44 protein-coding genes (1 of these 44 only partly in view) are annotated in these 57,671 nt (G+C 71.1%); 17 read left to right on the top strand and 27 right to left on the bottom strand.

Annotated elements, in window-relative coordinates:
- Positions 1-87: 87 nt before the first annotated feature.
- Positions 88-930 (bottom strand): undecaprenyl-diphosphate phosphatase, encoded by an 843-nt coding sequence (locus ACFWY9_RS13395; protein ID WP_378323374.1) that lies wholly within the window; start codon positions 928-930, stop codon positions 88-90.
- A 149-nt stretch (positions 931-1,079) separates the two neighbouring features.
- On the opposite strand from ACFWY9_RS13395, the gene ACFWY9_RS13400 reads away from it, so the two are divergent.
- From ACFWY9_RS13400 to ACFWY9_RS13410, 3 genes are all read left to right on the top strand, one after another.
- Complete coding sequence (locus tag ACFWY9_RS13400) at positions 1,080-2,048, top strand: aldo/keto reductase (protein WP_378323376.1); 969 nt, start codon at positions 1,080-1,082, stop codon at positions 2,046-2,048.
- 120 nt (positions 2,049-2,168) lie between these two features.
- Complete coding sequence (locus tag ACFWY9_RS13405; protein WP_378323377.1) at positions 2,169-3,182, top strand: YncE family protein; 1,014 nt, start codon at positions 2,169-2,171, stop codon at positions 3,180-3,182.
- Entirely contained in the window at positions 3,179-3,403 is a 225-nt protein-coding gene (locus tag ACFWY9_RS13410; protein WP_378323378.1) for a DUF5703 family protein, read from the top strand. Before ACFWY9_RS13405 ends, ACFWY9_RS13410 begins: the two co-directional genes overlap by 4 nt.
- A 59-nt stretch (positions 3,404-3,462) precedes the next feature.
- Here ACFWY9_RS13410 and ACFWY9_RS13415 read toward each other — a convergent pair whose 3' ends face one another.
- From ACFWY9_RS13415 to ACFWY9_RS13430, 4 genes are read right to left on the bottom strand one after another with little or no spacing between them, the layout of a single operon-like run.
- Positions 3,463-4,209 (bottom strand): SRPBCC domain-containing protein, encoded by a 747-nt coding sequence (locus tag ACFWY9_RS13415; protein WP_378323380.1) that lies wholly within the window; start codon positions 4,207-4,209, stop codon positions 3,463-3,465.
- Entirely contained in the window at positions 4,209-4,817 is a 609-nt protein-coding gene (locus ACFWY9_RS13420) for an ArsR/SmtB family transcription factor (RefSeq protein ID WP_378323382.1), read from the bottom strand. The genes ACFWY9_RS13415 and ACFWY9_RS13420 overlap by 1 nt, the downstream gene beginning before the upstream one ends.
- 40 nt (positions 4,818-4,857) lie before the next feature.
- Positions 4,858-5,742, bottom strand: coding sequence for an alpha/beta fold hydrolase (locus tag ACFWY9_RS13425; RefSeq protein ID WP_378323383.1), 885 nt, complete (start codon positions 5,740-5,742; stop codon positions 4,858-4,860).
- Between the two features lie 21 nt (positions 5,743-5,763).
- Positions 5,764-7,086 (bottom strand): M20/M25/M40 family metallo-hydrolase, encoded by a 1,323-nt coding sequence (locus ACFWY9_RS13430; RefSeq protein WP_378323384.1) that lies wholly within the window; start codon positions 7,084-7,086, stop codon positions 5,764-5,766.
- Positions 7,087-7,227: 141 nt separating this feature from the next.
- On the opposite strand from ACFWY9_RS13430, the gene ACFWY9_RS13435 reads away from it, so the two are divergent.
- Positions 7,228-7,983 (top strand): cyclase family protein, encoded by a 756-nt coding sequence (locus ACFWY9_RS13435; protein ID WP_378323385.1) that lies wholly within the window; start codon positions 7,228-7,230, stop codon positions 7,981-7,983.
- An 8-nt stretch (positions 7,984-7,991) separates the two neighbouring features.
- Positions 7,992-8,687: a methyltransferase gene (locus ACFWY9_RS13440; protein WP_378323386.1), complete on the top strand. Its 696-nt coding sequence runs from the start codon at positions 7,992-7,994 to the stop codon at positions 8,685-8,687.
- Positions 8,688-8,755: 68 nt separating this feature from the next.
- On the opposite strand, the gene ACFWY9_RS13445 is transcribed toward ACFWY9_RS13440, so the two are convergent.
- The 3 genes from ACFWY9_RS13445 to ACFWY9_RS13455 are packed head-to-tail and all read right to left on the bottom strand — an operon-like array spanning position 8,756 to position 10,133.
- Positions 8,756-9,205 carry a GNAT family N-acetyltransferase gene (locus tag ACFWY9_RS13445; RefSeq protein ID WP_378323387.1) on the bottom strand — a complete coding sequence of 150 codons (450 nt, stop codon included), beginning with the start codon at positions 9,203-9,205 and terminating at the stop codon, positions 8,756-8,758.
- Entirely contained in the window at positions 9,202-9,756 is a 555-nt protein-coding gene (locus ACFWY9_RS13450) for an AAA family ATPase (protein WP_378323388.1), read from the bottom strand. The genes ACFWY9_RS13445 and ACFWY9_RS13450 overlap by 4 nt, the downstream gene beginning before the upstream one ends.
- Before the next feature lie 29 nt (positions 9,757-9,785).
- The gene (locus ACFWY9_RS13455; RefSeq protein WP_378323390.1) at positions 9,786-10,133 is read right to left on the bottom strand and encodes an ArsR/SmtB family transcription factor; all 348 of its coding nucleotides are present in this window, start codon (positions 10,131-10,133) and stop codon (positions 9,786-9,788) included.
- Between the two features lie 293 nt (positions 10,134-10,426).
- Between ACFWY9_RS13455 and mgtA the strand changes: the two genes are divergently transcribed.
- The 3 genes from mgtA to ACFWY9_RS13470 all read left to right on the top strand — a co-directional run bounded on the left by mgtA (position 10,427) and on the right by ACFWY9_RS13470 (position 16,292).
- Positions 10,427-13,066 (top strand): magnesium-translocating P-type ATPase, encoded by a 2,640-nt coding sequence (gene mgtA / locus ACFWY9_RS13460; protein ID WP_378323391.1) that lies wholly within the window; start codon positions 10,427-10,429, stop codon positions 13,064-13,066.
- 119 nt (positions 13,067-13,185) lie between these two features.
- On the top strand, positions 13,186-14,925 hold the full coding sequence (locus tag ACFWY9_RS13465; RefSeq protein ID WP_378323392.1) for an ABC transporter permease: 1,740 nt from the start codon (positions 13,186-13,188) through the stop codon (positions 14,923-14,925).
- Positions 14,926-14,951: 26 nt separating this feature from the next.
- Complete coding sequence (locus ACFWY9_RS13470) at positions 14,952-16,292, top strand: nitrate/sulfonate/bicarbonate ABC transporter ATP-binding protein (RefSeq protein ID WP_378323393.1); 1,341 nt, start codon at positions 14,952-14,954, stop codon at positions 16,290-16,292.
- A 121-nt stretch (positions 16,293-16,413) separates the two neighbouring features.
- Here the strand turns inward: ACFWY9_RS13470 and ACFWY9_RS13475 are convergent, their stop codons facing one another.
- Positions 16,414-17,982: a Na+/H+ antiporter gene (locus tag ACFWY9_RS13475; protein ID WP_378338969.1), complete on the bottom strand. Its 1,569-nt coding sequence runs from the start codon at positions 17,980-17,982 to the stop codon at positions 16,414-16,416.
- Positions 17,983-18,181: 199 nt separating this feature from the next.
- Here ACFWY9_RS13475 and ACFWY9_RS13480 point away from each other — a divergent pair, with 199 nt between their 5' ends.
- The gene (locus tag ACFWY9_RS13480; protein ID WP_378323395.1) at positions 18,182-19,039 is read left to right on the top strand and encodes a class I SAM-dependent methyltransferase; all 858 of its coding nucleotides are present in this window, start codon (positions 18,182-18,184) and stop codon (positions 19,037-19,039) included.
- On the opposite strand, the gene ACFWY9_RS13485 is transcribed toward ACFWY9_RS13480, so the two are convergent.
- Together ACFWY9_RS13485 and ACFWY9_RS13490 are read right to left on the bottom strand one after the other, a co-directional pair.
- Positions 19,017-19,607 carry a GrpB family protein gene (locus ACFWY9_RS13485; protein WP_378323396.1) on the bottom strand — a complete coding sequence of 197 codons (591 nt, stop codon included), beginning with the start codon at positions 19,605-19,607 and terminating at the stop codon, positions 19,017-19,019. The two genes, ACFWY9_RS13480 and ACFWY9_RS13485, sit on opposite strands and share 23 nt — an antisense overlap.
- A gap of 17 nt (positions 19,608-19,624) precedes the next feature.
- Positions 19,625-20,062: a winged helix-turn-helix transcriptional regulator gene (locus tag ACFWY9_RS13490; protein WP_378323398.1), complete on the bottom strand. Its 438-nt coding sequence runs from the start codon at positions 20,060-20,062 to the stop codon at positions 19,625-19,627.
- A gap of 146 nt (positions 20,063-20,208) precedes the next feature.
- On the opposite strand from ACFWY9_RS13490, the gene ACFWY9_RS13495 reads away from it, so the two are divergent.
- A complete protein-coding gene (locus ACFWY9_RS13495) occupies positions 20,209-21,402 on the top strand; it encodes a thiolase family protein (RefSeq protein ID WP_378323399.1) in 1,194 nt (397 codons plus the stop codon).
- A 106-nt stretch (positions 21,403-21,508) separates the two neighbouring features.
- On the opposite strand, the gene ACFWY9_RS13500 is transcribed toward ACFWY9_RS13495, so the two are convergent.
- A complete protein-coding gene (locus ACFWY9_RS13500) occupies positions 21,509-21,970 on the bottom strand; it encodes a cobalamin-dependent protein (RefSeq protein ID WP_378323401.1) in 462 nt (153 codons plus the stop codon).
- Positions 21,971-22,305: 335 nt separating this feature from the next.
- Between ACFWY9_RS13500 and ACFWY9_RS13505 the strand changes: the two genes are divergently transcribed.
- From ACFWY9_RS13505 to ACFWY9_RS13520, 4 genes are all read left to right on the top strand, one after another.
- Entirely contained in the window at positions 22,306-25,206 is a 2,901-nt protein-coding gene (locus tag ACFWY9_RS13505) for a type 2 lanthipeptide synthetase LanM family protein (protein ID WP_378323402.1), read from the top strand.
- Entirely contained in the window at positions 25,181-25,363 is a 183-nt protein-coding gene (locus ACFWY9_RS13510) for a hypothetical protein (protein ID WP_378323404.1), read from the top strand. The genes ACFWY9_RS13505 and ACFWY9_RS13510 overlap by 26 nt, the downstream gene beginning before the upstream one ends.
- Positions 25,364-25,395: 32 nt before the next feature.
- Complete coding sequence (locus ACFWY9_RS13515) at positions 25,396-25,593, top strand: hypothetical protein (protein ID WP_378323406.1); 198 nt, start codon at positions 25,396-25,398, stop codon at positions 25,591-25,593.
- A 286-nt stretch (positions 25,594-25,879) separates the two neighbouring features.
- Positions 25,880-26,926 (top strand): hypothetical protein, encoded by a 1,047-nt coding sequence (locus ACFWY9_RS13520; RefSeq protein ID WP_378323407.1) that lies wholly within the window; start codon positions 25,880-25,882, stop codon positions 26,924-26,926.
- An 8-nt stretch (positions 26,927-26,934) separates the two neighbouring features.
- Here the strand turns inward: ACFWY9_RS13520 and ACFWY9_RS13525 are convergent, their stop codons facing one another.
- From ACFWY9_RS13525 to ACFWY9_RS13540, 4 genes are all read right to left on the bottom strand, one after another.
- Complete coding sequence (locus ACFWY9_RS13525) at positions 26,935-27,936, bottom strand: agmatine/peptidylarginine deiminase (protein WP_378323409.1); 1,002 nt, start codon at positions 27,934-27,936, stop codon at positions 26,935-26,937.
- Positions 27,933-29,753, bottom strand: a complete 1,821-nt coding sequence (locus ACFWY9_RS13530; RefSeq protein ID WP_378323410.1) for an ABC transporter ATP-binding protein — start codon at positions 29,751-29,753, stop codon at positions 27,933-27,935. The genes ACFWY9_RS13525 and ACFWY9_RS13530 overlap by 4 nt, the downstream gene beginning before the upstream one ends.
- 140 nt (positions 29,754-29,893) lie before the next feature.
- The gene (locus tag ACFWY9_RS13535) at positions 29,894-30,874 is read right to left on the bottom strand and encodes a dimethylarginine dimethylaminohydrolase family protein (RefSeq protein WP_378323412.1); all 981 of its coding nucleotides are present in this window, start codon (positions 30,872-30,874) and stop codon (positions 29,894-29,896) included.
- Positions 30,871-31,620, bottom strand: a complete 750-nt coding sequence (locus tag ACFWY9_RS13540; protein WP_378323413.1) for a phosphatidylserine decarboxylase — start codon at positions 31,618-31,620, stop codon at positions 30,871-30,873. The genes ACFWY9_RS13535 and ACFWY9_RS13540 overlap by 4 nt, the downstream gene beginning before the upstream one ends.
- A 598-nt stretch (positions 31,621-32,218) precedes the next feature.
- On the opposite strand from ACFWY9_RS13540, the gene ACFWY9_RS13545 reads away from it, so the two are divergent.
- A complete protein-coding gene (locus tag ACFWY9_RS13545) occupies positions 32,219-35,116 on the top strand; it encodes an ATP-binding protein (protein WP_378323414.1) in 2,898 nt (965 codons plus the stop codon).
- Positions 35,117-35,206: 90 nt separating this feature from the next.
- Here the strand turns inward: ACFWY9_RS13545 and ACFWY9_RS13550 are convergent, their stop codons facing one another.
- The 9 genes from ACFWY9_RS13550 to ACFWY9_RS13590 form a co-directional block, all read right to left on the bottom strand.
- Entirely contained in the window at positions 35,207-36,427 is a 1,221-nt protein-coding gene (locus ACFWY9_RS13550) for a sulfite oxidase (protein WP_378323416.1), read from the bottom strand.
- Between the two features lie 63 nt (positions 36,428-36,490).
- Positions 36,491-37,435, bottom strand: a complete 945-nt coding sequence (gene ligD / locus ACFWY9_RS13555) for a non-homologous end-joining DNA ligase (RefSeq protein ID WP_378323417.1) — start codon at positions 37,433-37,435, stop codon at positions 36,491-36,493.
- Positions 37,436-37,479: 44 nt separating this feature from the next.
- Entirely contained in the window at positions 37,480-39,525 is a 2,046-nt protein-coding gene (locus tag ACFWY9_RS13560) for an MDR family MFS transporter (protein WP_378323418.1), read from the bottom strand.
- 41 nt (positions 39,526-39,566) lie between these two features.
- The gene (locus tag ACFWY9_RS13565) at positions 39,567-40,463 is read right to left on the bottom strand and encodes an SDR family NAD(P)-dependent oxidoreductase (RefSeq protein ID WP_378323419.1); all 897 of its coding nucleotides are present in this window, start codon (positions 40,461-40,463) and stop codon (positions 39,567-39,569) included.
- 16 nt (positions 40,464-40,479) lie between these two features.
- A complete protein-coding gene (locus ACFWY9_RS13570) occupies positions 40,480-41,670 on the bottom strand; it encodes a glycosyltransferase (RefSeq protein WP_378338970.1) in 1,191 nt (396 codons plus the stop codon).
- The gene (locus ACFWY9_RS13575; RefSeq protein WP_378338971.1) at positions 41,670-42,464 is read right to left on the bottom strand and encodes an alpha/beta fold hydrolase; all 795 of its coding nucleotides are present in this window, start codon (positions 42,462-42,464) and stop codon (positions 41,670-41,672) included. The genes ACFWY9_RS13570 and ACFWY9_RS13575 overlap by 1 nt, the downstream gene beginning before the upstream one ends.
- Positions 42,461-42,784, bottom strand: a complete 324-nt coding sequence (locus ACFWY9_RS13580) for an acyl carrier protein (RefSeq protein WP_378338972.1) — start codon at positions 42,782-42,784, stop codon at positions 42,461-42,463. Before ACFWY9_RS13580 ends, ACFWY9_RS13575 begins: the two co-directional genes overlap by 4 nt.
- Complete coding sequence (locus tag ACFWY9_RS13585; protein ID WP_378339008.1) at positions 42,781-47,088, bottom strand: beta-ketoacyl synthase N-terminal-like domain-containing protein; 4,308 nt, start codon at positions 47,086-47,088, stop codon at positions 42,781-42,783. The genes ACFWY9_RS13580 and ACFWY9_RS13585 overlap by 4 nt, the downstream gene beginning before the upstream one ends.
- A gap of 28 nt (positions 47,089-47,116) precedes the next feature.
- The gene (locus tag ACFWY9_RS13590) at positions 47,117-53,974 is read right to left on the bottom strand and encodes an SDR family NAD(P)-dependent oxidoreductase (protein ID WP_378338973.1); all 6,858 of its coding nucleotides are present in this window, start codon (positions 53,972-53,974) and stop codon (positions 47,117-47,119) included.
- Positions 53,975-54,767: 793 nt separating this feature from the next.
- On the opposite strand from ACFWY9_RS13590, the gene ACFWY9_RS13595 reads away from it, so the two are divergent.
- Together ACFWY9_RS13595 and ACFWY9_RS13600 are read left to right on the top strand one after the other, a co-directional pair.
- Positions 54,768-55,910 carry a pyridoxal-phosphate dependent enzyme gene (locus ACFWY9_RS13595; RefSeq protein WP_378338974.1) on the top strand — a complete coding sequence of 381 codons (1,143 nt, stop codon included), beginning with the start codon at positions 54,768-54,770 and terminating at the stop codon, positions 55,908-55,910.
- Complete coding sequence (locus ACFWY9_RS13600) at positions 55,907-56,533, top strand: transcriptional regulator (protein ID WP_378323425.1); 627 nt, start codon at positions 55,907-55,909, stop codon at positions 56,531-56,533. Before ACFWY9_RS13595 ends, ACFWY9_RS13600 begins: the two co-directional genes overlap by 4 nt.
- On the opposite strand, the gene ACFWY9_RS13605 is transcribed toward ACFWY9_RS13600, so the two are convergent.
- Together ACFWY9_RS13605 and ACFWY9_RS13610 are read right to left on the bottom strand one after the other, a co-directional pair.
- A complete protein-coding gene (locus ACFWY9_RS13605) occupies positions 56,534-57,562 on the bottom strand; it encodes an alpha/beta fold hydrolase (protein ID WP_378338975.1) in 1,029 nt (342 codons plus the stop codon).
- 26 nt (positions 57,563-57,588) lie between these two features.
- Positions 57,589-57,671 carry the final stretch of a DinB family protein gene (locus ACFWY9_RS13610; protein WP_378338976.1) on the bottom strand. 406 nt of this gene lie beyond the right edge of the window, so 83 of the gene's 489 nt are visible here — the last part of the coding sequence; the start codon falls outside the window, past its right edge; its stop codon occupies positions 57,589-57,591.

The following is a 57,671-nucleotide window of genomic DNA, read 5'->3' on the forward strand; positions in this document are numbered from 1 at the left end:
ACTCCGGGCGGATCACAGGGACGTACGCCGTGATGGACTCCTTACCGGCCCCCAGCGCCGGTAAGGAGGCCTTCACGGACCATCGGATCAGGTGTGGGCGGGACCGGCGTTCGGGTCGAGGACGCCGGTGAAGATCAGCAGGAACAGGATGAGGCCGAGCGCGACGCGGTACACCACGAAGGGCACGAAGCTGCGCTTCTTGATGTAGGCCATCAGCCAGGCGATCACGAGGTACCCCACGCCGAACGCGACCAGTGTCGCGAGGATCGTCGGCCCCCACTGCGCCGTCTCGCCGTTCTTGCCGATGTCGGTCAGCTTGTACAGCCCCGAGCCGAACACCGCGGGCACCGCGAGCAGGAACGAGTACTCGGCGGCGTCCGCGCGGGTGTAGCCCATCAACAGTCCGGCGCTGGTCGTCCCACCGGAGCGCGACACGCCGGGGATCAGCGCCAGCGCCTGCGCGAACCCGAAGCCGAGGCCGTGCGGCACGGTGAGGTGGTCGAGGTTCCGCCGCTGTTTCGCCACCCGGTCGGCGACCAGCAGGATGAGGCCGAACACGATCAGTGTCGTCGCGGTGATGCGCAGGTCGCGGAACGAGCGGTCGATGGCGTCCTGCAGCAGCAGGCCGAGCACCACGATCGGCAGCGAGCCCACGATGATCAGCCAGCCCAGCCGCGCGTCCGGGTCCTGCCGCCATTCCTTCTTGTACAGCGAGAAGAACCAGGCCATCAGGATCCGGCCGATCTTCTTCCCGAAGTACAGGATGACCGCGAGCTCCGTGCCGATCTGGGTGACCGCGGTGAACGCCGCGCCGGGGTCGTCCCAGCCCGCGAGCGCCGCGGTGATGCGCAGGTGCGCGCTGGAGGAGATCGGCAGGAACTCGGTCAGCCCCTGGACGAGGCCGAGTACGAGCGCCTCGAACCACCCCATCAGCCCACCCCCGCCAGTTCGATCGCCTGTTCCGCCGGTGCCAGGTTTCGTCCGATTCGCACGAGCGCAGACCCTAACGGGCGCACGTGGGGCGACACGTGCTCACCTTGGTCAAGTAACGGGAGGCCCTGCGGCTAGGCTCGCGGGTCGTGGAAAAGCGACAGCTCGGCCGTTCGGGACTGCGTGTCTCGCGGATGGCCCTCGGCACGATGACCTGGGGCGGTGACACCGACGCCGAGGAGGCGGCCAGCCAGCTGGTGGCCTTCGTCGACGCGGGCGGCACGCTGGTGGACACCGCGGACATCTACAGCGAGGGCGAGGGCGAACGGATACTCGGTTCGCTGCTGGGCGATCTCGTCCCGCGTGAGGACGTCGTCGTGGCCACGAAGGCCGTCGCCCGGCGCACCGAAGGCCCGTTCGGCGGCGGCGCGTCCCGTGGCGCGCTGCTGACCGCGCTCGACGGTTCGCTGCGCCGCCTCGGCACCGACCACCTCGACCTGTGGCAGCTCCACGCCTGGGACGCCACGGTCCCGATCGAGGAGACCCTCGCGGCCCTCGAGTACGCCGTCACCAGCGGCAAGGCCCGCTACGTCGGGGTCTCGAACTACGCGGGCTGGCAGCTGGCCACCGCCGCGGCGCGGGCGGGCACGATCGCGCCGATCGTGTCCACCCAGGTGGAGTACTCGCTGCTGGAACGCGGTGTCGAGCGCGAGGTCGTGCCCGCCGCCGAGCACCACGGCATCGGGCTGCTCGCCTGGGCCCCGCTGGGCCGTGGCGTGCTGACCGGCAAGTACCGCACCGGCACGCCCGCCGACTCGCGCGGGGCGTCCAGCGTTTTCGCCGGGTATGTCGAGCACCACCGGACCGACCGCGCGGCGCGGATCGTGCAGGCGGTCGCCACCGCGGCGGACGGGCTCGGGACGTCTCCGCTGGCCGTCGCGCTGGCCTGGGTCCGCGACCGGCCCGGCATGGTCGCGCCGGTCGTCGGCGCCCGCGACACCGGGCAGCTCACCGGCTCGCTCGCGGCCGAGGAGATCACCCTGCCGCCCGCGATCCGGTCGGCGCTCGACGACGTCAGCACGCTCGAATTCGGTTACCCGGAGCGCTGGCCGCGGTGACCCCGGGTGTCGATCAGGTTGTGGCTTGGATGACCGTTGGGTGACGCGCACGTGACGCACAGGGCAAGGTGGAGCATGCTGGACGGAACCGTCCGCCGAGGAACAGCTGGAGGCACCAACGTGAGTCGGCGCGCCGCCGTGTCACGGATCGCGATCCCGCTCGCCGGTGTCCTCGTGCTGACCGGATGTTCCTCGGGCAAGCAGCAGGCCGACAGCCTCCAGGTCGTCGCGAACCCGGTGGCCGCCACGGCCGCGCCGTCCCCGGCGGTGACCGCCAAACCCGCGGGTCAGGTCCTGGCGGCGCCGGCGGTCTCGGCCATGGCCGCCGACGCGTCCAGCCACAGCCTGGTCGTCGCGTTCGCGCAGCCGCCCTCGCTGAAGATCTTCGACGTCGGCGCTGCGCCGGTCGAGAAGGCCACGATCGCGCTGCCCGGGCCCGCCGAGCGGCTCACCACCTCGCCCGGTCAGGTCCTGGCGAGCATTCCGGCGAAGGGCCTGCTCGCCCGTGTCGCGCTGCCCAGCGGACAGCTGACCACGACGCCGATCACCGGGCAGCCCGCCGCGGGCGTCGCCGACGGGCCGCAGACGCTGGTCGCGGTGCGTGATCGCAAGGCGATCGACGTGCTCGTCGACGGCAAGGTCACCAAGACCATCACCGGCGACCTCTACAGCGCCGACGACGTCGTGCCCACCGGCACCGGCGTCGTCGTGCTGGACCGCCTGCGGACCGCGCTGCTCTCGGTCGACGTCGGCGCGGGCAAGCTCGGTGCCGGCCTGCGGGCCGGGGACGGCGCCGCCAACGCCGTCGCCGACGACTACGGCCGCGTGCTGGTCACCGACGCGCGGGCCGGGGCGCTGCTCGCGTTCTCGGCGGACCCGCTGCTGCTGCGGCAGCGCTATCCGGTGCCCGGCGGGATCTACGGCATCACTTACGACGGCAAGCGTCACCTCGCATGGGTCACGCTCACCGGCCGCAACGAGGTGGTCGGGTTCGACGTCCGCGGCGGCGAACCGGTGGAGAAGTTCCGGTTCCCGACCGTGCGCCAGCCCGACTCGGTCAGTGTCGACGACCAGGACGGCCGTGTGTTCGTCGGTTCGGCCGCCGGAGAAGGGATACAGGTGATCCAGCCATGACGACGGTCGACGAGGCGGTGGTCGAAGGGGACTGGGAGTACCGCCGCCTGCGCCTGCCCCCCGGGGTCTCCCGGCGCGCGGCGGCTACCCAGCTCTCGATCCACGCGGAGTTCGCCGGGTGGGAGCTGTCCACGGTCCGGCTCTACGCCGACGGCTCCCGCCGCATCTGGCTCCGGCGCAAGCGCCAGCCCGCGCTGGCCGGACTCCCCCTGATCACGTGACCTGGGCTGAAGGGGACTTTCCTCGCATCGGATGCGACGAAAGCGCCCTTCAGCGCGTGTTACGAGAGGAAAGTCCCCTTCAGCCAGTCCTGCCAGAGCGTCTCGGCGGCTGAGGCGTCCGTACCGGGTGCGAACACGTGGTGCGAGGCGACCATCGGGCCCCGAAAGCCTTCCAGGAAGCGGTAAAGCGCGTCGGAGGTCCGGACGCCGACGTTGTGCGTGTCCACCGCGTAGACGACGCCCTCGACCGGTTTCCCGCCGATCTCGAACCGCACGGCGTCCCCGGCCGACGGCCGCGTGGCGAGCCCGAGCGCCGCGCCCAGCCTCGTCCACGCGGCTTCCCAGTCCGGCACCGGTGGCCCGAAAGCCGTGACCGGCACGGCATGCCGTCCGGCGAAGTGCGTGAGGTATTCGGCCAGCGTGCGGAAGAAGAACGCCCCGCCCACCGACATCATCTCGAACTCGTCCTCCCAGTCGTCGCCCGGCAGGAACCCGCTCGTGACACAGCGGACGACCGAGCTGCCGCCCTCGCGCCCCTCGATCAGGAACTCGTAGGCGACGAACCGGCCGTCCGGAGCGGGTTCTCCGCCGTAGACCAGCCTTTCCAGCGGGTCCCAGCCGGTGATGCGGTGCTCGGGCCGGTACGCCGCGAACGCCGTCCGGACCGTGCCGCCCTCCCCCGCGTCGACCTCGTTGCGGCCCATGAACCACGAGTCGATCCCCGGCCCGGTCGCGATCGCGTCCCACACCTGCTCGGGGGTCGCGTCGACCTCGGCCTGTTCGGTCAGCTCGAATTCGTGGCCCATCAGGATTCCTCACCCGTGGTCTCGGGAGCATCGGGGACGCTGGGATGCACCGCGACGACGACGCGGTGACTCCGGCCCTTCTCGGCCTTTTCGTCGTGGTATTTGCTCACCAGTGCGGTGACGGCGGTGGTGAGCTCCTCGGCGAACGCCGCGCGGTCGGCCGCCGAAGCGAAGCGGACTTCGCCGTCCAGCGCGAAAGTCGCGACACGTTTGCGGGCCTTCGCCGCCCCGGTGATCAGGATCCCGACGTCGCGTACCAGGCGTCCGGCCACGGCCAGTAGCCAGCGCGCGGAAAGCCGGTCCGGGGACTGCGCCGGGTCCGGCTGGACGGCGGCCAGCGCGGTCGGCGAAATGACGTACGAGGACGCCGTCGCGCGCATCATCCGCTCGGTGACGTTGCCCTTGCGCCGCTCCTCCACCAGCTCGACGAGCCCGTGCTTTTCAAGCGCGCGCAGGTGGTAGTTGACCTTCTGGCGGGGCAGGTCGACCCGCGCCGCCAGCATCGTCGCCGACGCGGGCTGGGCCAGTTCGGCCAGCAGCCGCGCACGCACCGGGTCCAGCGACACCTCGGCCGCCGCCGCGTCTTCGATCACCGCCACGGGAAACATGGCACCATCGTCGAGCCGAACAGAGAAGTTGTCAAGAAGGCTAGAGTTGTCGGTAGGTCTCGTGCACCAGCGCGGCGATCCGGGGCAGCACCTGCGCCGACGCCTCCAGCGGGAGGACGTGCCCCGCGCCGGGAAGCACGATCGCCGAGCCGTTTTCCAAGCCCCGCACCAGATCCTCGACATCGGAAGCGGACACGATCCGGTCCCGCTCGCCCACCATCGCGATCACCGGGAGGTCGCCGACGAGCGCGAGCGCCGCTTCCCGCGCGTACGCGTCGAGCGCCGGCCGGAACAGCGACACGGTGTGCGGCCAGTTGCCGCGGATCATCTTCACGGTCAGCTCGACCTGTTCCGGGTCGGGGTCGTCGCCGAACAGCCACCAGCGCAGCCCGGCACTGACCGCGCGGCTGGTGTGGTCCCGGACCAGCCCGAAGATCTTCGAACCCAGCACCATTTCCAGATCACGCGCGAGCCTGCCCAGCGCGTTCGGCCAGGCGGCGGACGCCTCCGTCGCCAGCCCGCCCGACGAGGTGCCCAGCAGCACCACTCCCGCCACGCGTTCGGCGAACAGGGCGTGGTGGCGCTGGGTCAGCGACATGATCGCCAGCCCGCCCATGTCGTGCCCGGCCAGGATCACCCTGCCCTCGGGCACGGCCCGTTCGACGATCTCGGCCAGATCGTCGCCGAGCTGCGCCATCGTGGCGGTCGCGCGCGTCGCGCGGCCCGATTCGCCGTGGCCGCGGTGGTCGTAGGTCAGCACCGCGACCGGCTGCTCGACGGCGTCCGGGAGCACCGGCGCGATCCGGCCCCAGCACCGCTGGTCCAGCGCGTACCCGTGCGCCAGCACGACGGTGACCGGCGCGACGGGATCGCCCCTGCGCACGAGGCTCAGCGGCGTCCCGTCGGCCAGCACGAAATCGGCCATCGCGGCGGTTTCCCGTGTCCCTCAGGAAGAACGGAGGAACCGGTCGAGCACGCGCGTGCCGAACTTCAGCGCGTCCACCGGCACCCGCTCGTCGACACCGTGGAACAGCGCCGAGAAGTCCAGATCGGCGGGCAGCTGCAGCGGCGCGAACCCGAAGTTCCGGATCCCCAGCTTCTGGAACGACTTCGCGTCCGTACCGCCGGAAAGCATGTACGGCAGCGTGCGCGCGCCGGGGTCCTCGGCCAGCACCGCGGCGGTCATCGCGTCGACCAGCGCGCCGTCGAACGTCGTCTCGACCGGCGGCAGCTCCAGCCACTCCTTCTCGATGTCCGGGCCGAGGATCTCGTCGAGCTCACGATTGAACGCGTCCAGCCTGCCGGGCAGGATCCGGCAGTCCACCGCTGCCTCGGCGACCGACGGGATGACGTTCGACTTGTAGCCCGCGGTGAGCATGGTCGGGTTCGCCGTGTCCCGCAGGGTCGCGCCGATCATGCGGGAGATGTTGCCCAGCTTCGCCACCGAGCCCTCGAGGTCGTCCTCGGGGAAGTCCCAGCCGGTGATCTCGGTGACGCCCGCCAGGAACTCCTTCACGGAATCGGTGAGCACCAACGGGAACCGGTGGTTGCCCAGCCGCGCGACCGCCTCCGACAACTTCGTGACGGCGTTGTCGCGGTGGATCATCGAGCCGTGCCCCGCCGTGCCACGCACCCGCAGCTTCATCCAGCGGATGCCCTTTTCCGCGGTCTCGATCAGGTAGGTGCGGACGTTGTCCTTGAGCGTGATGGAGAACCCGCCGACCTCGCTGATCGCCTCCGTGACGCCCTCGAACAGCTCCGGCCGGTTGTCCACCAGCCACTGCGCGCCGTAGGTGCCGCCCGCCTCCTCGTCGGCGAGGAACGCGAACACGAGGTCACGCGGCGGCACGATGTTGTTGATCTTGTAGTGCCGGGCGAGCGCGAGGGACATGCCGACCATGTCCTTCATGTCGACCGCGCCGCGGCCCCAGACGTAGTCGTCCTGCACCGCGCCGGAGAACGGGTGGACCGACCATTCCGACGGATCGGCGGGCACGACGTCGAGGTGCCCGTGGATGAGCAGCGCGCCGCGGCTCGGGTCCGCGCCGGGCAGCCGGACGAAGACGTTGTGCCGGTTCTTGCCGCCGGACTCGACGTAGGTGATCTCGTATCCGGCGTCGGTGAGCTTCTCCGCGACGTACTCGGCGGCGGCGCGCTCGCCGACCAGGGTCTCCGGGTCGCCGGTGTTGGTGGTGTCGATGCGGAGGAGCTCGCTGGTCAGCGTGACGGCCTCGTCCGCGGCGGCTTCGATCAGATTCGGTTCACTCACCTCGCATTCCTATCATTCCCGCAGGGGTGCGGCGCGGCGGTCGCACCGGCCGGGACACCCGCCCCGAACGCCACCCCTCCGGCCCTGGACCACGCGGGGAGTTCCCGACATGCTCGGTGCGGGCGAGCGAAGGGGCGGCGGATGGCGATACTCGGCGAACTGGTGGCGGGACTGGCGAGCGGGACGGTCGAGGTGGTCGATCTCACCACCCCGCTGTCCGAACGGACACCGGTCATCCAGCTGCCACCCGAATGGGGGCAGCCGTGGTCGTTCAGCCGCGAGGTCATCAGCCGCTACGACGAGGCGGGCCCCGCGTTCTACTGGAACAACCTGCGGCTGTCCGAACACACCGGCACGCATTTCGACGCCCCGGCGCACTGGCTGTCCGGCAAGGATCTCGACGACGTCGCCAGTGTCCCGCCCGGTCGGCTCGCCGGTCCCGCCGTGGTGCTCGACTTCACCTCGCAGGTGGCGGCCGATCCCGATTTCCTGCTCCGGCGCGAAGACGTCGAAGACTGGATGGACGAACACGGACCGCTGCCGGAGAACGGCTGGCTGCTGTACCGGACAGGCTGGGCGGAACGCGCACCCGAGGAGTTCCACAACGACGGCAGCTCGCCCGGCGTCGACGTCGACTGCGCGAAATGGCTTGCCGAGGAAACGCCGGTGCTCGGCATCGGCGTCGAGACCATCGGCACCGACGCGGGCGCCGCCGCGCTGTTCGAGCCGCCGTTCCCGTGTCACTGGTACTTCCACGGCGCCGGGAAGTACGGCCTGACCCAGCTGCGCAATCTCGACCGCCTGCCCGCGACGGGTGCGGTCGTGGTGGCCGCGCCGCTGCCGATCGTGGGCGGCTCGGGCAGCCCGGCTCGGGTTCTCGCGCTGATCGAACGCTAATGTGCATTGTGGACGATTTCGAGACGGAGCGGACGCGCCGGCGCGTCGAGGAACTCTTCCGGCGCAACACCGAGGACCCCGACAGGCAGGGTTCCTTCACCCTGTTGGAAAAGGAATGGGTGCTGCTGGACGGCGTCTTCTCCCCCGCCGTCACGCCGGCCACGCGGATTTTCACGACGTGGCTCCCCTACCCCGCGGGCGGTCGTTTCCTGGAAATCGGTTGCGGCGCCGGAGTCACCGCCGTCCTCGCGGCACGTTCGGGCTGCGCGTCGGTGACCGCCGTCGACATCTCTCGCGCCGCCGTGGAAAACACCCGCCGCAACGCCGAACTCCACGGTGTCGCCGGGATCGTCACCGCCCGCCACGGGGACCTGTTCGACGCGCTGGACGAATCCGACCGGTTCGACCTGATCTTCTGGAACTCCAATTTCGTGGAGACCGCGCCCGACGCGGTGAATGAGACCGAACTGCACCACGCGTTCTACGATCCGGGTTTCCGGGCACACCGGCGTTTCCTGGCCGAAGCGCCCGGCAGGCTCGCCGCGGGTGGACGTCTCCTGCTCGGCTTCAGCGACATCGGCAGCTGGAAGTCGTTGCGGCGCCTGTGTTCGGAACTCGGCCTCGCCATCGAAGTCCTGCGCACCGAACGCCTGGATCTCGACGACCCGGTGACCCTCCAGCTCCTGGAGCTGCACCCCGCCTGATCACGCGAGATCTCCTTCCCATCACACGAGATCTCCCGCTGATCACGCGAGATCTTCCGCCGCGCACGTCAGCCGTGGCGCAAGCGGATCTTGTGCTCAGCAGGCCGTCCGATCTCGACGAAGCCGAGCCGCTCGTAGAACGCCTTCGCCCGGACGTTGACCGCCAGCACATCGAGGACGACCGGAAGGCCACGCTCCGTCGCCTGCGCCACCAGCGTCCGGACGACGTGCCCGCCGATTCCCCGCGACTGGTAGTCCGGATGGATCTCGATCCGTCCGAGGTAGATCTCCTCCGGCCGGGTTTCGACGATCAACGAACCGGCGTCGATCCCGTCCGCGGTGATGATCTGCGTCCTCGCCGCGCTGAACGCGAACCGGGCGCGCTGCTCGGCCTCGTCCCAGCCCCAGATCCGGTCAACGTACGGGCCGAGTGTGTCCTCGTGCAGGCGAAAACAGTATTCGGCGTCGGCGACGGTGGTCTGCCGCAGCGCGACCCGCACTCCCCCGGCGTCGCTCACGACACCCTCGCCTCCGTCCACGCTCGACCCAGAATCTCGTCCACGGTCTCCTCCGGGGTCTGGTCCGAGGTGTCCAGCCACAGCCCGAGCCGCGGCGTCTCGTCCCGCAAAGCCTTGTCCAGCGCGACAATCGACCATTCGTCGTAGGCGTCCTTCGACCGGGCCCGCTCGCGCGCGGCGACCGCCTCGACGGCCGGGGCGAGCACCACGACCAGCAACGGCCGCGCGGTGATCAGGGCCGCGGTCTCCGCGAGGTGCTCGCCGAGGACCACGTCCTGGGCGACGACGGTGAACCCGTCGCGGAAGTACTCGTCGCAGGCCATGGCCGTCAGCCGATGACGAAGCCGCAGCTGCCGCACCGCTTCCCCGGACGGCTCGGGCGTCATCTCGGCGCGCCCGCCGACCACCATGCGCCGGAACAGATCACCCCGTACGTGCGCGGACCGCGTCAGCCGTTCGGCGAGCAGCTGGGCCACGGTCGACTTCCCCGAGGCCTGAATCCCGGTCAGGAGCACGACGGCTTGCTCGTGGGGAGAACGCGAGGAACTCACGCGTTAGCAGTACCACATCCGGGAAACGCTCAGCCCAGCGCTCCGAGCCCGCCGTCCGCCTCCACGCCGTGGTGCGCCACGGCGAGCTTCACCAACTCGACGACGCGGGGATCGTCGACGAGGTAGACCTGCCGCTTGCCTTCCCGCCGCGACCGCACGAGGCCGGCGAGCTTGAGTTTCGCGAGGTGGTGGCTGACCGTCGGCACGCTCTGCCCGACCTCCCCGGCCAGCGTCCCGACGTCGCGCTCTCCCGAGGCCAGCAGCCACACCAGCTGCAGGCGTACGGTCGCCGAGAGCAGGCCGAACGTGGCCGCGGCGTCCTGGAGTACCCCGGGCGGCAGCGCGCCCGGCGGGTCGGGCAGGGATCGGACTGGCAAAGGACATCCTTTCGAGTGACGCTCCCAGGGTGACCTAGCACCCAACACTTGCGCAAGTGTTTGACTGAGAGGTCGTGGTCCGGTCTACTGTTACCGGTCGCGCCCACCGGGGCCGCGATCGGGTTGCGCGTCGAGCGCGGAAGGAGGTGAGCCGGGTGACCGGCGAAGGAAGTAGTCCCAGCGGCCACGCGGAACACCGGCCGGAACCGGGAGCATCCCGGTAACCGCACACGGTCCGCGTGGAAGACAACGTTGTCAGCACGGCAGCCACCTCCACCGACAGGACCGTTCTCATGGTGCGTACCTCCCCCGCCCCCGTGACCCGCCCCCACGGCGACGCGCGGCTGGCCGACCTCGCCGACGCACCGGTGCTGACCGTGTTCCAGAGCCTCGAAAGCTCTCCGAAGGGTCTCACCGAAACCGAAGCCGAGGAACGGCTGAGCCGCCACGGTGACAACACCGAGCCCACGACCGCAGGACACGGTCTCGCCGCGCACGTGCTCGACGCCGTCCGCAGCCCGTTCGTCGCACTGCTGACCGGACTTGGCGTCGTCTTCGTCGTCCTCGGCGACCTGCGCGGCACGATCACCGTCGCGATCATGGTCACGCTCAGCGTGGTGCTGCGGTTCTGGCAGCACACCCGCTCCGACCGCGCCGTCCGCGCGCTGCTCGGGCAGGTCGGCACCACCGTCACCGTCCGCCGCCGCGGTGACGCGACGCTCCCGCCCCTCGACCGCGAGGTACCGCCGTCGGACCTCGTTCCCGGCGACGTCGTCCGGCTCGGCCCCGGCGACATCGTGCCGGCCGACCTGCGTGTCGTGGCGGCATCCGACCTCGTCGTGGACCAGTCCGCGCTCTCCGGCGAGGGCCTGCCGGTCGCCAAGCGTGTCCCCTCACCGCGTCCGCGCCGGCTCCGCGCGGTGGACCGGCCCGGCCTCGTCGACGCGCCGTCGCTGTGCTTCGCCGGGACGTCGGTGGTGTCCGGCAGCGCCACCGCCGTCGTGATCGCCACCGGGGCGCACACCTACTCCGGCTCACTCGCCCGCGCGACGGCGACACCGCGCGCGGTGTCGAGCTTCGACCTCGGCGTCCGCGCGGTCGGGTGGACGCTGATCCGCTTCATGCTCGTCATGGTCCCGATCGTGCTGGTGATCAGCGGGACGGTCTCCGGGGACTGGCCGCAGGCCGTGATGTTCGCCGCCGCGGTCGCGGTCGGCCTCACCCCGGAGATGCTGCCGGTCATCGTCACCACGAACCTCGCGCGCGGCGCGTCCCGGCTGTCCCGGCGCAAGGTCATCGTCAAGCGGCTCAACGCCATCCAGGACCTCGGCGCGATGGACGTGCTGTGCGTCGACAAGACCGGAACCCTCACCGAGGACCGCGTCGCCTACGCACACAGCGTCGATCTCGCCGGGCGGCCGGACGGCGAGGCCGCCGAGTACGCCTGCCTTGCCGTGCAGTTCCAGGACTTCCCGCACAACCGCCTCGACGAGGCCATCCTCGAACAGCTCGCCGATCCCGAGGACGCCCTGCTCGCCGACGCGATGTTCTCGCCCGTCGACGAGATCGCGTTCGACCCGGCCCGGCGCCGCTCCACGGTCATCCTGCGCGGCCCGGAGGACGGGCACCTGCTGATCACCAAGGGCGACCCCGACGACGTCCTGTCCCGCTGCACGCACGCGCGGGAATCGGGCGCGATCGTGGAACTCGGCAAGGCCGAACGCGCGCAGGCCGCCGACGTCGTCCGCGGTTACGCCCAGAACGGGATGCGCGTCCTCGCGGTCGCCGCGAAACAGGGCGAGGCCCGGTTCGTCCCGTACACCGAGGAGGACGAACAGAACCTCGTCCTCGTCGGGTTCGTGGGGTTCGTCGACCCGGTCCGTGACGACGCCGCCGACGCGGTGCGTTCGCTCCAGCGGCACGGCGTCGCGCTCAAGCTCCTCACCGGGGACAACCGGTACGTCGCCGCGCAGGTGGCGGCGCTGGCCGGGATCCCGGTCGGGGAAATCGTGCTGGGCCACGAGATCGACGAGGCCGACGACGCCGCGCTGCGCGAACTCGTCGCGAAGACCACGGTGTTCGCGAAGCTCACCCCGGCGCACAAGGCCAGGATCGTGGCCGCGCTCAAGACCGCCGGGCACGCCGTCGGCTTCCTCGGCGACGGCGTCAACGACGGGCCCGCACTGCGCACCGCCGACGTCGGCATCGCCCCGGACACCGCCACCGCGGTGGCGAAGGACGCCGCCGACCTGATCCTGCTCGACCGCGATCTCGGCGTGCTCGCGCGCGGTGTGGTCGAGGGCAGGCGGACGCTCGGCAACACGCTCAAGTACGTCCACATCACCGCCGGGCAGAACTTCGGCAACGTGCTGACCGTCGTCCTGGCCGCGTTGTTCCTGCCGTTCCTGCCCATCCTGCCGATCCAGCTCGTGGTGCAGAACCTGCTCTACGACGGGGCGCAGCTCGCGCTGCCGTGGGACCGCGTCGATCGCGGGTACCTCGCGAAGCCCCGTCGCTGGGACGCCAAGGGCATGGTCCGGTTCATGCTGGTGTTCGGTCCGCTCAGCTCGCTGTTCGACCTCACCACGTTCGCCGTGCTGTGGTGGGTGTTCGACGCGGGCGGGCATCCGGCGGTGTTCCAGACCGGCTGGTTCGTCGAGGGCCTGCTCACCCAGCTGCTCGTGGTCCTCGTGCTCCGGACCGCGGCCCCGCTGCGCGGCACGCCGCCCGCCACCGCCGTGGTGTGGGCGACCGCGGCCGCCGCACTGACCGGGATCGCGCTCACCCTGCCGCCGCTCGCCGACGCGCTGCGCCTGACCCCGCCACCCGCCGGGTACCTGCTCTGGCTGTTCCCGCTGGTTCTCGGCTACCTGCTCGCCGCGCACCTGGTCAAACGGATCTGGCTGCGCCGATCGTCGGGCACGTGGTGGTAACGCCGCCCGGCTGACCACTCCCTCCACACCGAACAGTCCACATCGGATCGTCCATACCGGACGATTCGCGGCCTGACGCTGCCCTTTCACGCCCTCTGAAGAGAAGAACGAGTTCTCCCATGTCCCTGCTTCGCACCTTTCCCAGCCGTGGCGCGCTGACCCGGCCACGCCGCCGTACCGCCGCCGATGTCGTCGTGTTCCTCGGCGCGGCCGTCCTGTTGTGGGCCCTGATCCGGCTCACCCACGGCGCCGCCGTGCCGTGGGACCAGGCGACCGCACCGTCCACTGTGTCCACCGATCCCGCCGAACTCCCTTACTACGCGGCACGTTCGCTGCTGCGGATGTTCCTCGCCCTCGCCGCATCGACGGTGTTCACCTTCGTCTACGCCACCGCCGCCGCCCGCTCACGCCGCGCGGCGAAGGTACTCCTCCCACTGCTCGACATCCTCCAGTCGGTGCCGATCCTCGGGTTCCTCTCGGTGACGATCACCGGGTTCATCGCACTGTTCCCCGGTTCGCAGCTGGGTTTGGAAGGCGCGGCGGTGTTCGCGATCTTCACCTCGCAGGCGTGGAACATGACGTTCTCCTTCTATCACTCGCTCGTCACCCAGCCCCGCGAGCTGGACGAGGCCGCACGGCTGCTCCGGCTCTCGCGCTGGCAGCGGTTCTGGCGGCTCGACGCGCCCAGCGGGATGATCGGACTGGTCTGGAACGGGATGATGAGCTTCGGCGGCGGGTGGTTCTTCCTGGTCGCGGCGGAGGCGCTCAGCGTCGACAACCACACCTACGCACTGCCCGGTATCGGCGCCTACGTGAAGACCGCGAGCGACGCCGGGGAGCTGGACCACGTCCTGCTCTCGATCGTGGCCATGATCGTCATGGTCGTCGGCGTCAACGTGCTCTTCTGGCGGCCGCTCACCGCGTGGGCCGAGCGGTTCCGCAACGAGGAGGCCGAGGCCGCCGAGGCGCCGCGCAGCCTGGTGCTGATGCTGCTGCGCCGGTCCCGCGTCCCCGCGTTCCTCTCCCGGTTCCTCGGCAAGCTCGTGTTCCCGCTGGACCGGGCCATGGCGGTGTTCGGGCTGGGCGAGCATCCGCTGCGGACCTCGGCGTTCCGGCGGCGGATCGGCGACGTCGTGTTCGCGGTCATCGTCACCGCGGCGATCGCCTGCGGCCTGTTCTTCATGATCGGCTTCATCGACCGCACGGCGGGTTTCGGCGAGATCGGCCACGCGCTGCTGCTCGGCCTCGTCACCTTCGGCAGGGTCGTGCTGCTCGTCGTGGTGGCGACGGTGATCTGGGTGCCGGTCGGAGTCTGGATCGGGATGAACCCGAAGGTGTCGCGGCTGGCGCAGCCGCTGGTCCAGATCCTCGCCAGCTTCCCGGCCAACTTCCTGTTCCCGCTCGTCACCGCGGTGCTCGTGGCGACCGGGATCAGCCTGAACTGGGGCGGGATCCTGCTGATGGCGCTCGGCGCGCAGTGGTACATCCTCTTCAACGTCATCGCCGGGGCGTCGGCGATCCCGCACGACCTGCGTGAGGCCTCGGCCAACCTGCGGCTGCCGTGCGCGTTGTGGTGGCGGCGGCTCGTGCTGCCCGGGATCTTCCCCAGCTACGTCACCGGCGGGATCACCGCGGCGGGCGGCGCGTGGAACGCCTCCATCGTCTCCGAGATCGTGAGCTACAACGGCACCACGCTGCACGCCACCGGGCTCGGCGCGTACATCAAGGACGCCACCGAGTCCGGTGACTACGGGCGCCTGCTCATCGGCGTCGTCGTGATGAGCGTCTTCGTCGTCAGCCTCAACCGCTTGTTCTGGCGCAGGCTTTCCACCCTCGCCGAGCAGCGCTACTCGCTCTGACCATCCACTGTAGACGGAGGTTTCCCATGACCACGACCACCACCCCGGCCACCCGCACCGGTGAAGTCCTGATCAGCGTCGACGCGGTGAGCAAGAGCTTCACCGGCGCGGCGGGCGACGAGTTGCGGGTGCTCGAGGACATCCGGCTCGACCTGCGCGCGGGCGAGATCGTCGCGCTGCTGGGCCGCTCCGGCTCCGGCAAGTCGACGCTGCTGCGGACCATCGCCGGGCTCATCGCCCCGACCCGCGGCGGCGTCCGGTATCGCGGTGACGAACTACGCGGCGCCAATCCCGGGACCGCCATGGTGTTCCAGTCCTTCGCGCTGATGCCGTGGCTGACCGTCCAGGACAACGTCGAACTGGGTCTCGCGGCACAGGGCGTCCCGCCACGGGAACGTCGTGAGCGCGCGTTGGCGGCTATCGACCTCATCGGCCTCGACGGCTTCCAGTCGGCGTACCCCAAGGAACTCTCCGGCGGGATGCGGCAGCGCGTCGGTTTCGCGCGGGCCCTGGTGCTCGAACCGGACGTGCTGCTGATGGACGAGCCGTTCTCGGCGCTCGACGTGCTCACCGCGGAGAACCTGCGCGGCGAGCTGATGGACCTGTGGGAGACCACGAACTTCCCGACGAAGGCCATCTGCATCGTCACGCACAACATCGAGGAGGCGGTCCAACTCGCCGACCGCGTCATCGTGCTGGGCGCGAACCCCGGCCACATCCGGGCCGAGGTGGACGTCACGCTCGCCCGGCCCCGGGATCGCCGCACGCCGAAGTTCGCCGCCGTCGTCGACCACCTCTACGGCCTGCTCACCGGCCGCGATCCGAACAACCTGGCCGCGGAACCCGCCGAAGCGACGCCGATTTCGCAGCCGCTGCCCTCGGCGTCGGTCGGCGGGCTCGCCGGGCTGGTCGAGATCGTCCACGCCCGCGGCGGCCGTGTCGACCTGCCCGACGTCGCGGCCGAGCTCACCTTCGAGATCGACGACCTGCTCCCCCTCGTCGACGCCGCCGCGATGCTGGACCTGCTGCTCGTGGTCGGCGCCGACCTGTGCTGCACGCCGGTGGGCGATGCGTTCACGACCGCGGACATCCTGCGCAGCAAGGAGATCTTCGCCGAGCAGGTCCGGCAACGGGCGCCGCTGGTCCGCACGATCTCGACGGCGCTGGCGGCCAGCTCGACCGGGAAGATGCGTGCCGACTTCTTCCTCGACCTGTTGCGGCGCGGCTTCTCCGCCGAGGACGCCGAACAGCAGCTCGACATCGCCGTCGACTGGGGCCGCTACGCCGAGCTGTTCGACTACAACACCGACGACCGCCAACTGGTCACGATCCCGGCGCCCTCCATCGTCCACAGTGGATCCCGCTGACGGAGATCTCGCGTGATCAGCCGGAGATCTCGCGTGATTGGGCGGTGCTCCCCGTCAATCACGCGAGATCTCCCCTCAATCACGCCGATGCGCCGTTCGGTCACGCGGACGTGCCGCTGGATCACGCGGCCGGGTCGTCGCCGAGGCCCGCTGTTTCGAGGTCGAGGAGGCGCTGGATCCGGCGGCGGGTCGAGTCGGTGATCACGCCCTGCTCGAACAGACGCGTCAGCTCGGCGCCTTCCACCGCGAGGACTTCGCGGCGCAGCACCCGGTACGCGGCGAAGCGGGACATCCCGTCCGGGTCCTCGCTGTCGTCGGTGCGGATGCGGTCGATGCGGGCCCGCCAGCTCTGCCGGAGCTGATCGACCACGAACTCCGGCGCCGATTCGGTTTCCGCGAGGTGCTCCAGGTGCGAGAGCCCGGCTTCGGCGATCCGCAGGCGGGCGTCGAAGTGCTCGTGGCGGATGTCGGCCGGGTCGAGCGCGATGCCGGTGCGCCGGACCAGCGGCGCGAGCGTGAAGCCCTGCACCACCAGCGTCACCACGATGACCGCGGTCGTCAGCAGCAGCACCAGGTCGCGGGAGGGCAGCGGTGTCCCGTCGAGCGCGGTGAGCGGCAGCGACAACGCGGCGGCCAGCGGCACGACCCCGCGCGCCCCCGCCCACGAGATCACCGCCGGCGCCTGCCACGACACGCGCCCGCCGCCCCGGCGCTGCCGGATCGTGCTCAGCACGAACACCAGCAGCAGCCGTGCCAGCACCAGGGTCACGGCGATCGCGAGGGCCTGCAGCGGCCACCACGCGGTGGTCCCGGTGAGCCGCCGCACCAGCGTCGGCAACTGCAGCCCGATCAGGCCGAAAACCACGCTTTCCAGGAGGAACACCACGGTCTGGTACACCGCGCCGACCTGCAACCGGATGCGGGCGGTGGTCAGCCGCTCCGCCTGCGTCCCGAGGATCACGCTCGCCACGACCACCGCGGTCACCCCGGAGGCACCGACCGACTCGGCCAGCACGTATCCGGCGTACGGCGTCACCAGCGCCACGACGGTCTCCACCATCGGATCCTCGGTGTGCCGCCGGATCACGAAGGCACCCGCCGCGATGATCGCGCCGACGAGCAGACCACCGCCCGCGAGCACGGCGAACTCCGACAGCGTCCGTCCCCACGACGCCGCACCGCCCGCGATGGCGAGGAACAGCGCGACGCGGAACAGCAGGAGGCTCGTCGCGTCGTTGAACAGGCTCTCGGCCTGGATCAGCGCCTGGACCCGGGGCGGCAGCGAAAGACGGCGCGCCAGCGCGGTGACCGCGACCGGGTCGGTGCTCGCCAGCACGGCACCGAGCACGAACGCCATCCCGACCGGCATCGGCGTCACCGCGACCGCGACCCCCACGACCGCCGCCGCCGAAAGCAGCACCAGCCCGACGGCCAGCGTCGCCACCGGCCTGGCGACCGCGCGCAGATCCCGCCACGGCAGTTCCTCGCCCGCGGCGAACAGCAGCGGGGGCAGCACGACGAGGCTGATGATCTCCGGGGTGATCTCGACCGAGGGCACGCCCGGCAGCAGCCCGACGACCACGCCCGCGACGACGAGCAGCGACGGCGCCGGGACCCGCAGGCGATTCGCGAAGGTGGCCACCACCGTCGCGACCACCACGAGGAACAGCACCGTCTCGACACCGCGCATGACCGGGTCCTTTCGTCGTCCAGTCCCGAATGCCGACCAGACTTCCCGGCGCGCCGGGACCACCCTACGTCAAGAACACGTCAAGACCGGACGCAGGTGCGGCCGTCATGTCAGCACGAAACCGCCCGGCACACCCGTCGGCGGATCACCCGAACGGAGACCCGCCGCTGCCGTACGGTGAGGACCGGGAGGTGGATCAATGACCGCGTCACCGGACTCGCTGCCCGCCGTCAGCAGGACCGCCCTCGGGGTGGCCGGCCTGCGCGCGCTCGAAAGCAACCGGCCGGACAAGCTGTTCGACGATCCCTACGCGCGAGCGTTCTTCGAAGCGGGCCGGGCCCTGTTCCCCGAGGCACCGGATTCCGCCGAGGAGCTGACCCCGTCGAATCCGACGAACCGGCTGGGCACGGTGTTCTACGCGCACGTGGTCGTCCGTACCCGGTTCTACGACGAGTACCTGCTCGCCGCCACGGCCGCCGGGTGCGCGCAGGTCGTGCTCCTCGCGGCGGGGCTCGACACCCGTGCGTACCGGCTCGGCTGGCCCGACGGGCTGCGACTGTTCGAACTGGACCTGCCCGACGTCCTCGCGTTCAAGGACGACGTGCTGGCGCGGGAGTCCGCGGCCCCGCGGTGCGCCAGGACCGTGGTCCCGGCCGACCTGCGCGAGGACTGGCCGAGCGAACTCCGCGCGGCGGGTTTCGATCCCACGCTCCCCACCGCCTGGCTTGCCGAAGGGCTGCTGGTCTACCTGTCCTACGACGAGGCCACCCGAATGCTCACGACCGTCGGCGAGCTGTCCGCGGCGGGCAGCAGACTGGCCTGTGAGCACCGTCCCGACGGCGACCAGGACGGGCTCCTCACCCAGGCCCGGGCGCTCCGCGGCGCCGAGAACGTGACCGCGTTGTGGAAGGGCGGGCTCGGCACCCGCGCGACGGACTGGTTCTCCGATCACGGCTGGCAACCGCAGACCTACAGCCGTTCCTCCCTCGCCGTCGCGTACGGCCGCGAAGCCGACGAGACCACCGGCGGCTTCCTCATCGCCGTCCGGGAGCGCTGAAGGGCGACCGCCAGCCGGTGTCCGCGGCCCATCGTTCGGCCGCGGCCATCAGGACCTCGGTGGCGGGCGCCTTGATCTGGCCGTAGTCCGCCCAGTCCGGCACGCTCTCCGCCAGCCGCAGCTTGAACGCTCCCCACGCGTCGCGCGCGGTTTTGTCGGCCCGCAGGTAATCCCGGAACAGCAGCGCGAAGCGCGCGTTGGGACCGGAGTGCTCCCGGATGTGGACGTTGCACCGGCGCGCACCGGGCGGCGGCGCGAAGACGAGTTTCCGGCACCGCGTCCCGGCCGAGGTCTCGACGCGGTTCCACGGCTCCGGGCGGCACCGGAAACCGATGGCACCGAACAGGGAAACCAGGCGTTCCTCGTCGATCGCCGCGACCCGGACCTGGATGTCGACGCAGTCCTTGGCCGCGAGGCCGGGCACCGAGGTCGAGCCGACGTGGTCGATCGCGACGGCGACCTCGCCGAGCGCGTCCCCGACCAGCTTCGCCAGCCGGTCGAACTCGCGGGGCCATTCCGGCCGGTGGCCGACCACCGCCACGGGCGCGATCTCGTCGGGAAACGGCACGGACACGACGGTACCGGTCAGCGCACGGCGCCGATCCGCAGCGGCTTCGTCCCAGGCGCGTCGATCGGCTCGCCGCACGACGCGCACACCGTCTCCGGCTTCAGTTCGGCGCCGCACGCGTGCTGCCACACGGTCGGCGGAGGTCCATTGTGGACGTACTGGTCGCCCCAGGCCATCAGCCCGAGCAGGATCGGCTGGAGCGCGCGGCCCGCCTCGGTCGGCAGGTAGTCATAGCGGGGCGGATGGTCCTCGTACTGGCGCTTTTCGAGCACGCCCGCCTCGACGAGCTTGCGCAGCCGGGCGGCGAGGATGTCGCGGCTCGCGCCGGTGTTCTCGGCGATCTGGTTGAAGCGCCGCTCCCCCAGCATGATCTCCCGCAGCGCGAGCAGGCTCCAGCGTTCGCCGATCACCTCCAGCGCGTCCGCGATCGAGCAGTCCCGCCCGCGCGCCGCCATCCCGGACCTCCTTCGGTCGTCAAATCCAACCTAGCACGTGGACCCGCTGTTGTGACTCCGGCAACACGGGAACCTTCAGCGGGTTGTGGAATCCAACTCACTGGGCGTATACCGGATTTCCTCAGGCACAGAAGGAGGAACGGGCCATGACGGACGCAGTGATCATCGACGCGGTACGCACCCCGATCGGCAAGGGCAAGCCGAACGGCACCCTCGCCGGGGTGCATCCGGTCGACCTGCACGCGCACGCGATCCGGTCGCTGGTGGAGCGGACCGGGATCGACCCCGCGCGGGTCGACGACGTCATCAGCGGCGCGGTCGGCCAGATCGGCGAGCAGAGCATGAACACCGCGCGCTGGGCCGCGCTCGCCGCCGGGCTGCCCGAATCGGTGCCGGCGGTGACGGTCGACCGCCAGTGCGGCAGCAGCCAGCAGGCCGTGCACTTCGCCGCGCAGGGCGTCATCAGCGGGGCCTACGACGTCGTGATCGCCTCGGGCGTCGAGTCGATGAGCCGGGTGCCGATGGGCAGCCAGTCCGCCGGGCAGGACCCGTTCGGCAGCGGTGTCGCGGCGCGGTACCCGGAAGGGCTGGTACCGCAGGGAATCAGCGCCGAGCTGATCGCCGCGAAATGGGGGTTCTCGCGTGAACGCCTCGACGTGTACGCCACCGAAAGCCACCGCCGCGCCGCCGCGGCGTGGGCCGAAGGGCGCTTCGCCCGCGAGGTCGCCCCGCTCAAGGCGCCCCGCCCGGACGGGACGCTCGCCGACGTCACCACCGACGAGACCGTCCGCCCCGGCACGACCCCGGAGATCCTCGCCGGGCTGCGGCCCGCCTACCGCGCGGACGTCTGGGAACAGCGGTTCCCCGAACTCGACTGGCGGGTCACCGCGGGCAACGCGTCGCCGATCAACGACGGCGCCGCCGCCGTGCTGATCACCAGCAGCGAGACCGCGGCGAAGCTCGGGCTGCGTCCCCGCGCGCGGCTGCACAGCTTCGCCGTCGCGGGCGACGACCCGATCTACATGCTCACCGGGATCATCCCGGCCACCCGCAAGGTGCTCGACCGGGCCGGACTGTCCCTTTCGGACATCGACGCCTTCGAGGTGAACGAGGCGTTCGCGAGCGTCGTGCTGGCGTGGCAGGCCGAGCTCGGCGCCGACCTGGCGAAGGTGAACGTCAACGGCGGCGCGATCGCGCTCGGCCACCCGCTCGGCGGCAGCGGCGCGCGGCTGCTCACCACGCTGCTGTCCGTGCTGGAGCAGACCGGCGGCCGCTACGGCCTGCAGACGATGTGCGAGGCGGGCGGACTGGCCAACGCGACCATCGTCGAACGCCTCTGATCATCCGCAGGGGCCTCGTTGAGCGACTCTGCGTCCCTCAACGAGGCCCCTGCGGGCCGCTGCCGAGACGCACCGGGGGCGTCCCCTCGGTGCGTACCCCCAATTCTCAGCACGCGCGCGTGGAAACGAACTCCCGCAACGAGGCCACCGCCTTCCCGGTGTCGGCGGAATCGACATGGAACACCTCGTCGAAGCCGAGCCCCAGCAGCTCGGCGCGGGGATCGCCGCCCGCACCGAGCCTGCCGCCGAGCACGGCGGTGAGACCGCTGAGCGCGGGATCGGCCCGTACCTTCGAGATCACCCGCGCGGCCTCCGCCTGGCCCCGGCCGGTGACCGTGCTCAGTACCAGGCAGTCCGGCCGTTCCCGGCGGCAGGCGGCGAGGACCCGCGCCACGTCCGCACCGGCGCCGAGGTTCACCACCTCGTGCCCCATGCCCTCCATGATCAGCTGCAGTGCCACCAGGTTCCACGCGTGTGTTTCCGACGGAAGACCGGAGAGCACGATCTTCAGCGAGCGGCAGGCCCGCGGGCGGCGCCGCGTGGCGCGGGAGTATCGGAACGTGGTCATGGTTCGTTGCGCCCCCTGAGTTCGACGCGGCGAAGAACGTGCACCGGCACCTCCCTGCCACCAGCGGCCCCCCAGCCGACCACCAGATCGTGACGCCTTCCCCACGCGCGCACATGGGGGCGCGGACCCCAAATTCCGCTCCCGCCCCCGGCCCGCCGCGTACCGGGCGCGCGCGGAACGCGGGCGGACACCCCCGCGTTCGCTGCCCCAACGGGCGGACCTGGCGCCGCTAGCCGACGATCCTCGCAGGTCAGGACGTCGTGGCGGACGCGAGCCGGAAAATACGCGTCTCGCCCCCATGTGCCCGCCCTGTCCCCGCTGGCACCATCATCGGAGTGATTCCCGAGCGGCCCACCACGGCCCTGCCACCGGGCTGGTGGACCCCCGGCCACACGGCGCGCGAACGGCGCGCCGACGAAACCCGCCCGGACTGGGCGGCCTTCATCGCCGAAGCCCTCAGCACGAACGTGACGAGTGCTCCTCAGGCGCCCGAGGACTGGCGGGCGACGTTCGCCGGTGTGTTCCACCCGCTCGTCGACGTCGTCCGCCACCGCCTCGGCCAGGCCGCCGCGGATCTGGCGCGCGTCGACGAGAGCACCCTCACCGAGCGGGTGGCGGCCGAGGTCGGGGACCGGCTCGTCACGATCGCCGTACGGACACTGGTGCGTGAGCTCAACCGGGCCAGGACGGCGGGCACGCTCGACGGCTCGACCCCCGAGGAACGGTTCGCCGACTTCGCCCGCCGCACCGGCACCCGGGAGGGGCTCACCGGCCTCTTCACGACGTATCCCGTGCTCGCCCGGCTGCTCGGGCAGCTGTGCCTCCAGGCTGTCGAGTCCACTGTGGAGCTTCTCGACCGCTTCACCACCGATCGCGCGCGCATCGCCGAAAGCTTCGCCGACGGCGATCTCGGGACCTTGCTGCGGGTGTATGGCGGCGCCGGGGACTCGCACCAGCGCGGCCGGTCCGTCCGGCTGCTCGAATTCTCCAGCGGGCACAAGGTGATCTACAAACCGCGTCCGCTGAGCCTGCACACCCGGTTCTCCGGCATCGTGGGCTGGCTCAACGCGCGGGTTCCCGGCCTCGAACTCCGCACCGTGGACGCGCTGGCGCGGCCGGGTTACGGCTGGCTCCGGTTCGTCGAGCACCGGCCGTGCGCGTCCCTCGACGACGTCGACCGGTTCTACCGGCGGCAAGGGGTCCTGCTGGCCCTGCTGCACGCGCTCGACGCCACCGACGTCCACTACGAGAACGTCATCGCCTGCGGAGACCAGCCCGTGCTCGTCGACGTCGAAACGTTGCTCCAACCGGCGCTGCCCACGCCGGGGCGCCAGCCGGATCCCGCCGCGGACGTGCTTTCCCGCTCCGTGCAGCGCACCATGCTGCTCCCCCAGCTCCTCGTCGGCGAACGGGGCGCCATCGACGTCTCCGGGCTCGGCGGGCGCGGCGGTCAGCTGCCGAGCGACCAGGTCCGCTGGCTCGACGCGGGCACCGACCGGATGCGGCTCGGGCGGATCCCCGGGATCCTGCCCGGCGCGCTCAACCGGCCCCGCCTCGACGGGCGCGACGTCGATCCCGCCGAGCACACCGCCGCCCTGTTGAGCGGATTCCGGACCGGTTACGACACGATCGCGGACGCCCACGACGAGCTGGCCCGGCTGGTGCGCGAGGGCGGGGGCGACACGATCCGCGTGCTGATCCGGCCGACCAACTTCTACGCCCGGATCCTCGACGAAACCACCCATCCTGACCTGCTGCGCGATGCGCAGGACCGGGACGGCGCCTTCGATCTGCTGGCCACCGACTCTGCGGGCGACCTCGTCCGCGAGCAGCTGGTCCCGGCCGAACGCGAAGATCTCTGGGCCGGGGACGTGCCGATGTTCACCACGCGCCCGACGTCGTCCGCGCTCTGGGATTCGGGAGGGAACCGGATCGACGGCATGCTCGCCTCGCCCGCGCTCGACGCCGTGCTCGGGAAGCTCGGCGCGATGAGCACGGTGGACCAGCGCGATCAGGAATGGCTGATCTCCGCCGCGGTCGCGAGCGGCGCGGCCGAGGTCACGCATCGCTGCGCGGACATCGTCGCCGACGCCGCGCCCAGCAACGCGCCGGGCACCGCGCAGCTGCTCGTCACCGCGTGCGGGATCGCCGACCGGATCCTCGCCCGCGCCTTCGGCGACGAGCGGCGCGCGAACTGGCTCGGGCTCGAGGTGATCGACGAGCGGTACTGGGCCGTGCTGCCCATGGGCGCGGGCCTCGGCGAGGGCTACACCGGCGTCGCGCTCTTCCTCGCCCAGCTCGCCGAGCTGTCCGGGATCGCGCGCTACCGCGATCTCGCGGCCCAGGCCGTGCGACCGCTCCCGGCACTGCTCGAAAAGATGCGGGCCGACCGGGAACTCGCCGACGCCGCGGGCTGCGGCGGGCCGCTCGGGCTCGGCGGCGTCGCCTACGCCGCCACCCGGCTGACGGCCCTGCTCGGCGACGACGTGCCCGCTGGACTCGTGGAACAGGCCGTGGCCGCGATGCCCGCGGCGGGCCCGGACACCCCGGCGGAGTACATGACCGGGCTCGCCGGCGGGCTCGCCGCGATGCGGGCCGTCCACGCGGCAACCGGTCTCGACCAGGCCGACCGGCTCGCGCAGCGGTACGCCGAGTTGCTGCTCGACCGCGGACCGTCCGCGGACGCCGGCTTCGCGACCGGTGCGGCGGGCATCGCGTGGGCGCTCGCCGGGGCACACCACCGGGTGGACTTCCGGACGTCGGGACGGGCCGGGTTCGCCGCCTTTTGGGGCGCCGGCCGCGGCTGGTGCGGCGGCCTCGCCGGCGCCACGCTGGCCCACGCGCAGGTCGGCGCCGACAACGCCGTTCTGGACGAGGCCGTCGCCGTGTTGGCCGATCAGGCACCCCTCAAGGACATGAGCCTCTGCCACGGCGAAGCGGGGATCGTCGAAGCCTTGTGCGTGCTGGCCGAAGATGGTCACACTGGCGCCGCCGCCGCGGTCCGATGCCGTGTCGGCACGCTGCTGGCGGCTCTGGATCGCCACGGCCCGCGGTGTGGCACACCAGGCGCCGTGCCGTCCCCGGGGCTGCTGACCGGCCTGGCCGGGATCGGCTACGGGCTGCTGCGGCTGGGATTCGCCGAGCGGGTCCCGTCCGCACTGCTGTTGCGGCCGGGGGCGGCGAACAGCACCACGGAGAGGGGAACCATCGATGCTGGAGAACAGCCTGTCGGGTAACGACGACGCGATCGGCGAGATCGTGCTGCCCACGCCCACGACGTCGGCACGGCGCAACAACGCGCTCGCGGGTGCCTTGCCGCACGCCAGCGCGGACACCGTGCACACGATTCACAGCACGCCGGTCTGCACGGTCGCCACCACGCATCCGTTCTGATCGGTACACAGGCTCACCACAGGGGAAAACGCATGTACGACAAGGAAGAACCCGGCGCCGAGGACCCGCTCGGCGCCGTGCTGCTGCCGCGTCCGAGCGGCATCGGGAAGCGTAACCAGGCGCTGGCGGGCGGCGGGACCGCGATGAGCGCCAACCCGCTGGTCACGCTGCAGGGCGACCCCGGCTCGCCCTCGGTCGCCACCGCGCTCACGGTGCTGATCGGATCGTAGGCGAGGCGGAATTCCCGGGGTGGCGGGACCGGCCGGTGCCGCCACCCCGGCTTCGCCGGGAAATCGGCTGAGCGCTCACTCGAAATCGCGTAGCCTTCTCGCGCGGCAATCACTGCGGCTGTCGGCCTAATGCGCTGAGCCGACGGGTTCCCTTGTGCGCACCGGGTCCGTTCCGATACTGTCATCAGGTCGATAAGCAAATGTCCGGGTCAATTTCGACGATGGAAGTGGCCTGATGATCAACGGCTTTCGCAGAAAAAAACTCTCCCGTCATCGGGAAATCAGTGTGCCGGTCGCACTCGGTGCCGCCGACGACCGGCTCACGCTTTGGGCATCGCCGGGCGAGTACCCCGTCTACGATTCCTACGACTACGACTACATGGCCGAAGACAAAGTATGCGAGGCCGCCTACGAATCCGCGTTGCGCGCGGTGTCGGCCGGCCGCACCGTGCTGGACATCGGCACCGGACGTGACCTGGACTGGGCCACGCTGGCGCTGGAGTACGGCGCACGCCACGCCACCGCTGTGGAAGGCTTGGAAAGCACGGCCGTGCTCGCGCGGAAAACACTGGAGAAATCCCCGTATCGCGACCGGCTCACCCTGGTCCGGTCCTGGTCGACCGAACTGGAAACCGATCGGCGTTTCGACCTCTGCGTATCCGAGATCATCGGTTCGATCGGCGGATCGGAGGGAGCGGCGGCCGCACTCGCCGACGCGCACGCCCGGTTGCTGGCACCGGGCGGGGTCATGGTGCCGGACCGGTGCGTGACGATGGCGGGCGGTATCTGTGTGCGGGATATCGTGCCGGATCTGGCTTTCCATCCCGAATCGCTGCCTTATCTCGATCGGATTTTCACCAGTACCGGTCATCCGTTCGACGTGCGGCTGCTGCTCAGTCATCCCACGCCCGAAGCGCTATTGACCGACCACGCCCCGGTGGAAACGCTCGAATTCGCGGCGGGTGTGACCGTCGAGGCGGTCGAGACCGCCGAACTCACCGTCCACACGGCGGGCCGCATCGACGGGCTGCTGCTGTGGATCAACCTCTGGGCCCTCCCGCAGGATCCGCCGATCGACGCTCTTGCCACCGAAACGGCGTGGGGCACCACCTATCTCCCCTGTTTCGACGAGCCCGTCGACGTGCGGCCCGGCGACCGGTTGTCCGTCCGATTCGGACGGACGCTGAGCGATAACGGCAGGCATCCGGACTACCACCTGCGGGCCCGGCTGGAAACGGTGACGGGTACCCACCACGGTGCGTTCCTGTCCACCCACCACGGCCGGGTCTTCCGGAGCAATCCCCTGTACCAGGAGATCTTCTCCGTTCGGTGAACGGCTTTTCACCCCGGCACCGGCAGGTGCGCGGGGATCGGCTGGGTCAGGCAGCGGATGCCGCCCCCGCCCCAGGCGAGGGTGCGGGCGGGAACGCCGACGACCTCGCGGCCGGGAAACTCCGTCTCGAACATCGCGAGCGCGGCCTCGTCCTCGGGGACACCGCCCACCGGCACCACGACGGCGCCGGTGGGCAGGGCGAAGTTCACGTAGTTCAACGCGATGGCCTCGTCCCCCAGGTAGATCTCCGGGTACTGGGGGATCTCCACGACCTCCAGCCGGCGCCCGCGCGCGTCGGTGCTCGCGCGCAGCACGTCGAGATTGCGCGCCAGCCGTCCCTCGTCCGGCTCACCGCAGTCCTTCCCGGTCTGCGCGAGCACCCGCCCCGGTGCGAGGAACGCCGCCACACCGTCGACATGCCCGTCCGTCTCGTCCCCGAAAAGGCCGTGTGGCAGCCATATCACCACCTCGGCGCCGTAGGCCTCCGCCACGATCCGGGTCAGTTCTTCCTTGCCCCGTCCCGGGTTCCGGCGGAGCAGGCACTCCTCGCCGGCGATCAGCGTGCCCTCGCCGTCGGTGAGCACCGCCCCGGCGTCCACCACCGCCGTCATCCGCCGGGACGGGACGCCGAGCAGCGCACACAGTTTGCGCGCCACCGCCGCATCCCGCCGCCACGCGACGGCCTTCCGCCCCCAGCCGTCGAATCCGGGATCCAGCCCGGCCACCGCGCCGTGCTCGCCCACCCCGAACACCGGGCAGGTGTCCCGGGCCCACAGGTCGTCGCAGGCGAGTTCGGCAACCCGCACCGCGAGGCCGCAGCGTTCGCGCGCTTCCGCCGCGACCGCGGGATGCGCGAGGACGAGCACGGGTTCGAACCGGGCGATCGTGCGTGCGACGGTGACGAACTCGCGCTGCACATCGGCCAGATGCCGTCCCCACACCCGGTGCAGCCAGGGCCACACCAGCACATACGCGCTGTGCGGCTCCCATTCGGCCGGGACCCGGGTCATCGGGGCGGCCGGTCGCCGTTGACCCGGGTTCCGGAGGCGTCGACCAGTTCGCGGTACACCGGATCCGAGCGCAGCAGTTCCTCGTGCCTGCCGACCGCACGCACCTCGCCGTCCTCCAGAAACACGAGGCGGTCCGCCTCCACGGCGACCGAGAGCCGGTGCGTCACCGCGAGCACGATCCGGTCGCGTGCCTCGTGGGCAAGGGAATCCAGCAGCACCCGCTCGCTGATCGCATCCAGCTGCGACGTCGCCTCGTCCAGCAGCAGCACGTCCGCGCCTCGCAGCAGGGCCCGCGCGACGGCCAGCCGCTGCCGCTGCCCACCCGAGATCGCCACCCCGCGCTCCCCGACTCGCGTGTCGAGGCCCTCGGGCAGCGAATCCACCCAATTCGTCAAGGCCACCGAACGCAACGCCCGCCGGAGTTCCGCCTCGGACCCTTCGGCGCCGTACAACGCCGCCTCGCGCACGGTTTCGCCCAGCAGCGGCGCTTCCTGCTGGACGTAGGCCATCCGATGGCGCAGCTCGGCGCGGTCCAGCTCCCGCACGTCCACGCCGTTGAGCAGCACCCTGCCCTTGTCCACGTCGGCGAACCGCTCCATCAGGCTCAGCAGCGTCGTCTTGCCCGCGCCGGAGGTACCCACGAGCACCGTGAGCCCGACCGGAGCGACGAACCCGACATCGCGGAGCACGGGCTGGTCCCGGTACCCGAACCACACCCCTTCGCAGCGCACCTCCGGCGGGCCGTCCGGTATCCGCACCAAAGCGGTCGACGCGGGCCGGGGACGCTCGGTCGGCAGGTCCCGGAGTTCCTCCACCCGGCGCACGGCCGCCAGTCCCTCGGAGATCTCCGACGCGGCGTGGAACACGGACTCGACAGGCTCGTGCAGATACATCAGATACAGCAGGAAGGCGACCAGATCGCCGACGCCGAGGGTGCCGTCGGCCACCCGCGTGGCGCCGACGGCGAGCACGATCAGGAAGGTCAGGTCCACCGACGCGCCCGCGATCACCTCGACCCAGGCCTCCGCGCGCACCGACCGCACCCCGGCGCGATAGGCGGCGTCGGCCTCCGACCCGATCCGGTGTTCCTCCGCCCGCTCGGTGCCGGACGCCTTGACCGTGCGGAAGGCGATCAGTACCCGTTGCAGCGCCGAGGTCATCGACGCGACCCTGGCCTGTTCCTGCTCGACGGCCTCGCCCACCCGCCGCAGCGCGAACTTCTCGCCGAAGGTCGTGACCGCGAACAGCCCGACGACCAGGCCGAGCATACCGAGGTCGATCGTGCCCATCAGGACGATCGCGGCGAGCACCGCCACCGGCGCGGCCGCGGCGTTGATGACCGCGCCGCCGACGGTCTCCTGCAACAACGTGGTGTCGCTGCCGACCCGCGAAAGGAAGTCGCCCACCGGGCGGCGTTCCACCGCGGCGACGGTCCCGGCCAGCACCCGCCGGGTCAGCCGGCGGCGCATGTCCCGGACGAGTCCCATGCCCGTCCGCCCGAGGAGGAAGGTGCAGACCCAGGACAGCACCATGCCGACGAGCGCGATCCCGGCGAGCATCACCACGGGCCCGATCAGCCCGCGGCTGCCCTCCTCCAGATGCTCCATCACCCAGCGGGCGACCAGCGGTTGCACCAGGGTGGCGCCGTGCGCGACCAGTTCCAGGAACAACAGGCCGATGAGCAGGGGGCGAACGGGTTTCAGATAATGCCAGAGCACCCGCAGCGCCTTGCGGTGCGTACCGGGTTCCGCGGTGGTTTCGGATTCGGATTCCGTTTCGGGGTGCGGCGGTGCCTGCACGACGATCTCCTCGATCACACGAAGTCCGCGCGCGAAACGCACGGAGGAGCCGGGAAAGGGCACCACAAGGTTTCGTCCCGCGAACGCGATTCCCCGTTCGGCACGTCGGCCGTGCCGCCGGGCCGATTCCGGCCGGGCGGCACGATCGGCGCGCGTCTTCAGATCAGCTGGAACGCGTAGGAATAGCGGTTGAGGTGCAGCACCATGCACGAGAGCAGCGCGCCGCCCTTGTGGTACTCACTGAGGTTGATCAAACTCAGCTCGAAGGCCAGGTTTCCGGCGATATCCTCCAGTGCGCGGTTCTTGCCGATCTCGGACTGGTAGTCCTCGGTCCCCACCTTCAGATCGTGGATGTGCGAGGCGTTGAGGATCGTGTTGTGCAGCCGCACCGAGTTGCAGATACCGGCATAGCACAGATCCGCGCTGACGTCGATGATCTCGGTGTACTGTTCGAGTTCGGCGATCTCGTCCTCCTCGTACATTTCGGTGCACACCAGTGTCTGTTCCCTGGTGATCGGGAATACGGTGCAGTCGAGGTGGTAGAGATACCGGTCGGTCGATTCGAGTTTGACGACCTTCATGTCGAACTCGCGTTCCATCCAGTCGTAGGTCTCCCGCTGGGAACGCTGTCCGTACCCGCCGACGTAGACGTTGTCGTGGAGGTGCTTCAGCTCGGCCTCCCCCTCGAACCAGGTCTCCGGCACGAAGGTCCGGTACCCCATCGACTCGAAGAACGGGACGCCGACCGCGGTCTCCCCACGCCGCGGCACCGAGGCGAAATTCGACACGACCACGGTGTCCTTGTCCGGCAGGTGTTCCAGCACGATCCCGAGGTTCGCGGTGAACACCAGGTCCTGCAGGCCGTCGGTCCGCGGGGTCGGCAGGACGTAGACCAGCGCGTCGCCGGCGAGGAAGCCGTACAGTTCGAGGAACTGGGTCATCGCCTTCCTGGTGTCCGGAACCCGTTCGGCCTCCGCCAGCTCCTCCATCCAGATGTTGTTCGCCACCTCGGTCCGGTAGGAGAAGGGCGCGTTGAGCAGGAACGCCGGACGCTGCAGCTGGGTCGGGTTGGCCGCGGGCCGGTCCGGCCCGGTTCCCGTGGCGGGTCCCGCGGGGGCCGGGGTGGTCGTCGACGTCATCTCGCCGCTCCTTCCGCTTCGGAGGTGTCCCGGTCCGTGATCCGAACCAGCGGGTCGACGCCGCCCTCGACGTGGTCACCCGTCCGCTGCAGCGGCGTGAGGTCGTAGCGATCCGACACGGGGATCACCAGGTCCACCTGGGAGCCGTACCGGATCTGCGAAAAGCGATCTCCCTGGGAGACCGGCTGATTCTGTTTCAGTTCGAAGGGAGTGATCGAGTCGACGTCGTAGTCGGCGATCTGCAGGACGTAGTACGGCCCGTTCAGATCCGCGTTGTCGAACCTGTTGACCACGCGCTGGTTGTTGTGCAGGTACTCGGCGTCCCCCGTCGCGATCCGGAGCTCCTCCACCAGTTCCTTCTCCACCGCGAGCATCGGGAGGTTCAACGTGTCGATCGAGTCGAGCTCCCGGTAGGAGAGCCGCCCGGAGTAGGGCACCCGGTTGACGTGCACGTCGAAGAAGGTCATGAAGATGCCGATGACCAGGCTCGTCCTGTCGTAGGAGGGATCGCGCAGCGCGTCCCGCAGGGAATACGGCTTCCCCTTGATGTCGACCAGGCAGTCGCCCGGCTCGACGACCTCCTGATAGAGGATGACCCCGTCGGCGGGCGAGAAGAAATAATAGGGGTCGATGTAGGCGGGCCGGGTCGGATCACGAAAGAAGTAGTACTGGGACAGCCAGGACAACGATTTGTCCTGTACCGCGCGCACATCTGTTTCGATCCATTCTTCCAGAGACTTCGCCATATTTTCGCAACTCCATCACGTGGCTCTCGCCGCCACGGGGACGTACTCGTTCGAAAGCCCGCGCGGCGACGGTGAACAGAGGACGAAGAAAGACGAGGCCCGGCAAGACCTGATGCGTACCAAGGCGAAACGTGGCCATGCGCCCCGGATGGCCGGATCCGGCCCCCGCCGCCGATCACCCTACTGCATCGCGAAGATGAGCGGAAAGGGTCCATTCGTCTGATCACACCGCCGTCCCACAGACCTCATCGCACACACCGTCGATCCGCGTACCGGCAAAAACACCCTGACGCCCCTGTCCGGGACAGGGACACACCATACGTGTACATCACGCGAACATTTCGTGCCGCCGCGCACGAAACGCGTCGTGAACTGGGCAAAAGGCGTCGACGTCACTCCTCGGATACGCGCATGCGATTTCGTTACACATATCCGGAAGATTTTCCGCGAAGTGCGAAAGCGGCGGTACCGGACGAAACCCGCGCCGATACCGGGGACGCCACCACGACGGCCGTACGTGCTGTCCGGCTGTCCTGTCCGGCGGCGACGGCACCCTGCGTCACCGTCGCCACGGCCGATGATCGCTATAGTCGCTCCCGTGGCGCTTCGTTCATCGCGGGTGATCGGCCGGGAGAGCGAACTCGGCGACCTCGCCCATGCGCTGGACTCCGCCGGGTCCGGGCACGGGGGCGCGATCTTCCTGACCGGGGAAGGCGGGATCGGCAAGTCCCGGCTCGCCGCCGAAACCGCCGCTCGCGCGCTCGCCGCGGAGATGCCGGTACTGCGCGGGCGGGCCAGCTCGATCGGCCCGATGGTGCCCTTCCGCCCGCTGACCGAGGCCCTGCTCTCCTGCTTCCGCGGCGGCTGCCCGCCCCCTGACCCGGAGCTCGGCCCGTTCATCCCGGTGCTCGCCCAGCTCGTCCCCGACTGGCGGGACGGCGACCGCCCGCACGACAACGGTTCGCTCGTCGTCCTCGCCGAGGCCGTGTACCGGCTCCTCGCCGTCACCGGGCGCGAGCGCGGTTGCCTCGTCGTGCTCGACGACCTCCAGGACGCCGACGCCGAAACGCTGTTCATCCTCGAATACCTCGTCGACAACTTGGCTTCCAGCCCGGTCCTGCTGGTCGGCACGCTGCGCAGTGACCCGTCGGACGCCCTCGGGCTGGTGACCTCCGCGGCCCGGCGCCGGAGCTGCGTCCTGCTCGAACTCGACCGGCTCGGCCCCGAGGACACCAGGCGGCTCGCGGCCGCCTGTCTGGAGACCGAGCCGGCGAAACTGCCCGACGCCGCGACCGAACTGCTGTGGCGCAACAGCGCGGGAATCCCCTTCGTGGTCGAGGAACTCCTGCACGGGATGCTCACCGACGGGGTCCTCGTCGCGGGCAAGGACGGCTGGCGCACCAGCGGCGAGCTGCGCGCCAGGGTGCCCGCGGCGCTGGTGAACAGTGTCGGTTCCCGCGTCGACCAGCTGGGCGGCGACGCCGAGACGCTGCTGTCGGTCGCGGCCGTCCTCGGGCACCGTTTCCCGCTTTCGGTGGTCCAGGCCGTGACCGGAATGGACGATCGGACCCTCCACAATCACCTCGGCGCCGCGGTGTCGGCGCATCTGGTCACCACCGACGAAAGCAGTCCCGGCTGGTACGCCTTCCGGCATCCGCTCACCACCGAAGCGCTGCTCGCCCGCCTCGTCCCCGCCACCAAGGCCCGGCTCGCCCGCTCCGCGGCCGAAGTGCTCGAGGAGCAGTTTCCCGGGTTGCCCGGCGAACTCTGCGCGCTGGCCGGCTCACTCCGGCTGACCGCGATGGACGAACCGGGCGCCGGGGCGCTGTTCACCGAAGCCGGGCGGCGCGCGCTCGAAGCCGGGGCGGCGGATTCGGCGGTGTCCTTGCTGTCCAAGGCGCTGGACCTGCTCGGCACCGCCGGCGCGGCCGCCAGGGCGGACGTCCTCGAAACCCTGTTGCGCGCGCTGGGCCAGACCGGGCAGTTCGATCGCGCGGTCCGGCTGGCCGACCGGTTCGCCGAGGTCGGCACCCTCGACCAGGTGGCGCACCTGCACACCCAGCTCGCCTGGGCCGCCTACGTCGCCGGGCGGCACGACGAATGCCTCGGCCAGCTCGACCGTGCCCGTGCCCCGCTGGGCCCGGACATGCGCGATGAGCAGTGTGCGGCGATCGACGCGGTGGAGGCCAATCTGTGGCTCGACGTCCCGGGGCGCGATCACACGCTCCGTGCCGAGCGGCTCGCGGCGCAGGCGTGGCGGATCGCCGAACGCGCCGATTCGCCGTTCGTCGCCTGCCAGGCGCTCCAGGTGCTCGGCATGATCACGATCGAGCGCGACACCGAGGAGGCCTTCCGGTACCTGCGGCGGGCCCGGCGCGTCGCCGAGGAACACGGGCTGCACCATCTGCGGGTCCAGGTCCTCGTCCGGCACGGCGGGCAGGGCATGATCGCGGACGGCGACGAGACCATCCTCGAACTCGCCGGGGCCGAGGCCGCCCGCACCGGCGCGATCACCCTGAGCTGCGCGGTCGCCGTCGTCCGCGCCATCCACGCCGTGATGCGCACCGACTTCGCCCGGGCGCGGGAGCTGCTGGAAGCGAACCAGCCGGTGATCGCCCGGCTCAAGCTCACCGCGCTGCTGCAGTACGCCCTGATGGTGCGTGCCGTGCTCGCCGCCCACCAGGCCGACCGGGCGGGCATGGAGCGGGCCCTCGACGACTTCCGCGCCGCGGGCGGCGAAGACGCGCAGGAGCGGGTGCTCAGCATCGGGATGGGACGGGTGCTCTGCTCGCTGCTGGAGGAGGACTTCGACCGCGCCCGCGACGAGCTGCGTCAGGTGTCCACTTTGGAGGAACACAAGCCCAGCCGGTTCCACCTCGCGGGCCAGCACGGCCTGCGACTGCTGGTCGAAGCGGTGGCGGACGCGGCTCCGTCCGAAGTGGACTCCGGCTCGGCGGCGGGCGGGCTGCGCTGGAACCGTCAGTTCGCGCAGCTCGCCGAAGCGGTCCGGCTCGGACGGCTCGGCCGCGCCGAGGACGCGAACGCCGCCGCGGCCCGCGCGCTGGAAGCCGCCGAGCTGTACCCGGTGGCCCGGCATCTCGCACTGCGCCTGGTGGCCGCCTGCGCCGCCGCCGACGGCTGGGGCGAGCCCGTGACCTGGCTCAAGGAAGCCGAGGAATACTTCCACACCGCCGGAATCCCCGCCGTCGCCAGCGCCTGCCGCGGCCTGCTGCGCGGCATCGGCGCCCGGGTCCGGCAACGCCGTACGGGCATCGACCGGGTGCCCGACGATCTGCGCGCCGCGGGGATCACCGTCCGGGAGTACGAGGTCCTGGTGCTGGTCGCCGACCGGCTGGGCAACAAGGACATCGCGAAACGCCTGCACATCTCGCCCCGCACGGTCGAGAAACACGTCGCGAGCCTGATGGCCAAGGCCCAGCGTGCCGACCGCGCCGCCCTCGTCGACTACGCCGCGGGCCTGCCCGGCCTGCGGTAACCACTCCCCGGTCCGTCACGCCGTGAAGGCCTCCTTACCGGCGCTCAGCGCTGTGAAGGAGGCCTTCACGGCACCGGGACCCCGAGGCGATCACGTGACCGTGACCGGATGCGCGACGACCGCGCCGAACAGGTAGCCCTGGGTGTTGTACGGCGCGACGTCGGGCTGGGTGACGCCGCTCGAATCCGTGGCCCGCGCGCGGACGTTGTAGGAGCCCGGCCCCGGCGGGCGCCACGGAACCGCCCAGCGCTGCCACCCGTGTCCGGCGCCCACCGGGGTAGTGTGCCGCCAGGTCCGCCCGCCGTCGGTGCTGACCTCCACGCGCCGCACCCGCCCGGTCCCCGACCACGACCGGCCGCGCAGCAGATGCTCACGGCCGCCGTCGAGGATCGCCGCCCACGGCAGCTCGAACGCGCTCTTGGTGTTCTGCCGGGTGACCAGTTCGCCGTCGGCCGGATAGCCGGGGCCGACGAGCCGGTAGTACTGGGTGTTCCACGGCGAGTACAGCGGCCGGTCCGCCACCTCGATCCGGCCGAGCCATTTGATCGACGAGATGCCGATCCAGTCCGGGACCACCAGCCGCACCGGGAAACCGTGGTCCGGCGGCAGGGGCTCGCCGTTCATCTCGTACGCGAGCAGAACGTCCGACAACGCCTTGCGCACCGGCAGCGGGCGCCGGACCCGGCCGAGGTTCACGCCGCCCGTGACGTATTCGCGGTCAAGGCCCTCCGGCAGGATGTCCACCGCGGACGTGGTCAGGCCGGCGCGGCGCAGCACTGTCCCGAGTGGCACGCCCCGCCAGCGCGCGACGCCGACCGCGCCGAGGCCCCACGCCGTGCCCTCGACCCGTTGCCCCTGCTGGCTGGTGAAGAAGCTCCGGCCGTTCCCCGCGCATTCGATGCGCGCGGTGACCGTTCGCGAGGGCAGCCGCCGCAGATCGTCGTAGCCGAACTCGACCGGCCGATCCTCCGGCGGCGCGCCACGCAGCCCGCTGCCCCACAGTTTCAGCCGCCAGCCCGCCGCGTCGATGATCGGCGTCTCGGTGTGATCGCGGACGAAGAACCGGTCGATCGGGACGAGGTCGCCCTGCCCGCTCATCGACGCCCAGCGCATCTCGGCGTTACCGCCGTAGACGACGAACTTGTCCGCGGGCAGCGGTTTCACGATCGGGCTCGCCGCCGAGGCCCGCCCTGTCCACAGTGGACCCGCCGCGACGGCCGCGCCCACCACCCCGGCCAGCCGCAACGCGGTACGCCGCGACAGCCCGGCCAAGCGGCTCCGGTCGTACTCGGTTTCCTCGGTCTCCCGCATGGCACGTCACGATGCCCTTGGCTCCACCCCGCTGTCGTCTCCGTCCATCTGGCGAGACAGCACTCAGGAGTCTTGCTGCTCGTCGAGACCGTCGCGATCGGCCCACTCCAGGAGGGTGTCCAGCGAATAGGCCGTGTCGTCGATCCCCGCGTGGAGGTCGCCCAGCTCGGCGAAGCGCGCGGGCACGGTCGCGATGGTGCAGTCGCCGGGTTCGACGTCGTCGATCTCGTCCCAGCGGATCGGGGTGGACACCGTGCCCTCGGGCACGCCGCGGACCGAATAGGCGCTGGCGATCGTGTGATCCCTGGCGTTCTGGTTGTAGTCGACGAACAGCATCGCCGGGTCACGATCCTTACGCCACCACGTCGTGGTCACGTCGTCCGGCGCACGGCGTTCGACCTCCTTGGCGAAGGCCAGGGCCGCTCGCCGGACGTCGGCGAATCCCCAGCGCGGCTCGATGCGGACGTAGATGTGCAAGCCGCTGCCGCCCGAGGTCTTGGGCCAGCCGGCCACGCCCAGCTCGTCGAGCACCTCGTGGGCGACGTGCGCGACGCGCCGGACCCGGTCGAAGCCGCAGTCCGGCATCGGGTCGAGGTCGATCCGCCACTCGTCGGGCCGCTCCGTGTCGGCGCGTCGCGAGTTCCACGGGTGAAACTCCACAGTGGACATCTGGACCGCCCACACGACGCTCGCCAGCTCCGTCACGCACAGTTCGTAGGCGTGCCGCCCGTAGCGCGGGAAGTCCACCCGCACCGTCTCCAGCCACGGCGGCGCGCCGTGCGGGACGCGCTTCTGGTGCACCTTCTCCCCCGCCACGCCGGACGGGAACCGATGCAGCATGCACGGCCGCTCGCGCAGCGCGCGCACGATCCCGTCCCCGACCGACAGGTAGTAGTTGACCAGGTCGAGCTTGGTTTCCCCGCGTGCGGGGAAGTAGACCCGGTCCGGATTCGAGACCCGCACCGTCCGGTGCCCGACCTCGATCTCCACCGCGGAATCCTTCGCCATGAAAGAGAACGTAACCGCAAACCGGCCGATGTGCCGTGCCCGTTTCAGACGGCGACCGCGTGTTTGCCGTGCGGGCGGTCGTCGGCCGCCTGGTCGAGGATGCGGTTGGCGACCCGGCCGAGTGCCGCGTGCAGTTCGTCGTGTCCCTCGGGGCCCCAGTCCTCGAGCCGCTCGGCCAGCCAGTCCTTCCAGGCCCCGATGAGCTTGTCGAGTTCGGCGAGCCCGAGTTCGGTGGTCGACCACTGGCCGCCGCGATAGGTCAGGTGCCCGGTCAGCTCCAGCCTCGCGAACGCGGGCTCGAACACCTCCGGCGGGACGCCGTAGCGTTCGCCGATGACCGTCAGCGACGTCGGCTTCTCGCGGCGTTCCCGTAGCCGTACCTGCCCCACGCACCACAGTCCGCCGCGGTCCAGTTCGCAGCCCGAACGCGCGACGACCCCGGCGGACGCCGCCCGTCCCTCGCGCGCGAGGATCCGGCCGACCGCGCGTTCCAGATCCTGGTCCCGGTCGCTCGGGTCCGGCATCGCGAACCCGTCGCCGATGTCCTGGGCGCCGGCGCGCGCGGTGTCGCGCAGCGGGACTTCCTTGAGGAAGAAGGCCAGCACCAGCGCCACAAGACCGACGGGCGCGGCATAGAGGAACACCGAGTGGATCGAATCGCTGTAGGCCTGGATGTAGGGCGCCGCCACCGGCTCCGGCAGCTTGTGCAGCGCGATCGGGACCTGCACGGCCTGCGGGTTGATCCCCGGCGGCAGCGGGTGTTCCGCTGACGCCTTCGCCATGTTCGGGGCCAGCTGGTTGGCGTAGATCGTGCCGAAGATGGCCGCGCCGAACGAGGATCCCATGGACCGCAGGAACGTCACCCCGGACGTCGCGACGCCCAGATCCCGGTATTCGGCGGTGTTCTGCACGACGATGACCAGCACCTGCATGCTCAGCCCGATTCCGAGGCCCAGCACCGCGAAGTAGGCCGACATCTCCCAGAACCCACTCTCCGGGGTCAGCCGGGAAAGCAGGTACAGCCCGGCCGTCAGGCCGACGCCGCCGAGGATCGGGAAGATCTTGTACCGCCCTGTCTTGCCGACCAGGTTTCCCGCGAAGACGCCCGCGATCAGCAGCGCGATCACCATCGGCAGCATCCGCACGCCGGAACTCGTCGCCGAGATGCCGTGCACGTACTGCAGATACGTCGGCAGGTAGGACAGCGCGCCGAGCATCGCGAACCCGACGACGAAACTCAGGATCGCCGCCACGGTGAACACCGGGTTCCGGAACAAGCGCATCGGCAGGGTCGGTTCCGTCGCCCGTTTCTCCGCGAAGACGAACAGCACCAGCAGGATCACCGAGCCGACGGCCATGCCGATGATCGTCGGCGAGTCCCACGCGTACTGCGTCCCGCCCCAGCTGGTCACCAGCGTCAGCCCGGTCGCGGCGAGGCCGACGAGCAGGATGCCCAGGTAGTCGATCACCGGCTTCGCCGCGGCCTTCACGCTCGGCATCGCGCTCGCCGCGACGATCAGCACGATCACCGCCACCGGGACGTTGACGTAGAACGCCCACCGCCACGAAAGGTGATCGACGAACAGGCCGCCCAGCATCGGCCCGAGCACCGTGACGACGCCGAACACCGAGCCGAGGACACCCTGGTACTTGCCGCGGTCACGCAGCGGGACGACGTCGGCCACCAGCGCCGTCGCGGTGACCATCAGCCCGCCCGCGCCCAGCCCCTGCACCGCCCGCGCCACGATCAGCCAGATCATGTCGTTCGCGAACCCGCAGAAGAACGAGCCGCCGGTGAACACGATCACCGACAGCTGGAACATCAGCTTGCGGCCGAACAGGTCGCCGAGCTTCCCGACGACCGCGGTCATGATCGTCTCGGCGAGCAGGTACGAGGTGATCACCCAGGACAGGTGCCCGGCGCCGCCGAGATCGCCGACGATCGTGGGCAGTGCCGTGCCCACGATCGTCTGGTCCAGCGCCGCGAGCAGCATGCCGAGCATGACCGCGGCGAACACCGCGTTGACCCGCTTGCGGCTCAGCTCCGGCGGCGCGGTGTCCTGCCGTCCGCTGTCCACGGTCGTCGTCATCGCACCCTCCTGGCTGTCCGGCCTTCAACGTATTGGCCGGATCAGCTCCGCTCCACTGTGGATTGATCACCTGATGCGGTGAACCCGCCGAGGAACCAGCGCTCCGGCGGCGGTGGTTCGAGCGCCACCGCGAGTTCCCCCACCACCGCGTCCGCGATGCCCCCGACGTCCCAGACTTCCCGGCGCAGCACCGGCGGTTTGACCGCGGGCTGCCGGACGACGTGCAGATGCCCGTCGGCGAGCCGGAGCACCTGACCGTTCAGCGCCGCCGAAAGGTCGCTGAGCAGGTACGTGACCAGCGGCGCGACGAGGTCCGGTGTCAGCGCGGGATTTCCGTGCAGGTGCGCATTGCGGCTCTCCCGCATCATCCGCGTCCACGCGATCGGGCACACCGCGTTCACGCGGACGCCGTGCTCGCCGACGTCGGCCGCCCAGGAGTAGGTCAGCGAGGCGACCGCGCCCTTCGACGCCGAGTACGCGGCGGCCCCGCGCTGGCCGATCATCGATCCGGATGTCAGGTTCACGATCGCCCCGGACCGCTGGGCGACCATCCGCTTCAACGCGGCGGACCCGCAGTGGAGCGGCCCGAGGACGTTCGTCTCGACGAGTGCGCGGGTCCGCTCCGCGTCGTCGTCCTCCCACGGCTCGACGTGGTAGTTCACCGCCGCGTTGTTGACCAGGCCGCCGATCCCGCCGAACTCGCTGACACAGCGTTGGATCAGTGAAGACGCATACGCGGCATCGGACACATCTCCGGCATACGCGACCGCCTGTCCCCCGGCCGCCCTGATGTCCTCGGCGGTCTCCTCGGCCGTCTCCGCGTCGATGTCGTTGACGACGACCGCGGCCCCGGCCGCCGCCGCGTGCCGCGCGAACGCCTGCCCCAGTCCCTGCCCCGCTCCGGTGACCACCACGGATCGTCCGTCCAGAACTCCCATGGTCCCAGTGTGGCGCTCAGCGCACGGGGCTGCCGGATTCCCGCGCCGGACGGCTGAGCCGCTCCAACGCCAGCTGTTCGAGGTGCCCCGCCGCGGCGCGGATACCCCCGGCGGTGCGGAAGGACCGCCCGATCGCCTCGGCGGCCCGCCGGTAGCCGGGCTCGGTCAGGACCTTGCCGACGGCGGCCGCGATGCGCCCGGCGTCCGAGCGGCCGAACCGCAACCGGACGCCCGCACCGGCGTCGGCGACCTGCCCGGCGACGATCGGCTGGTCGTCGCGGATCGGGGCGACCACCAGCGGGACGCCGTGCCACAGCGCTTCGCAGACGGTGTTGTGCCCGGCGTGGCACACCACGGCGTCGACGCGAGACAGCAACGGAAGCTGCGGAACTTCGCCGCGTACCAGCACATTCTCCGGTGTCGGGCCCAGTACGCCGCCGGGGTCCACGAGCACCGCCCGGCGGTCCATGCCGTCGAACGCGTCGGCGGCCGCGGTGAGGAATCCCGCCGCGGCGTCGGCGTTCGCGGTCCCGAGGGTGACGAGCACGGTGGGCGTCGCCGGGTCGAGCCACTCCCATGGGAAGTCCGTTGTGGACGGACGGGCGGTGAGCGACGGGCCGACCAGCCACACCGCGGGCGGCAGCTCGGCCGCGCCGAGGAGCCGCCGGGTGGTGAACGCGAGGACGCCGTGCGGGGAGAACCGCGGGTCCGCCGCACCCCTGCCGCCCGCGATACGGGCCCGCAGCCCGGTGAGCAGTTCGTCGACCCACGCGGCGACCTTGGGCATCCCGGCGAGCGGGTCGATCAGCTCGGCCGACGTCGTCGCCGAGGTCGCCCACGCCAGCCCGCACGCGTCGGCGATGAGCCCGCCCGCGAGCGCCTGCTGATCGGCGACCACGACGTGCGGGCCGAAGGCGTCGATCGCGGCGTGCACGCCGGGCGCCATCGCGTCGGCCAGCGGGATCAGGAAGTCCTCCCACAGGAACCGCAGCGCGGCCGGGCCTTTAAGATCCGGGGCCCGCACGGGTTCGGTCTCGGGGATCGCGCAGCCGAAGATCTCCGCGCCGTGCCCGGCGAGCTTGCGCAGCACCGTTTCGTGCCCCGCCCAGGCCACGTGATGGCCGCGCGCGGCCAGTTCGGCCGCGACTCCCACGGCCGGGTTGACGTGTCCGGTCAGGGGCGGGACGACGAAGAGGAACCGGGCCACTACGCTTCCACCGCTGCCCGGCTGGTCTCGTGGACCCACTCGAGAATCGCGTCGATCGTCTCCGCGGTGCGTTCCACGAGCACCGAATGCCCCTGGTCCGGCAGCACCAGCGTCCGGCAGTGCGTCAGGCTCGCTTCGAGCTGCGGGACTTGGTCCGACAACCCCGAGTCGCCGCCGAACACCGCCAGCACCGGGCAGCGCACCGCCGAAAGGTCCGGGTCGATGGTACGGCTGAGCGGGATGTCCTCGGCGATCGTCGTGGCCTGGAGGATCTTGTTCGCCGACTTCGAAAGCCGGGCGGTGTGGGCGCCGTGGTTCGCCGCGATCCACTCGAACGCGCCGTCGATGGCGAGCCGGTTCTTCGCGTCCGCCAGGCCGTCGGCCATGTGCTGGGTCCACAATGGAGTGGGCGGTTCGGCCTCGATCGCGATGACGCTGGCGACGCGGTCCGGGCGGGCGGCGGCGAGTCCGAACGCGACCGAACCACCGAAGGAGTTGCCCACGACGTGCACCGGGCGGGTGATACCGAGCGCGTCGAGCAGCGCGTCCAGATCCTCGACGAACCGTTCGAGCCGGTAACCGGAGCCGGGCCGGGTCGTGCGGCCGTGCCCGCGCAGGTCGTACATCACGACGTCGATCCCCCGCTCCGCGAACGCGGGCCCGAGGGTGAAGTAGTAGCTGGCGAGGCTGTCGGTCAGCAATCCGTGGACGCACACCAGGATCGGTGCCTCGGTGTCGGGCGGGGACAGCCGCTGGACATGGACGTCCAGTTCGCCCGCGCGGACCTTGCTCACGGCGTTCCCGCGACACGCAGCGACGTGACGATGTACCGGACGAGTTCGCCCACGGTCAGCGCGATGATCTCCTCCAGATCGCGTTCGGCGATGAACGTCGCGAAGTTGACCCGCTCGCCGTAGTGCTCGCGCAGCTGGCCGGACAGCGCGACGAGGTCGACGCTCTCCAGTTCGAGGTCGTCGTGGAAGGTGGTGTCCATCGTGATCTCGGCGTCGTCCAGCCCGTACTCGTCCAGCAGTCCCCGCAGCATGGTGGCGAGGTCCGCCAGCACGGTCGCCTCTTCCGCGGCCGTCTCCGGACGCGCCGTCTCGATGCTCACAGCTCTGTCTCCTTTTCTTCTTCCGTCCAAGCCACGACGTACGCGCGCGGCGCGTGTTCGACGTCGCGGCAGCGCACCGGGTAGTCCCGCCCGCCCGCACGGACCGTCAACCGTTCCGGCGCCGCTTCGACGACCTCGAAGTCCCGTGGTTCGCCCCGCAATCCGGTACCGCGGAGCTTCGCGACGGCTTCCTTCGCGGTCCAGAACCGGGCGAACCAGCGGTCGGGATCGTCCGCGGACACCTCGTCGAAGAGCGCCCGCTCCGCCTCGCCGAACGCCACCGCCAGTGTGGACGCGGCCTTCGGCGCGACCTCTTCGACGTCGATCCCGCACGGCCACGGCCGCGCGATCGCCACGCCGACGTCGCCGCGATGCGCCAGCGACACCGTGAGTTCCGGCAGTGTCCGCCCGTAGGCACCGGTGACGAACGGGCGTCCCGCGCTGTCGTTGCCGACCCGCAGTTCCGCCGGGAAGATCTCGCCTTCTCCGGAGTCCCACAAGCTGTTGTCCCACAAGAAGTGCCGGACGGCGTCCTTCACCGCGATGCGCCCGAGCAGCCACTGCCGCCTGCCGCGCGGCGGATGCGCGTCGTAGGCCTCGCGTTCCGCGCCCGCCAGCATGTTGCGCATGATCAGGTCGCGGGTGGCCAGGTCCGGCCACTGCTCGCGGACCAGCGCCCAGCCCTCCGGCCGCGCCTGCGAGAGCGTGTACCGCTCCGGCCGGCGATCGACCCGGCGGATCGCCGGATTGCTGTCGAAGCGCCGGTCGCGCCAGCCGGTGAACTCGGCCCACACCTGTCCTTTGTGGACGAGCTGCATCTCGGCCTCGAGTTCGGCGTCGGTGACGTTCGTGATGCGCACCAGGCAGTCCAGCCGTTCCCCCGGCACGGGATGCGGACCGTGGAACCGGATCTCGCGCATGCCGACCGGGAACACCGTGTTCCGTTCGGGCAGCCGCGACATGATCCAGTAGCCGAGGACCTGGCCGACGTTGTCCAGCAAGGCGCCGGGCGCCGCCGGTGTCGTCAGCACCGCGCGGACGTGCCGCTTCCCCACCGCGACCAGCTCCTGCACGCCTTGGAACCCGGGGCCGTGGAACATCCAGCGTTCGCTGTACAGCTCGGCCGCGGTCAGCTCGGGCTCGCTCTCCTCGGACGCCGGGAACCGCCACGGCTCCGGCGCGCTCCGCGCGTAGTCCGGCGCGAGTTCGACAACAGCTTGCGAGTATCCCTCTAAGCACGCGAGCACCCGGTCGCGTCCTTGCGGCACCACGCGGACCGGGACCGTCACGGCGGGGATCGCGGTGATCCACTGGGTGAGCCGTACGTCGTGCACGGCCACGGCGTGCCGTCCGGGCATGGCCTGTTCTGCGAAGCCCATGAGGTGCTCGATCACCGTCGTCGCCGGGACCACCGGCCACCGATCGGCGGGCTCGGCCCGCTCGGGCTGCCGGAAGAAGCAGTGGTCGAGCAGGTAAGGCATGGTCTCGATCGACACGGTCAGCGTCGTCCGCAGTTCCCGGGGCGCGACGACGCGGCGGGGTGCCGGCCGCCTGCCACGCTGCGCGAGGACGTCCGTCGCGAGCGCGGCGGTGTCCTTGAGCAGCGCGGAGAACTCGGCGGCGAGCGGGCCGTGCGAGGCCAGCGCGTCGAGTCCATCCACAGTGGACTCGGTACGCGCGGGCATGGTGAACCGGGCCCGGGTCCGTTCGTCCAGTGAGACCAGCTTGCCGCCGAGGTCCAGTTTCACCGCCCGGCCTCGTCGAGCGACCGCCTCGCCGCCGGGCAACGCCGCTGTGTCGACGTCCAGACCGTCGGCCCACAAGGCGGTGGCCACGCGTCGCAGCTGCGCGAGCCCGTCACGCTGCGGCGAATGTGCCGGCACCGCAAGGTGTTCGCGCCCGTGCAAGGTGTCGTCGATCAGGGAACCGAGCTGCCCGGCGCCGAGCTGGACGAAGCCGCGGAAGCCCGCCGCGTACATGGCCTCGACCAATGGCCGGAACCGCACGGGTTCCAGCAGGTGCCGGACGAACAGGTCCCGCACCGCCGCCGCGTCCGCCGGGTATGGCGACACCGTGGTGGCCGACCACACCGGCAGCCGGGCCGGGTTGAGGCTCAGCCGTTCCGCGCCCTCCCGGATCGGGCCGAGGTACGGCCGCAGCATCGGGGTGTGGAACCCGGACCGGAACGGCAGCACCTGCGCGAGCACGCCCTGGTCCCGGAACCGGCCGACCAGCTCGCCGACCTCGTCCGCGGGCCCGCAGAGCATCGCCTGGTTCGGCGCGTTGTCGTGGGACAGCACGACGTCCTCGCGCCCGGCGAGTTCGGCCAGCACCCGGGACGCGGACGCGCCGATCGCGGCGAACGAGAGACCGGGGACCACCAGCGCGTCCGGGTCGAACCCGGCGAGGAACGCGTCGACCTCGTCCTCGGCGTGGATCCCGGCCGCCGCCATCGCCGTCCATTCGCCGAGGCTGTGCCCGGCCAGCGCGTCCGGGGTCACGCCGAGCCGTCCCAGCGCGGCGTGCAGCAGCCTGCCGAGCCCGAACACCGCGGCGCCGTGCCTGCCGATGTCGCCGACCTCGACGTCCGCCTGCTGCCATGGCAGCCCGAAGTGCCGCGCGACGTCGGCACAGTTCGGCGTGAACTCGGCCTCCAGCCCCGGAAAGACGAACGCGAGTTTTCCGCTGCGCAGCAAGGGTTCCGGTGCGAACCAGACGTCGTTGCGACCGCGGAGGCCCTTGCCTCGCGCCACCGCTTTCCTCGCCAGGGCAAGGCGCTTGGCCGTCGGGGCGACGATGCCGAGCCGGACCGGCCCCTCCCCGCCTTCGCGGGCGAGGACGTCCTGATCGGCGCCGTCCAGAAGCGCGGCCATTTCGTCCACTGTGGACACGGCGAGCCGCAGAACCCGCTCCGGTTCACTCACCGAGACGACGGGAGCCCCGCGGTCCGGTGCCTGTTCGAGCACGACGTGCGCGTTGATCCCGCCGAACCCGAACGCGTTGACGCCCGCGCGGCGCACGCCGTCGCCCTCCCACGGACGCGCCGCGTCGAGCGGGATGAACCGGGTCCGCGCGAGCTCCGGACGCGGATCGTCGCAGTGCAGCGTCGGCGGCAGGACCCCGTGGTGCACGGCCAGCGCGGCCTTGATCAGCCCGGCGATCCCGGCCGCGGGCATGGTGTGCCCGATCATCGACTTGACCGACCCGATCACCGCGGTGTCCCCCGGCTTGCCGAAAACCTCGGCCAGGGTGGCTAGTTCGGCCGCGTCGCCCGCAGGAGTCGCGGTGCCGTGTGCCTCCAGCAGGCCCAGGGCGCCCGGCAGGGCCGGGTCGAGACCGGCGGCTTCCCACGCCTGCCGGACCGCGCGGACCTGACCGCCGGTGTCGGGGTTGGCCAGACTCGCGGTGCGGCCGTCGCTCGCCACCCCGGTCCCGGTGATCACCGCGTACACCCGGTCGCCCTCGCGCTCGGCGTCGGCGAGCCGCTTGAGGACGACGACGCCGGTGCCCTCGCCGATCAGCACACCGTCCGCGTCGCGGTGGAACGGCCGGATCCGCTCGCTCGGCGACAGCGCGCCGAGCTGGTTGAACACACTCCAGAACGTGACGTCGTGGCAATGGTGCACCCCACCGGCCAGCACGACGTCGCACCGTCCACTGTGGAGTTCCCGGATCGCGTGATCGACGGCGATGAGCGACGACGCGCACGCGGCGTCCACCGTGTACGCCGGGCCGCGCAGGTCGAGCCGGTTCGCCAGCCGCGACGCGGCCAGGTTCGGCACGAGCCCGATCGCGGACTCCGGCGCCTCCGGTCCGAGCCGGGCGGTGAACGCTTCCCGTACCTCGTCGAGCCGATCGGCGCCGAGATCGGGCAGCAGCTCGCTCAGCGTGTGGACCAGCTGGGTGGCCGTGCGGACGCGCTGGTCGAGCCGCACCAGGCCGGGAGTGAGGTAGCCGCCGCGGCCGAGGATCACCCCGGCCTTCGCCCGTTGCGCGGGCAGCCGCTCCGGACCGCCCGCGTCGGCGATGGCCTCCGCGGCGACCCGCAACGCGATCAGCTGGTCGGGCTCGGTCGCGGGCACGGAGTTCGGCATGATCCCGAATCCCGTGACGTCCACTTCGGCCAGTTCGCCGACGAAACCACCGCGCCTGCAGTAGATCCGGTCCGCCCGCGACGGCTCGTCCGGGGCGTAGTGGACCGCGTCCCAGCGATCGGGCGGCACGGTGGTGATGGCGTCGACACCGCCGGCGAGGTTCCGCCAGTACGTGCCGAGGTCGGGGGCGCCGGGCAGTAGCACCGACATCCCCACGATCGCGACCGGGTCCGGCACGTCACCACCCCGAAGCGGTGTAGACGACCGACGCGGCGTCGGCATGGCCCCACGCCAGCTCGCGCAGGAGGCTCATGGTGCCTTCCTCCGGATCGATCAGCTCGATCCCGCGCCGGGCGTAGTCCCGCATCAGTTCCGGTGTGACCATGCCGTCGTGGGTGCCGGTCGGCGCCCACGGTCCCCAGTGGACGGTCACCGCCCTGCCGGACACCGGCCAGCGGCGGCCGAAACTCTCCAGCGCGTCGTTCGCGGCGGCGTAGTCGGACTGGCCCCGGTTGCCCAGGGTTGCCGCGATACTCCCGAACAACGCCACGAACCGCGGCGGGGCGGGGAGTTCGGCGGTCGCGTCGAGCAACGCCTGCGCGCCGTCGACCTTCGTGCCGAACACCCGCTGGAACGACTCCGGCGCCTTCTCTGCGATGAGCTTGTCCTCGATGACGCCCGCCGCGTACACGATGCCGTCGAGCCTGCCGTGCTCGGCGTGGATCTCCTTGATCGCGCGGTGCACGGCCTCGGTGTCCCGCATGTCGACCGACTGGTAGCGCACCGACGCGCCCAGCTCGGTCAACGTCCGCAGTGTGCTCCGCACCTCGCGCTCACCGAGAATCCGCGACACGGAACGCTCGATTTCCGCGGGCACCCGCTGTCCACCCGCGATCAGCGCGGTACGGATTTCCTTGGCGTCACGAGCGTTCGCGAACGCAGGGTCCTCTTCGGCAGGCGGTACCGGGGTACGGCCGAGCAGTTCGAACCGGCACCGGGCCGCCGCGGCCAGCGTCGTCGCGAACCGGGCCGTGATGCCCTTGGCCCCGCCGACGAGCAGCACCACGGAGTCCCGGCCGAGGCCGATCGCCTCGGCCTCCGCCGCGCCGTCGCCGGCCGGACCGGCGCCGGTGCTGCCGAGCAGGCCGAGCGGCTCCTCGGTCATCCGGAGGCCGCGGCGGGTGTCGCCGTCCCGCAGCACCACCGGCTCACGGTCCACAGTGGTCAGTTCCGCGACCAGCCCTGCCGCGACCTCGTCGACGCCCGTGCCCGCCGCATGCTCGACCACCCTGGCGACAATGTCCGGGTACTCCCGCGACACCGACCGGAAGAATCCGCGCAGGCCCGGCCGGGGCCCGGCGGCGAGCAGCCAGCGCGGTCCGGCCGCGAGCACGGCGCGGTAGGGCTCGAACGCCTCCGGGAGCACCGGATCGGTGTGCACCACCCCGTCGAACGATTCCCCGGCAGGCACCGCGGTGGCCGGGACCGCATCGGCCCCGAGCCCGGTGAGGCGAGCGGCCATCGCGTCGGCCAGCTCACCGTCGCCCAGCACCAGGAAGCGGCATCCTGCCACGTCCACGACGGCGGGTGCCAGCTCGAACGGCGTCATCACCAGGCGTTTCGGCGCGACGACGACCGGTTGCTGTTCGCCGGGCTTCCCGGGTTCCGCGGACTCCGCGGGCTGCTCGCCGTCGATCAGGCCCGCGATGCCCGCCGCCGTCCGTACCCTGGCCAGCTCTTCGACGTCGAAGTCCGCAGTGGACAGTCCCAGCCTGCTCGCCAGTTCTCCGGCGATCTCGGCGCGCTTGATCGAATCCACGCTCAGATCGGCTTCCAGATCCAGACCCGGCTCGATCATCTCCGCCGGATACCCCGTCCGCTCCCCGATCACCTCGACCACCACCGACAGCACGGACCGGCCCGGCTCGGTGGCTGGAACGGACGGTGCGCGGCCGCCGATCAGCTCCGCGATCCCGGCCGCGGTCCGCGCCTTCGACAACTCCTCGACGTCCAGCTCCGCCCCGGACAACCCCAGGCGCGACGCCAGCTCGCCCGCGATCTCCGCCCGTTTGATCGAATCCACGCTCAGATCGGCTTCCAGATCCAGACCCGGCTCGATCATCTCCGCCGGATACCCCGTCCGCTCCCCGATCACCTCGACCACCACCGACAGCACCGGCCGGTCCGATTCGGCCGCCGCGGGGACCGGCGCCGGTTCGCCGAGCACGACCGTCGACGGGACAGCCGGGCTCAGCACGGTTTCGACCTGGCCGAACGCCGGCGCCGCCGACCGTTCGGCGCCGAGATAGCCGAGCATGACGTCCCGCTGGGCCGCGACCATTTCCCGGCTGGTGCGCAGGAAGTCGGCGATCAGCGCCTCCGCACCCTGCTCGGGCTGAGGGGTCGTCACGAGTGCCTCCGAGATACGTTGGGCAGGGTGCAGGGCCGCGTCCGGAACTGTCCCGTCGGCAGTACGGAGCAGCTGCCCGTCCACCGTCCACCCCGGGCGACGGGGCCTGGCGGTGGCCGCCGCGTCGACGGCGTCGCGCCCGCGGAACAGCCAGCCGGTCTCGACCGCGGCACCGCACACGGCCAGCTCGGCGAGCGCGGTCAGGAACCCCGGTAGCCCGCGGCGGCCGGGCCGTTCGAGTGCGACCGTCCGGTGTGGACGGTCCTCGAGCACGGCCGAGACCAGTTTGGACAGTACCGCGCCCGGCCCGGCTTCGACGAACACCCGTGCCCCTGCGGCATACATCGCCTCCACCTGCTCGACGAACCGCACCGGCGAGCCCAGCTGGGCGGCCAGTTCCGCCCGGATGCCCTCGACGTCGGCAGGATAGACATCGGCCGCGCGGTTGCCGTAGACCGGCACCTCGGGCGCGGCGAAGTCCACCTCGGCGAGGGTCTCCCCGAACGTTTCGCCGGCAGCCGCGACCAGCGGGCTGTGGAACGCGCAGGCGACCGGAAGCCGCTTCGCGCCGAGCCCGGCTTCACGCAGCCGCCCGACAGCTTGGTCGATGTCGTCGGTCGGGCCGGAGATCACCGTCTGCTTCGGCGCGTTGTGATTGGCGACGACCACCGCGGCGAGTCCCGCGTCGGCCAGCACCTTGCCGACGTCGACAGCCGGCCCGGCCACTGCCGCCATCGCCCCCGCGTCACCCGAGCCGGTTGCGCCGAGGATCGCCTCGGCCCTCGCCCGGCTGCACCGCAGCAACGCGTCCGGCCGCACCGACCCCGCCGCGGCGAGCGCCACCAGCTCGCCGTAGCTGTGCCCGGCCAGCATCGCCGGGCGCACCCCGGCCCTGGTCAGCAGGCGATGCGCCGCGAGACCGGTGATCCCCAGCGCGGGCTGCGCGACCCGCGTATCGGTGACTCGCGCGGCCTGCTCCCGGCGCCCCGCCTCGTCGAACACGGCGGGCGGGAACACCGCCGCGGCCGTCTCCGGGTCCAGCCGGAGGTAGCGGTGCAGTTCCGGGAAGGCGACGAACAACTCGGCGAACATGCCCGGCCGCTGGCTGCCCTGCCCGGGGAACACCATCGCGACGTCGCCGCCCACCGCGTCGGCGGCGAAGAAGATCCCCTCGGCCCGCTCGCCGGTGATCGCCTTGCTCAGCAGAGCGGTCAGTTCGTCCACAGTGGACGCCACCAGCGCGACCTCGGTCGTGCCACCGGCCGCCCGCGCGGCCTCCGCGCGTCCGGAGGCGGCGCGCGCGAGATCCCGCAACCGCCACGGCCGGTACCCGGCGGGTACGTCCGCGAGCGCGAGCAGGTCCTTCAGCGCGGTCTCGTATCCCTTGCCCGCGAAGGTGAACAGCTCGGCGGGCCATTCGTCGGCGGTCCGCGCGGGCGGGATGTCCTCGTGCGCGGCCAGTACGACGTGGAAGTTCGTGCCCCCGAAGCCGAACGCGCTGACCCCGGCGATCCGTTCCGCCGGTGGAGCCGCCCACGGCTGGGCAGAGGACTGGAACACGAACGGGCTGCGGCCGGCCTCCCAGGCCGGGTTCGGCGTTTCGACGTGCAGCGTCGGCGGCTTGACCCCGGTGTGCACGGCGAGCGCCGTCTTGACCAGCCCCGCCAGCCCGGCCGCGCACTTCGTGTGGCCGATCTGGGACTTCACCGAACCGACCACGCACGCGCCCGGCGCCGCGCCCGCTTCGGTGAACACCTTCGTCAGGGTGCCCAGCTCGGTCCGGTCGCCCACGACGGTCCCGGTCCCGTGCGCTTCGACCAACCCCACTCGCGACGGGGAGATCCCGGCGTTGCGGTACGCGCGAGTGAGCGCCGCGTGCTGGCCTTCCGGCCGGGGCGCGGTCAGCCCCAGCGCGCGGCCGTCGCTCGCCGCGCCGACACCCTTGATCACCGCGTAGACCCGGTCGCCGTCGCGTTCCGCGTCCCCGAACCGTTTCAGCGCGATGCACGCGACGCCCTCGCCGAGCGCGATGCCGTCGGCCGCGCTGTCGAACGTCGCCGAGCGCCCGGTGGGCGAAAGGGCGTGCGCCGAGGCGAAGAGCAGGTAGTCGTTGATGCCGTTGTGCAGGTCCGCGCCGCCGCACAGCACGAGATCGCTCGTGCCCGCGGTGAGTTCCTTACAGGCGACGTCCACTGCGGTGAGCGAGGACGCGCACGCCGCGTCGACGGTGTAGTTCGCCCCGCCGAGATCGAGCCGGTTCGCGATCCGCCCGGCGATGACGTTCGCCAGCACTCCGGGGAAGGAGTCCTCGGTCAGCCTCGGTAGCTGTTCGTCCAAAGCGGACGGAAGCTCGCCGAGGTAGGCGGGCAGCACGGTGCGCAGCGTCATCGCGTTGGACAGGTCGCTGCCCGCCTCGGCGCCGAACACCACCGACGTCCGCGTACGGTCGAACGCCCGGTCGGCGTATCCGGCGTCGGCCAGCGCACGGTGCGCGGCCTCCAATGCCAGCAGCTGCACGGGTTCGATGCTCGCCAGCGACGACGGCGGGATGCCGTAGGCCAGCGGGTCGAACGGGATCTCGGGCAGGAATCCGCCCCAGCGCGACGGCGTCCGCTCCCCGGCGCCGTCCTTGCCGTAGTAGAGGGCGGTGTCCCAGCGCTGCGCCGGGACCTCGGTGACCGCGTCGTGTCCGGAAAGGACGTTCGCCCAGAAGGACGCCAGATCCGGGGCGCCGGGGAACATGCAGGCCATCCCGACGATCGCGACGTCCAGTGGTTCCGGCACCGGTCCGGCGGTGTCCGCGGCCAGTCCCCGGCTCTCGGCCCGGTCGCGGAGGAACGCGTCGGCGCCCGGGCCGACGTCGGCGTGCAGGTCGGCGATCGTGGTGATCGCCGCCCGCAGCACCGCGACCTCACCCGCCATGAACATGCCCTCGGCGAGCTGGCGGTCCTCGCCGACCTCGCGCAGTTCGTCCCCGATCCGCTCGATGCCCTTGCTGGCGAGCCGGAGCCTGCCGACGTTGAGCTGTTCCAGCCGTTCCCAGGCGTCGCGGCTCGGCACGCCGCGCTCGGCCAGGTCCCGCTTGATCCGCTCGTACTCCTCGGTGAACGGGCTGCGCACACACCGCGTCGCGTGGCCCGGCGCGGTTTCGAGCAGGTCGGTGTGCGCGGCGGTGAGCAGCTGGCGCTGGAACAGCGGCAGCACGGCACCCGCGTCGACGGCCTCGCGGGTGAAGAGGTACGCGGTGCCCATCAGGACCCCGATCGCCGCACCGCGCGCGGTGAGCGGCGCCGCCAGCGCGCTGACCATCGCGCCCGATCGGGCGTCGTGGATACCGCCCGCGAACAGCACCTGCAGCTCCGCCGCCGCACCCGGTGTCGTCGTGAGGAAGTCGTCGAGCACGCCGAGCTGGGCTTCCCACAACGGAAAGCTCGTGCGCGGGCCGACGTGTCCCCCGCATTCGGACCCTTCGAAGACGAACTTCCGCGCCCCCGCTTCGAGGAACTGCTTGAGCAGCCCGGGCGAGGGGACGTGCAGGAAGGTCGAGATCCCCGCCTCCTCCAAGGCCGCGGCCTGCGCCGGGCGCCCGCCCGCGATGATCGCGTGCGAGGGCCGGATCTCGCGGATCACCTGGAGCTGCGCGACCTTCACGTGGTCCGGCGCGAACCCGAGCACGCCGACGCCCCATGGCGCCGCACCGACCGTGTCCCTGGTGCGTTCGAGCACCTCCCTGGTCTGTTCGGGGCCGGACAGGGCGAGCGCGATGAACGGCAACGCTCCCGCGGCGGCGACCTCGGCGGCGAACGCGGCCTGGTCGCTCACCCGGGTCATCGGCCCCTGCACCACCGGCAGCGCCGTGCCGAGCGCCCGCGCGCCGGGTGACTCCGGGCCGAGCACCGGGCCGTCCGCGCCCAGCGCCGCGGCGATCGCGTCCCGGATCCCGCGGACGGTGGCGGTCACCGTACCCCAGCGGTCGCGGAACCGCGTGGCGAGGAAGACGTCCTGTCCCGCTTCCAGCCGTTCACCGGTCGATCGCCTGGTCAGGCCCCGGACACCGTCGGCGACCGTCGTCTCGGAGCCGTCGAGCCCGGTGAGCGCGACCGTAGTGGACGGCGGCAGCTCCGGCTCGGCGAGCAGGGCCAGCTGCGTGTCGAGCACCACCCCGGCCGCTCCGCCGGCGACGGCCGCCGCCGCGGTGTGCGGGCCGATCCCGCCCGAGGCCCACACCGGGAGGTCGATCGCCTCGTCCGTGAGCAACGCCTGGAGCAGGACGAACGTGCTCAGTTCGCCGACCGGGCCGCCACATTCGTGGCCGCGGGCGATCAGGCCGTGGGCACCGTCGGCGACGGCTCGCCGGGCCTGCGCGCGCGTGGTCACTTCGACCAGCACCCGGCGCCCGGGGAAGTCCCGTGCCGTACAAGGCGAATCCGAGGTCAGGAGCACGGTGTGCGCGGCCTCGGGTACCTCCCCCAGGTGAGTGAGGCGCACCCCGAAGCCGGGCACCGGCCACTCCGCCAGCAACGCCAGTTCGTCGGCGGCCGAGGAGCCGGGCGTGGTCAGGTCGAGCACGCCGAGCCCACCGCCCCGCGCGGCGGCCGCGGTGGCCCGCGCCGACGGCCTGTTCAGCGGATTCACGGCGATGACCGTGTCGGCGCTCTGCCGGGGATCGCCTTCCGACACACGCATGGGAACTCCCCAACGCACCAAAGAGTGAAGCAGTAACGGGGAGTACTTAAGCGTCTCGACCGGGACACGTCAACAACTCGCCCTGTTTTCTTCGCGCAGCTTCAAAAAGTCGTCGGGCCACCTGGGTCAGGACTCAAGAATTTAACGTCACCGTCATCCGCCCACGACACGGGACCGACTTGCGCCCCCACCGTAATGCATAGTAGTACCCGCTCGATCGGGCGACACCCACCCAGACAGGGCAACCCTTCCCGGCCATCGGCGCAGTCCGAAAGGACTCGGTCTCCTACCCTACGCCTTTTGGCGACGGCCCCTCGGGGCGCCATCGGAAACAAAAGCCATTCGATCACGCCACACGAAATGAGATTCGACACGAATAAACGATACCGTTTCGTCGACGGCTCTCTTTTTCTTCGCCCGCCCACAAGGGACGCGATCAACCATTTCGTCCCGCAATCGCTTACCTTCACCTAACCCGGCCGACTACCCCCATCGGATTTGCCCCGACCCAGCATTCACCGTGGTCGCACGCCCACACCGGCGCCACGGCACAGGCCCATCCACGAACCCCGCCTGCCACGGGGAGCATCCGAGCCGATACACCTCGTACCACACACCCTTTCGGTGAAAAATTCACCGAAAGGAACGTGAACCGATTTTCACAATTGACCGATGTTGACCCCTGCTACCGAATCAAGAGCCTCACTTGTCACGTTCGCGAGAGTTGACAACGAGCCTCACGATAGACATTCTGTCCAGCTGTAGACCATCTGTACAACCCCGGAAGGCGGTCATGACCCCCGCGGCGCATCTCCTCGACGAACGATCGGGCCGGATCTACCCGCTCGACCCCCTGCGCTGGCGCGGTGACGACGGCGCACCCCTGACCGTGCCGCCCCTGCGCGGCCTCACCCGCGCCGAGGTCGATTCCGGCTCGCGCTCGCTTTGGCGCTACCGGGCCGCGCTCCCCGGGGACATCCGGCGTCCGGTGTCGCTCGGCGAGGGCTGCACTCCCCTGGTCGAGCTGCCCTGGGGCGGCGAAACGACGCGATTCAAGCTCGAGTGGTTCAACCCCACCGGCAGTTTCAAGGACCGGGGCAGCACCGTGCTGCTCTCGCTGCTGGCGGGACACGGGGTCACCGAGGTGCTGGAGGACAGCTCGGGCAACGGCGGCTCGTCGATCTCGGCCTACAGCGCCGCCGCCGGTATCCGCGCGAAGATCCTCGCGCCGGAATCGACGTCACCGGCGAAGATCCTGCAAAGCCGCGCTTACGGCGCCACGGTCGAACTCGTGCCCGGTACTCGCGACGACACCGCCACCGAAGCGCTGCGACGTTCCGCCGAGACCTGCTACGCCAGCCACAACTGGCACCCGTTCTTCTTACAGGGCACCAAAACGCTGGCCTACGAGCTGTGGGAGGACCTCGGCTTCACCGCACCGGACAACGTCGTCACCGTCGCGGGCGCCGGCAGTATCGTGCTGGGCTGCGACCTCGGCTTCACCGAACTGCTCGCCGCCGGTGCGATCGACCGGCGCCCGCGGCTGCTCGTCGCCCAGCCCGCGAACTGCGCTCCCCTGCACGCGAGCTTCCAGTCCGCTGTGGACACTCCGGTGCCGACGGCCTTCGCGCCGACGATCGCCGAGGGCACGGCCATCCGCGAACCGGTCCGGTTGCCCGAGGTTCTCACCGCGATCCGCCGGTCGAACGGGACCACCGTCGCGATCGACGAAGCCGCCATCGCCGACGCGACACGCCGGCTCGCCGCCGCCGGGCTCTACGCGGAGCCGACCAGTGCGACCGCTGCCGCCGCACTCGACGTCTTCCGCGCCCAGGGCGTCATCCGGCCCGAGGAGACGACCGTGGTCATCCTCACCGGGTCCGGTCTCAAGGCGGCGGCCACGATGTCCGCGTTGTTCGCCGAGGACACCCCGTGAGTGACGCCGAGGACGAACTGCTGCTGCGCGAGACCGAGAAGATCGCGGTGGCGATCGGCCGGATGTTCCCCGGGCTGTGCGAGGTCGTCCTGCACGACCTGCGCGACCCGGACCACGCCATCCGCGTGATCGAGTCCAACCTCTCCGGCCGCGCCCCCGGCGACCCGGCCACCGAACTCGGCCTCGCCCGGATCCAGGACCCGGACTATCCGGAGGTGCTGCAGAACTACCCCAACACCTTCCCGGACGGCCGTCCCGCCAAGAGCACGTCGATCGGCGTCAAGAACAGCGACGGCGCCTACGTCGCCGCTCTCTGCCTCAACCTCGACGTCTCGCTGTTCGCCAGCGCCGCCAAGAGCCTCGCCACCCTCGTCCGGACCGATGAGCAGGAGCAGCCGCTGACCGAAACGCTGCGCGCCAGGACCGTCGACGAACTCCGTTCCCTGGTCGAGGAGTACGCCGCAGCCCACGGCCAGACCCCGCGCGGTCTCGTTCCCGCCGCGAAGAAGGAACTGGTGCGGACCCTGCAGGAACAGGGCTTCCTGCAGGTCAAGCACTCGGTCCCGGCGCTGACCGAACTCCTCGGCCTCGCCCGCGCGACGATCTACAACTACCTGCGCTGATCAGCCGTCGAGGAACCGCGCCAGCTCCGCGGTGACGAACCGCGGGTTCTCCTCGACGAGCCAGTGGCCCGCCTTCGGCACGTCCGCGGCCTGCACGATGTTGGTCAGGCGCGGGGCCACCGTGCCCCGGATCGCGTCGAGCTGCCCCTGTGCGGTCATGAGCAGGGTCGGGACGCGGACCGGTGCCGCCGCCACGGTGTCGCGGACGTCCTTGTCGAGGGCACGGTAGAGCTCGAAGCCGCCGGAAAGGACCTCGGGCCTGCTGTAGGTCCGCGCGTACTCGGTGATCTCGGCGTCGGTGAACGGGGACCGATCCGAGGTGCCGCCGAACGCCGTGCCCCCGAAGGAAACCTGGGGATAGAACAGCGCCAGGTACTCACGGACGTCGTCATGGACCACCGCCTCGGGAACCCGGCGCTGGGAGTGGAAGGCGATGTGCCAGCTGAGCGAGCGGTACATGGTCGCGTCGATCGCCGGTCCCGGCAGCGGCAGGTCGAAGTAGCCGAGGCGGGCGGTGTCGGTCGGGAACTGACTCGCGTACTGAAAGGCCACGGCAGCACCGAAATCGTGCCCGACGACGCGGGCGTCACGCACCCCGAGCCGCTCGGCGATCAGCTTGTGCACATACCGCGCCAGTGTGGCCTTGTCGTAGCCCGGCGGTTTGCCGGTGCTGTCCCCCAGCCCGGGAAGGTCGACGGCGTAGACGGTGTGGTTTTTGGCGAGCTCCGGCATGATCGGCCACCAGCCGTACCAGGTCTGCGGCCAGCCGTGGATCAGCACCACCGGTGTGCCTTTGCCGCCGGTCACGTAGTGCATCCGGACGCCGTCGACGTCGGCGAACTCGTGCCGGAAGGTGTTCCCGAACTGGGGATCGCTCTGTGTGGCGGCCGCGTAGGGCGCGACCTCGCCGGTGCTCGGCGTGGAGCATGCGGCGGTGCCGATCGTGAGCACGAGGGTGAGTGCGGCCGTCGCGACCGTGCGCGCGAAGCGGGGGAAACGGCGCGACAGCGGCCGTGGTGCGGTGATCATGTGTTCCTGTCCTGGGAAAAGGGGCGTCAGCGCCCGGTGGAGCCGTCGATCAGTTCGCGGAGGATGTCGGCATGGCCGGCATGGCGGCCGGTCTCCTCGATCATGTGCG

Origin of the sequence: Amycolatopsis sp. NPDC059027, assembly GCF_042739735.1 — a bacterium.
GTDB lineage: Bacteria > Actinomycetota > Actinomycetes > Mycobacteriales > Pseudonocardiaceae > Amycolatopsis.

Bases quoted from the DNA above. Each gene is read 5' to 3' on its own strand.
- ACFWY9_RS13395 (WP_378323374.1), bottom strand. From the start codon at position 930: ATGGGGTGGTTCGAGGCGCTCGTACTCGGCCTCGTCCAGGGGCTGACC.
- ACFWY9_RS13410 (WP_378323378.1), top strand. From the start codon at position 3,179: ATGACGACGGTCGACGAGGCGGTGGTCGAAGGGGACTGGGAGTACCGC.
- ACFWY9_RS13415 (WP_378323380.1), bottom strand. From the start codon at position 4,209: ATGGGCCACGAATTCGAGCTGACCGAACAGGCCGAGGTCGACGCGACC.
- ACFWY9_RS13420 (WP_378323382.1), bottom strand. From the start codon at position 4,817: ATGTTTCCCGTGGCGGTGATCGAAGACGCGGCGGCGGCCGAGGTGTCG.
- ACFWY9_RS13425 (WP_378323383.1), bottom strand. From the start codon at position 5,742: ATGGCCGATTTCGTGCTGGCCGACGGGACGCCGCTGAGCCTCGTGCGC.
- ACFWY9_RS13435 (WP_378323385.1), top strand. From the start codon at position 7,228: ATGGCGATACTCGGCGAACTGGTGGCGGGACTGGCGAGCGGGACGGTC.
- mgtA (WP_378323391.1), top strand. From the start codon at position 10,427: ATGGTGCGTACCTCCCCCGCCCCCGTGACCCGCCCCCACGGCGACGCG.
- ACFWY9_RS13465 (WP_378323392.1), top strand. From the start codon at position 13,186: ATGTCCCTGCTTCGCACCTTTCCCAGCCGTGGCGCGCTGACCCGGCCA.
- ACFWY9_RS13470 (WP_378323393.1), top strand. From the start codon at position 14,952: ATGACCACGACCACCACCCCGGCCACCCGCACCGGTGAAGTCCTGATC.
- ACFWY9_RS13475 (WP_378338969.1), bottom strand. From the start codon at position 17,982: ATGCGCGGTGTCGAGACGGTGCTGTTCCTCGTGGTGGTCGCGACGGTG.
- ACFWY9_RS13480 (WP_378323395.1), top strand. From the start codon at position 18,182: ATGACCGCGTCACCGGACTCGCTGCCCGCCGTCAGCAGGACCGCCCTC.
- ACFWY9_RS13490 (WP_378323398.1), bottom strand. From the start codon at position 20,062: ATGGCGGCGCGCGGGCGGGACTGCTCGATCGCGGACGCGCTGGAGGTG.
- ACFWY9_RS13495 (WP_378323399.1), top strand. From the start codon at position 20,209: ATGACGGACGCAGTGATCATCGACGCGGTACGCACCCCGATCGGCAAG.
- ACFWY9_RS13500 (WP_378323401.1), bottom strand. From the start codon at position 21,970: ATGACCACGTTCCGATACTCCCGCGCCACGCGGCGCCGCCCGCGGGCC.
- ACFWY9_RS13510 (WP_378323404.1), top strand. From the start codon at position 25,181: ATGCTGGAGAACAGCCTGTCGGGTAACGACGACGCGATCGGCGAGATC.
- ACFWY9_RS13515 (WP_378323406.1), top strand. From the start codon at position 25,396: ATGTACGACAAGGAAGAACCCGGCGCCGAGGACCCGCTCGGCGCCGTG.
- ACFWY9_RS13525 (WP_378323409.1), bottom strand. From the start codon at position 27,936: ATGACCCGGGTCCCGGCCGAATGGGAGCCGCACAGCGCGTATGTGCTG.
- ACFWY9_RS13535 (WP_378323412.1), bottom strand. From the start codon at position 30,874: ATGACGTCGACGACCACCCCGGCCCCCGCGGGACCCGCCACGGGAACC.
- ACFWY9_RS13540 (WP_378323413.1), bottom strand. From the start codon at position 31,620: ATGGCGAAGTCTCTGGAAGAATGGATCGAAACAGATGTGCGCGCGGTA.
- ACFWY9_RS13550 (WP_378323416.1), bottom strand. From the start codon at position 36,427: ATGCGGGAGACCGAGGAAACCGAGTACGACCGGAGCCGCTTGGCCGGG.
- ligD (WP_378323417.1), bottom strand. From the start codon at position 37,435: ATGGCGAAGGATTCCGCGGTGGAGATCGAGGTCGGGCACCGGACGGTG.
- ACFWY9_RS13560 (WP_378323418.1), bottom strand. From the start codon at position 39,525: ATGACGACGACCGTGGACAGCGGACGGCAGGACACCGCGCCGCCGGAG.
- ACFWY9_RS13565 (WP_378323419.1), bottom strand. From the start codon at position 40,463: ATGGGAGTTCTGGACGGACGATCCGTGGTGGTCACCGGAGCGGGGCAG.
- ACFWY9_RS13585 (WP_378339008.1), bottom strand. From the start codon at position 47,088: ATGTCGGTGCTACTGCCCGGCGCCCCCGACCTCGGCACGTACTGGCGG.
- ACFWY9_RS13590 (WP_378338973.1), bottom strand. From the start codon at position 53,974: ATGCGTGTGTCGGAAGGCGATCCCCGGCAGAGCGCCGACACGGTCATC.
- ACFWY9_RS13595 (WP_378338974.1), top strand. From the start codon at position 54,768: ATGACCCCCGCGGCGCATCTCCTCGACGAACGATCGGGCCGGATCTAC.
- ACFWY9_RS13605 (WP_378338975.1), bottom strand. From the start codon at position 57,562: ATGATCACCGCACCACGGCCGCTGTCGCGCCGTTTCCCCCGCTTCGCG.